General features: G+C 38.7%; 44 protein-coding genes and 2 tRNA genes (1 of these 46 running past the window's edge). 18 read left to right on the top strand and 28 right to left on the bottom strand.

Going from position 1 to position 47,592, the window contains the following annotated elements; genetic code table 11:
- Positions 1-51: 51 nt before the first annotated feature.
- The 3 genes from IE199_RS11490 to IE199_RS11480 all read left to right on the top strand — a co-directional run bounded on the left by IE199_RS11490 (position 52) and on the right by IE199_RS11480 (position 1,293).
- Positions 52-127: transfer RNA gene (locus tag IE199_RS11490), tRNA-Glu, on the top strand.
- 164 nt (positions 128-291) lie between these two features.
- Positions 292-367, top strand: a tRNA-Glu gene (locus tag IE199_RS11485).
- A 194-nt stretch (positions 368-561) separates the two neighbouring features.
- Complete coding sequence (locus tag IE199_RS11480) at positions 562-1,293, top strand: substrate-binding periplasmic protein (RefSeq protein ID WP_189770510.1); 732 nt, start codon at positions 562-564, stop codon at positions 1,291-1,293.
- A 66-nt stretch (positions 1,294-1,359) separates the two neighbouring features.
- On the opposite strand, the gene IE199_RS11475 is transcribed toward IE199_RS11480, so the two are convergent.
- Together IE199_RS11475 and IE199_RS11470 are read right to left on the bottom strand one after the other, a co-directional pair.
- Positions 1,360-2,934, bottom strand: coding sequence for a cation:proton antiporter domain-containing protein (locus IE199_RS11475; protein ID WP_189770508.1), 1,575 nt, complete (start codon positions 2,932-2,934; stop codon positions 1,360-1,362).
- 21 nt (positions 2,935-2,955) lie between these two features.
- Complete coding sequence (locus IE199_RS11470) at positions 2,956-3,573, bottom strand: arylesterase (RefSeq protein WP_189770506.1); 618 nt, start codon at positions 3,571-3,573, stop codon at positions 2,956-2,958.
- On the opposite strand from IE199_RS11470, the gene IE199_RS11465 reads away from it, so the two are divergent.
- The 8 genes from IE199_RS11465 to IE199_RS11430 all read left to right on the top strand — a co-directional run bounded on the left by IE199_RS11465 (position 3,572) and on the right by IE199_RS11430 (position 12,317).
- Positions 3,572-4,309, top strand: coding sequence for an ABC transporter ATP-binding protein (locus IE199_RS11465; RefSeq protein ID WP_189770503.1), 738 nt, complete (start codon positions 3,572-3,574; stop codon positions 4,307-4,309). The genes IE199_RS11470 and IE199_RS11465 overlap by 2 nt on opposite strands.
- Positions 4,310-4,311: 2 nt before the next feature.
- Positions 4,312-6,858: an ABC transporter permease gene (locus tag IE199_RS11460; RefSeq protein WP_189770501.1), complete on the top strand. Its 2,547-nt coding sequence runs from the start codon at positions 4,312-4,314 to the stop codon at positions 6,856-6,858.
- 112 nt (positions 6,859-6,970) lie between these two features.
- Positions 6,971-8,023, top strand: a complete 1,053-nt coding sequence (locus IE199_RS11455; protein WP_189770499.1) for an AI-2E family transporter — start codon at positions 6,971-6,973, stop codon at positions 8,021-8,023.
- A 203-nt stretch (positions 8,024-8,226) separates the two neighbouring features.
- Positions 8,227-10,098 (top strand): CocE/NonD family hydrolase, encoded by a 1,872-nt coding sequence (locus IE199_RS11450; protein WP_189770491.1) that lies wholly within the window; start codon positions 8,227-8,229, stop codon positions 10,096-10,098.
- 265 nt (positions 10,099-10,363) lie between these two features.
- The gene (locus IE199_RS11445; RefSeq protein ID WP_189770482.1) at positions 10,364-10,741 is read left to right on the top strand and encodes a PH domain-containing protein; all 378 of its coding nucleotides are present in this window, start codon (positions 10,364-10,366) and stop codon (positions 10,739-10,741) included.
- A gap of 42 nt (positions 10,742-10,783) precedes the next feature.
- Positions 10,784-11,212, top strand: coding sequence for a DUF1801 domain-containing protein (locus IE199_RS11440; RefSeq protein ID WP_189770480.1), 429 nt, complete (start codon positions 10,784-10,786; stop codon positions 11,210-11,212).
- A 13-nt stretch (positions 11,213-11,225) separates the two neighbouring features.
- Positions 11,226-11,594 (top strand): hypothetical protein, encoded by a 369-nt coding sequence (locus IE199_RS11435; protein ID WP_189770478.1) that lies wholly within the window; start codon positions 11,226-11,228, stop codon positions 11,592-11,594.
- Between the two features lie 216 nt (positions 11,595-11,810).
- Positions 11,811-12,317, top strand: a complete 507-nt coding sequence (locus tag IE199_RS11430; protein WP_189770476.1) for a hypothetical protein — start codon at positions 11,811-11,813, stop codon at positions 12,315-12,317.
- 46 nt (positions 12,318-12,363) lie between these two features.
- On the opposite strand, the gene IE199_RS11425 is transcribed toward IE199_RS11430, so the two are convergent.
- The 7 genes from IE199_RS11425 to IE199_RS11395 form a co-directional block, all read right to left on the bottom strand.
- Positions 12,364-12,546 carry a hypothetical protein gene (locus IE199_RS11425; protein ID WP_189770474.1) on the bottom strand — a complete coding sequence of 61 codons (183 nt, stop codon included), beginning with the start codon at positions 12,544-12,546 and terminating at the stop codon, positions 12,364-12,366.
- Positions 12,539-13,225: a M15 family metallopeptidase gene (locus tag IE199_RS11420; protein WP_189770473.1), complete on the bottom strand. Its 687-nt coding sequence runs from the start codon at positions 13,223-13,225 to the stop codon at positions 12,539-12,541. Before IE199_RS11420 ends, IE199_RS11425 begins: the two co-directional genes overlap by 8 nt.
- The gene (gene dapE, locus IE199_RS11415; RefSeq protein WP_189770471.1) at positions 13,225-14,358 is read right to left on the bottom strand and encodes a succinyl-diaminopimelate desuccinylase; all 1,134 of its coding nucleotides are present in this window, start codon (positions 14,356-14,358) and stop codon (positions 13,225-13,227) included. Before dapE ends, IE199_RS11420 begins: the two co-directional genes overlap by 1 nt.
- Positions 14,358-14,702 carry an ArsC family reductase gene (locus IE199_RS11410; protein ID WP_189770464.1) on the bottom strand — a complete coding sequence of 115 codons (345 nt, stop codon included), beginning with the start codon at positions 14,700-14,702 and terminating at the stop codon, positions 14,358-14,360. Before IE199_RS11410 ends, dapE begins: the two co-directional genes overlap by 1 nt.
- A gap of 1 nt (position 14,703) precedes the next feature.
- Complete coding sequence (locus tag IE199_RS11405) at positions 14,704-15,084, bottom strand: ACT domain-containing protein (protein WP_189770462.1); 381 nt, start codon at positions 15,082-15,084, stop codon at positions 14,704-14,706.
- A 436-nt stretch (positions 15,085-15,520) separates the two neighbouring features.
- The gene (gene pta, locus IE199_RS11400) at positions 15,521-17,626 is read right to left on the bottom strand and encodes a phosphate acetyltransferase (protein ID WP_189770460.1); all 2,106 of its coding nucleotides are present in this window, start codon (positions 17,624-17,626) and stop codon (positions 15,521-15,523) included.
- Complete coding sequence (locus IE199_RS11395; protein ID WP_189770453.1) at positions 17,619-18,824, bottom strand: acetate kinase; 1,206 nt, start codon at positions 18,822-18,824, stop codon at positions 17,619-17,621. Before IE199_RS11395 ends, pta begins: the two co-directional genes overlap by 8 nt.
- 163 nt (positions 18,825-18,987) lie before the next feature.
- Between IE199_RS11395 and yfbV the strand changes: the two genes are divergently transcribed.
- Positions 18,988-19,404, top strand: coding sequence for a terminus macrodomain insulation protein YfbV (gene yfbV, locus IE199_RS11390; protein WP_229854665.1), 417 nt, complete (start codon positions 18,988-18,990; stop codon positions 19,402-19,404).
- A 29-nt stretch (positions 19,405-19,433) separates the two neighbouring features.
- Here yfbV and rlmA read toward each other — a convergent pair whose 3' ends face one another.
- The 8 genes from rlmA to udk all read right to left on the bottom strand — a co-directional run bounded on the left by rlmA (position 19,434) and on the right by udk (position 25,853).
- Positions 19,434-20,252 carry a 23S rRNA (guanine(745)-N(1))-methyltransferase gene (rlmA, locus tag IE199_RS11385; RefSeq protein ID WP_189770449.1) on the bottom strand — a complete coding sequence of 273 codons (819 nt, stop codon included), beginning with the start codon at positions 20,250-20,252 and terminating at the stop codon, positions 19,434-19,436.
- Between the two features lie 35 nt (positions 20,253-20,287).
- Entirely contained in the window at positions 20,288-21,094 is an 807-nt protein-coding gene (gene xthA, locus IE199_RS11380) for an exodeoxyribonuclease III (RefSeq protein ID WP_189770447.1), read from the bottom strand.
- A 135-nt stretch (positions 21,095-21,229) separates the two neighbouring features.
- Positions 21,230-21,814 (bottom strand): hypothetical protein, encoded by a 585-nt coding sequence (locus tag IE199_RS11375; RefSeq protein WP_189770446.1) that lies wholly within the window; start codon positions 21,812-21,814, stop codon positions 21,230-21,232.
- 91 nt (positions 21,815-21,905) lie between these two features.
- On the bottom strand, positions 21,906-22,565 hold the full coding sequence (gene upp / locus IE199_RS11370; RefSeq protein ID WP_189770444.1) for a uracil phosphoribosyltransferase: 660 nt from the start codon (positions 22,563-22,565) through the stop codon (positions 21,906-21,908).
- A gap of 29 nt (positions 22,566-22,594) precedes the next feature.
- Positions 22,595-23,170: a thymidine kinase gene (locus IE199_RS11365; protein ID WP_189770442.1), complete on the bottom strand. Its 576-nt coding sequence runs from the start codon at positions 23,168-23,170 to the stop codon at positions 22,595-22,597.
- A 1-nt stretch (position 23,171) separates the two neighbouring features.
- Positions 23,172-23,948: a deoxyribose-phosphate aldolase gene (deoC, locus tag IE199_RS11360; protein ID WP_189770440.1), complete on the bottom strand. Its 777-nt coding sequence runs from the start codon at positions 23,946-23,948 to the stop codon at positions 23,172-23,174.
- A 10-nt stretch (positions 23,949-23,958) separates the two neighbouring features.
- Complete coding sequence (locus tag IE199_RS11355; protein WP_189770438.1) at positions 23,959-25,197, bottom strand: NupC/NupG family nucleoside CNT transporter; 1,239 nt, start codon at positions 25,195-25,197, stop codon at positions 23,959-23,961.
- Positions 25,198-25,214: 17 nt separating this feature from the next.
- Positions 25,215-25,853 (bottom strand): uridine kinase, encoded by a 639-nt coding sequence (gene udk, locus IE199_RS11350; RefSeq protein WP_189770436.1) that lies wholly within the window; start codon positions 25,851-25,853, stop codon positions 25,215-25,217.
- Between the two features lie 184 nt (positions 25,854-26,037).
- On the opposite strand from udk, the gene IE199_RS11345 reads away from it, so the two are divergent.
- Positions 26,038-27,261 (top strand): phosphopentomutase, encoded by a 1,224-nt coding sequence (locus IE199_RS11345; protein WP_189770434.1) that lies wholly within the window; start codon positions 26,038-26,040, stop codon positions 27,259-27,261.
- 68 nt (positions 27,262-27,329) lie between these two features.
- Positions 27,330-29,567 (top strand): TonB-dependent receptor, encoded by a 2,238-nt coding sequence (locus tag IE199_RS11340; protein WP_189770432.1) that lies wholly within the window; start codon positions 27,330-27,332, stop codon positions 29,565-29,567.
- A gap of 67 nt (positions 29,568-29,634) precedes the next feature.
- On the opposite strand, the gene deoD is transcribed toward IE199_RS11340, so the two are convergent.
- The 3 genes from deoD to add form a co-directional block, all read right to left on the bottom strand.
- Entirely contained in the window at positions 29,635-30,339 is a 705-nt protein-coding gene (gene deoD / locus IE199_RS11335; protein WP_189770430.1) for a purine-nucleoside phosphorylase, read from the bottom strand.
- 111 nt (positions 30,340-30,450) lie between these two features.
- Positions 30,451-30,621, bottom strand: a complete 171-nt coding sequence (locus IE199_RS11330; protein WP_189770428.1) for a XapX domain-containing protein — start codon at positions 30,619-30,621, stop codon at positions 30,451-30,453.
- 13 nt (positions 30,622-30,634) lie between these two features.
- Entirely contained in the window at positions 30,635-31,645 is a 1,011-nt protein-coding gene (gene add, locus IE199_RS11325; RefSeq protein ID WP_189770426.1) for an adenosine deaminase, read from the bottom strand.
- A 191-nt stretch (positions 31,646-31,836) separates the two neighbouring features.
- On the opposite strand from add, the gene aroG reads away from it, so the two are divergent.
- Together aroG and IE199_RS11315 are read left to right on the top strand one after the other, a co-directional pair.
- Positions 31,837-32,892 carry a 3-deoxy-7-phosphoheptulonate synthase AroG gene (gene aroG, locus IE199_RS11320; RefSeq protein WP_189770424.1) on the top strand — a complete coding sequence of 352 codons (1,056 nt, stop codon included), beginning with the start codon at positions 31,837-31,839 and terminating at the stop codon, positions 32,890-32,892.
- Positions 32,893-33,250: 358 nt separating this feature from the next.
- Complete coding sequence (locus IE199_RS11315) at positions 33,251-36,622, top strand: PAS domain S-box protein (protein ID WP_189770422.1); 3,372 nt, start codon at positions 33,251-33,253, stop codon at positions 36,620-36,622.
- A 34-nt stretch (positions 36,623-36,656) separates the two neighbouring features.
- Here the strand turns inward: IE199_RS11315 and IE199_RS11310 are convergent, their stop codons facing one another.
- A complete protein-coding gene (locus IE199_RS11310) occupies positions 36,657-39,215 on the bottom strand; it encodes an EAL domain-containing protein (protein WP_189770420.1) in 2,559 nt (852 codons plus the stop codon).
- A 221-nt stretch (positions 39,216-39,436) separates the two neighbouring features.
- Between IE199_RS11310 and IE199_RS11305 the strand changes: the two genes are divergently transcribed.
- Positions 39,437-39,922 (top strand): low molecular weight protein-tyrosine-phosphatase, encoded by a 486-nt coding sequence (locus tag IE199_RS11305; protein ID WP_229854664.1) that lies wholly within the window; start codon positions 39,437-39,439, stop codon positions 39,920-39,922.
- A gap of 55 nt (positions 39,923-39,977) precedes the next feature.
- Here IE199_RS11305 and ilvN read toward each other — a convergent pair whose 3' ends face one another.
- Positions 39,978-40,475 carry an acetolactate synthase small subunit gene (ilvN, locus tag IE199_RS11300; RefSeq protein WP_189770418.1) on the bottom strand — a complete coding sequence of 166 codons (498 nt, stop codon included), beginning with the start codon at positions 40,473-40,475 and terminating at the stop codon, positions 39,978-39,980.
- Positions 40,475-42,199, bottom strand: coding sequence for an acetolactate synthase 3 large subunit (locus IE199_RS11295; protein ID WP_189770409.1), 1,725 nt, complete (start codon positions 42,197-42,199; stop codon positions 40,475-40,477). The genes ilvN and IE199_RS11295 overlap by 1 nt, the downstream gene beginning before the upstream one ends.
- Positions 42,200-42,686: 487 nt before the next feature.
- Here IE199_RS11295 and IE199_RS11290 point away from each other — a divergent pair, with 487 nt between their 5' ends.
- Complete coding sequence (locus IE199_RS11290; protein ID WP_189770407.1) at positions 42,687-44,228, top strand: HD domain-containing phosphohydrolase; 1,542 nt, start codon at positions 42,687-42,689, stop codon at positions 44,226-44,228.
- Positions 44,229-44,286: 58 nt separating this feature from the next.
- On the opposite strand, the gene IE199_RS11285 is transcribed toward IE199_RS11290, so the two are convergent.
- The 5 genes from IE199_RS11285 to IE199_RS11265 all read right to left on the bottom strand — a co-directional run.
- Positions 44,287-44,802, bottom strand: a complete 516-nt coding sequence (locus IE199_RS11285; protein ID WP_189770596.1) for a YchJ family protein — start codon at positions 44,800-44,802, stop codon at positions 44,287-44,289.
- Between the two features lie 123 nt (positions 44,803-44,925).
- On the bottom strand, positions 44,926-45,312 hold the full coding sequence (locus tag IE199_RS11280) for a hypothetical protein (protein WP_189770405.1): 387 nt from the start codon (positions 45,310-45,312) through the stop codon (positions 44,926-44,928).
- Between the two features lie 111 nt (positions 45,313-45,423).
- The gene (locus tag IE199_RS11275; RefSeq protein ID WP_189770404.1) at positions 45,424-45,822 is read right to left on the bottom strand and encodes a lysozyme inhibitor LprI family protein; all 399 of its coding nucleotides are present in this window, start codon (positions 45,820-45,822) and stop codon (positions 45,424-45,426) included.
- Positions 45,822-46,124 (bottom strand): YciI family protein, encoded by a 303-nt coding sequence (locus IE199_RS11270; protein WP_189770402.1) that lies wholly within the window; start codon positions 46,122-46,124, stop codon positions 45,822-45,824. The genes IE199_RS11275 and IE199_RS11270 overlap by 1 nt, the downstream gene beginning before the upstream one ends.
- A gap of 304 nt (positions 46,125-46,428) precedes the next feature.
- Positions 46,429-47,592, bottom strand: partial view of a M24 family metallopeptidase gene (locus tag IE199_RS11265; protein WP_189770400.1) — the 3' portion only. 54 nt of this gene lie beyond the right edge of the window; the window shows 1,164 of its 1,218 coding nt (coding positions 55-1,218); its start codon lies off the right edge, out of view; its stop codon occupies positions 46,429-46,431.

The following is a 47,592-nucleotide window of genomic DNA, read 5'->3' as shown; positions in this document are numbered from 1 at the left end:
GGCGTAAGCCTTTGCACTAAAACAGTAAGTTTACTTACTAACAGTTTTAGTGTCCCGTTCGTCTAGAGGCCTAGGACACCGCCCTTTCACGGCGGTAACAGGGGTTCGAATCCCCTACGGGATGCCACATTTATCACGGCAACGTGAGCAGGGTATAGCAGTCTAGGTCATGTTATTTCCTGAGCGAAAGCTAAAAATCTTTAGATGAGAGTAACTGGTGTTTACTTTCAGCGAGTGTAGGGCGTAAGCCTTTGCACTAAAACAGTAAGTTTACTTACTAACAGTTTTAGTGTCCCGTTCGTCTAGAGGCCTAGGACACCGCCCTTTCACGGCGGTAACAGGGGTTCGAATCCCCTACGGGATGCCACTTTACAAAAAGCCGACTTTATGTCGGCTTTTTTTATGCCCAAAATTCTTTAGAGGGTTGAGTTGAATTTATAACCTTAAGCATTTTCGCTTTTTATCCTGCTCATACCTCGTTATGATTGAAAACCAAGGTTCAAACTAATAGCGTTATGAACTGTGGATTATGCTTATTTTGTTAAAATGTTGAGTTAGTGCATGCATAAAACCATTATTTTTTTACTTTCCTTTTTTATTTGTGCAAAGGCATTTGCATGTCAAATTACCGTAGGTCTAGAAGACTTTTCACCTCAATCAAAAAAAGTATCTGATTCGAGTTGGCAAGGGCGCGATATTGAGATTATTCGTCAATTTTTAACCTTGGCTAACTGTCAATTTGATTTTGTGGAGTTACCTTGGGCTAGAGGCTTAAATTTATTAAAGTCTGGTGATATTGATATGATGATTAATGTCACCAAAACTGATACGCGATCTGAGGATTATCACTTTATTGGTCCAGTAAGTTATGAAGTTATTGTTTTGGCAACTAAAAATGATGCCAAGCTTAAATTAAATAGTGCTCATGATTTACTCGCTTTAAAACAGCCTGTAGCTGTGCAACGTGGTGCGTATTATGGAGAACTGCTCACTAAACTTATTGCTTCTCCAAAAAATAAGAAACAATTTATAGAAGTAACAGACAATGAAACTAAAATGGCTTTAATGAACAGTGGCCGAATATCGGGTTTTTTGGAAGCTAAAAGAAACTTAACCCAAGGGCCTAAATTAAAACCAAGATACCAAGATATTTGGTACCAACCCGTTGTTTTACACCAAACGGAAGTGCACTATGCCTTCAGTAAAGTGAGCGTTAGCCCTGAAATGATAAATAGGCTTGAAATTGCTTACCAAAGGTTGTTTTTTCCATTTGATAAGCACGCCAATGAATAAAGTATCTATTCTTTATATACAAAAAAGCCACCTTGATGACGGTGGCTTTTTTCGTTTTAATTGAAATTACGGATTTGCTGTTTGCAAGAGTGAAATACTTTCTTCGGCAAAACCAACACCCGCTTCGCTGTAAAAGTTAAATACTTTATCAACACCAAACTTTTCAAGCTCTTCGCGTTCATCATCAAAACGTGCAATCGCAGCTATTTTTCCTTGATAGTTAGCATGTTTTAACTGTGTTGTTATATTCATGATATCTTGCACTGATGGTAGTGCTAAAAGTACCAATTTGATACGAGTTAAATCGATGTTTTCCCAAAAGTCAGCGTCTTCTGCATCTCCAGAATAGGCCTGTATGCCTTGCTCAACAAGCCAGTTAATTTTGGTTTTATCAGTATCAAGACCCCAAGCTTGCTTGGGTGTTTGACTGTCAATGGCACGGTAAGCACCCATACCCACACGACCCATGCCGATTATTACAATGGGTGCACTGCACGGCTGAATAAAACTGTCTTCAGGTAGTTTATTGGGGTGCTGATGTTTGCTAATTTTTTCTTTATTTTTAGCGTAATACTCATGCGCAAAATTATACAAAATATTGGTAATAACAAAAGATACAGACACCGCAATAGATAAAATAACTAGCCATTCTTTTGATAGCCATTCGTATTTTGCACTCAATGAAGCAACAATTAAACCAAATTCACTAAAGTTAGCTAGTGCCAATGAAGCAAGAAAAGCGGTGCGAGCGCGCAGCTTGATCTTGATAAATATAAAGAAAAACAAGGCAAATTTAATAGGTAGCAATAAGGTAAGTAATAGGGCTGTGCCAACCATTTCCCATGTTGGTAACGCGGTAAAGCCAATAGAAAGGAAAAAGCCAATTAAGAATAGATCCTTAAAGCTCATTAATGATTTGGTTATCTCGGTTGCTTTGGTATGACTTGCCAAATACATCCCGGCTAATAATGCTCCCAAATCGCCTTTTATATTAACCAGTTCAAACAACTCATAAGCGCCAAATGCTAGGAAAAAACCAGTTAACGGTAGCAATTCACCATGACCAACTTTATCTAACATCTTATTGATTATTGGTTTTAATGGTATCGCCAATAACAATAATAATGCATAAGGGGAAGGGAGTTTACCGGTTGCAGCAACCAAGAAAACAACGGCGACAATATCTTGCATGACTAAAATACCCACCGCTAATTTGCCGTGGCGGGTTTTCATTTCACCATGTTCTTCAAGTAACTTAACAACACACACGGTACTGGAGAAACTCATCGCAAACACGATTAAAGTACTTGTTGTCAAATCTAAACCTGTCATATGTGGCACGGAAATAATGGCAAATGCTTTTAATGCGACAATACCGATAATCATCCATACAAAGGTATGACTTAAGCTACCTAGCCAAACTTCAGTTTTTACTAAGTCTTTAACATTAAGTTTAAGACCAATAGTAAAAAGCATAAGTGTGATACCAAGGTTTGCTAGCTCCATTACCGTGTTGTCAGCTTGAAAACCTAAAAAGTTTAAAACAAAACCAGCTACTAGGTAGCCGATAGAAGGGGGAAGGGTTGCCACTTTTGCTGCTAAACCACACAAAAATGCAAATAAGATCCAAATAAATTCCATGGTCGTATGTAATATCGTCAGTTAGTTCATCAATTGTTTAAGTTGTTCGCCAACATAGTCAGCAATTATTGGTTGTGCTTTTACGTTTGGGTGTATGCCGTCGGCTTGCATCAGTTTTGGGTCGAGTGCAACTTGCTCCATAAAAAAGGGTAAAAGTGTGGCATTAGTTTCGCTTGCAACATCGGCAAATACTTTCTCAAACATTTTGTTGTAGCGTGGGCCGTAATTTGGCGTTATTTTAATTTGCATAAGTGAAACAGGGATTTCGTGTTTATTGGCAATAGCGATCATTTGTAACAAATTATTTTTAATTGCTTTAGGATTATAGCCTCTTAATCCATCATTACCGCCTAGTTCGATAATTAAATGATCAACTTCTTTGTCAGCTAAAATGTTGGGTAAGCGAGATAAACCGCCGCTTGTAGTCTCACCACTTATGCTAGCATTAACGATAGTGTATGGTGCTTTTTCTGCCGAGAGTTGTTGGTTTAGAAGGTGAACCCAGCCTTGGTGCTCTTGCATACCATAGCTTGCACTAACGCTATCACCTAGTAGTAAAATGGAGCGAGATGCCCAAGCTTTCGTCATTGATGTGACAGAAAACAGAATTAAGAATGCAATAAGTGAGTATTTCTTCATGAAGATAAATTCCGATACTATTCTCAAGGTTAGTGATTTAACTAAGTCCGTAAAGTTAGAGGACAAGTCACTCGATTTGTTACAGCCAACCAACTTGGCTGTACAATCTGGCGAAACATTAGCCATTGTTGGCTCATCAGGCTCAGGTAAAACGACTTTGTTGTCTATTTTAGCTGGGCTTGACCTGCCTACGTCAGGTGAAGTGTATCTCAAAAACCATGCTTTACACCAGTTAAATGAAGAGCAACGCAGCCAAGTAAGAGCACAACATGTTGGCTTTATTTTCCAACAATTTCTGCTAGTTAACAGCTTAACAGCCTTAGAAAATGTGATGTTGCCTGCTGAACTTGCAAACACACCTGATGCGCTAGAACGCGGTAAAAGTTTATTGCAAAAAGTTGGGCTTGGTGATCGTATGGAACATTATCCGTCACAGCTTTCTGGTGGTGAGCAACAACGTGTTGCTATTGCTAGAGCCTTCATAACACAACCTGATATTTTATTTGCAGATGAGCCGACAGGAAACTTAGATACTAAAACGGGATTACACATTACCGATTTATTATTTGAATTAAATAAACAATCTGGTACCACCTTAGTATTGGTAACTCATGATCCAAAATTAGCCGCACGTTGTCAGCGCCAGGTAGAAATGGACAGCGGCGTTTTATCAGAAGCAGCTGACGATAGCGCTTTTGTAGAGCGTGAATCTTCAGCTGTGGCAAACGTAGGGTAATTATGTCTTTATCAAATAACGCATGGTACAAGCAATCACTCAGGCTGCTCGATCACGAATTACGCCGCGGCGAATTGACTATTATATTTTTGGCCATTGTACTAGCTGTAGCAACGGTATTTTCGCTGACTGGTTTTAGTGGGCAAATAAAACATGCCATTGTGGCTAATAGTACCAATACTATTGCCGCTGATCGTGTCTTAGGAGCCCCAGGCCCTATCGAGCCATCAATTATCGTAAAAAGCCAAGAGCACCAACTTGCAGTAGCTAAGAAAATGTCGACTGATTCTATGGTGTTTTTTGGTGACAATATGCTGCTTAGTGAAATAGACGCTGTTTCGACTAACTATCCACTTCGTGGTGAATTAAGAGTTAAGCGCAGCATTGAAGGTGAAGAAGAAATTGTAAACGGTCCATCTAAAGGCACAGTATGGGTAGAGCGCAGCTTGCTAAGCCGTTTAGGTGTCAATATTGGAGACGTTATCGAGGTAGGTGTTGCACCGCTCAAAATAGCTGGAATCGTTACTAATATTCCTGACAGAAGCTATCGCTTTTTGATTGCAGGCCCTACGGTATTGATGAATATCGACGACATGGAAGCGACAGAGTTAGTGCAACCAGGTAGTCGCATGTGGTATCGCTATATGTTTACCGGTGAAGCTGATGATATTGACGACTTTGAAGCGTGGATAAAGCCACAAGTACTTGATTCTCAGCGTTGGTATGATGCTAAGCGCGCTCAAAATAGATTGTCTTCAACCTTAGACAGCGCAGAACGCTTTTTATCACTGGCAAGTATGTTGGGTATTGTTTTAGCTGCTGTTGCTGTTGCTGTTGCCAGTAGACGATATGGTCAACGTCATCAATCCGTGGTTGCCGTATTTAGAGCATTAGGCGCGACACTTTCGCATGTAAGAAAACTTTATTGTTTACATTGGGCGTTGTTAAGCATCATTAGTATTATTGCTGGCCTAGTAGTTGGTTATATCTTGTTGTTGTTAGGTGCTAATGCCATCGAAAGTTATTTATCACTTGATGATACGCCATTAACGTTAACACCGTTTATTACTGCTATTGTCACCGGTTTATTGTGTGCCATTGCCTTTGCGATTCATCCGCTTAAAGAATTGATAAATACATCGCCACTGTCGGTTATTCGCGGTTTCGATCAACTTAAACGTCCTAAACTAGGTTGGTACCATTTACCTCCTTTTGTTGCTTTGCTTGCCTTGCTATTAATTTTTAGCGGCGACTTAATCATGAGTGTGTCTTTATTGGTTGGTGGCTTGTTAGTGTCAGTTGTTTTACTGGTATTAGGAAAGGTTGTAATGAGTGCTGGCCGAAGTGTTGGCAGCAAAGCGGGTAAATCTTGGCACCTAGCGCTTGCCAACTTGAAACGCCGTGCAAATGAAAACAGCGTGCAATTGGTTAGCTTTACTATCGCGATTAAGTTGTTATTGCTGATCACTGTGATGAAAAGCTCAATTATGGAAGAGTGGCAGGCGCAGTTTCCTGAAGACACGCCAAATCAATACTTGGTCAACATTAGCCAAGATCAAATTGAACCACTAAAACAATTTACTGTTGAAAATGACATTCCGCATCGTGGTTTTTTTGCTGTATATCGTGGTCGTTTGTCTGCAATTAATGGCGAGAAAACAGTACGTGTTCAAGATGAAAATAACGATGGTGAAAAGAGCGCTGAATCGGAAAATGAAGGTGAGCAACAAGAAGGGCGTCGTGGTATGGGCCGTGAACTTGGCTTAACCTGGATGGAAGTGTTACCCGAACAGAATAAAATTTTAAAAGGTCAATGGTGGTCTGGTGATGATACGACACCGCAAGTGTCTATTGAGTCTGGCGTTGCAGAGCGCCTAGACATAAAAATGGGTGACCAACTTACCTTCACGCTAGGCGGTAGGGAATTTACCGTACCAGTAACCAGCATTCGTGAAGTTAATTGGAAGTCTCGCCAGCTAAATTTCATTATGATTTTTAATCAAGCAGTACTTGCTGACTTTCCTTCAACGTCTATATCAGCGTGGAATGTAGCACCTGAGAAGAAAGATGCGTTTTATCGATTGTTAGCCGAGCATCCGACGGTATCGATGATTGATTTTGACGCTATCATGAAACAGCTTAATGAAATGATTGATCAAGTTACTATCGCTATCGAGCTTATTTTAGTACTGGTGGTACTTGCAGGGAGTTTAGTGTTAGTGGCACAAGTACAAGCAAGCATGGAAGAACGAGAGCGAGAACTTGCAATATTAAGAACACTTGGCGCTAAGGGGTCACTACTGCGCAATAGCGTATTGTTTGAATTTGTTGCTTTAGGCGCAATTGCAGGTTTAATGGCCAGTATCGGTATGGAAATAGGCGTTTATATTTTACAAACCCAAACCTTCGACATGAAAGGCAGCTTTCACTTTAGTTATTGGTTGGTGGGTATACTTTCAGGTGCCGCCTTTGTTGGCACAATTGGTATGTTAAGTTGTTGGCGTTTATTAAACTTAACCAGTGTCACCTTAATACGGCGAACAATGTAAAGCATATACTGAATAATAAACCAGCAAAAAGTACCGTTAGCTAAAAAAGCGCGGTACTTTTTTTTTGATCTTGTTATCCTAGATAACATTAATAACAACAATGAATTTATTTATGGGAATTTCACAAAATACAACCGGCGTATTAAAAGCCTTAGTGGTGACGGCATCGCTGTTTATTGTATTGGCAGGCGTTAAAACTGCTGCACACATTCTTGTTCCATTTTTATTAGCAACGTTTATTGCCATCATTTGCAACCCTCTAGTGGTAAAAATGGAAAATGTTCGTATTCCAAAAGCCGTTGCTGTGACTTTAGTCATCGTGTTTTTTGTTTCAATTGTACTGTCTCTTGCTGGCTTAGTCGGTCGTAGCTTAGGTGAATTGTCAGGCCAAATGCCCGAATATAGAGAGCAACTCAGTGTGCAATTAGCATGGGTGGTTACTCAGCTGGAAAGTTTTAATATCACGCTTTCTGCTAATTTGTTGAAAGAACATGTAGACCCGGCTGCGGCAATGGGCTTAGCCGCCGACATGCTTAGCGGCTTAGGTAACGTGATGGCCAACTTGTTTTTAATCATTTTAACCGTGGTTTTTATGTTATTTGAAGCACCATCGCTATCAAAAAAATTACATTTAGCGATGGACGACCCACAAATGCGCTTGCAGCAAATTGACAGGTTTTTATCTTCGGTAAACAACTATTTAGCTATCAAAACACTAGTCAGTATTGCCACAGGCGCTACCGTTTCCTTGATGCTCTGGGCCTTTGGTTTAGATTTCCCACTATTGTGGGGTGTATTAGCATTTTTGCTTAATTACATTCCAAACATAGGATCTATCATTGCAGCTGTTCCCGCGATGTCTTTAGCGGTATTGCAGTTAGGCGCTGCACAGGCAGGTTTAATTGGTTTGGGTTATGTTGTGATAAATACCGTGATGGGTAATGTCGTCGAACCTCGCTATTTAGGGCGAGGTTTGGGTTTATCAACATTGGTTGTATTTGTTTCGTTAGTATTTTGGGGGTGGTTGTTAGGCACAGTTGGCATGTTATTGTCTGTACCATTGACCATGGTGATTAAGATTGCTTTAGAGAGTACCAAAGAAGGGCGCTGGGTTGCGGTTATGCTTTCAGGTGATGACCTTAGCGAACATGAACAAAAAGCCTAATCAACTTTTGTAAGCTTAGTTTGATGGCTTAACGGTATTTTGAACTGTTGAGCCATCTTGTAGTTTACAGCTTAACGTAATTATCTGACATATAGTCGAAAAAACTCGCAAAACATGTATGTGATTTATACACTGCTAGAAGCCCTCATCAGGGTAAAGCTAGTGGTTTACCCAATAATAATCACAACAAAACTAGGATATTTATGCGAGCCATATCTTCATACTTGATCATAATCTGCCTGTTTTTAAGCAGTGCAACGGCCTTGGCGGCCGAGAAGAAAACCAACCCTAGAGCGGATTACATCCGAGCAAATTACACTAAATTTGAATATCAAATACCCATGCGAGATGGCGTAAAGCTATTTACATCAGTATATATTCCAAATGATGACAGTAAGTCGTACCCGATAATGATGCAACGCACACCTTATCGTGTGGCACCTTATGGTGTGAGTAAATATAAAACACGCCTTGGACCAAGCGCATCGTTTGAAAAAGATGGCTTTATCTTTGTTTTCCAAGATGTGCGTGGAAAATACATGTCTGAAGGTACCTTTGTTAATATGCGTCCACAAGACGCATACAAGCGCGGTAAAAAGGCGACAGATGACGCGACAGACACTTACGACACGATTGATTGGTTAGTTAAAAATCTTCCAAGCAATAATGGCAAAGTGGGCATGTGGGGTACATCTTATCCTGGTTATTACACTTCTGTTGGCGCCATTAACAGTCATCCGGCGTTAAAGGCGATCTCACCACAAGCTCCAATTGCAGACTGGTTTTTTGATGACTTTCATCGTAACGGTGCTTTTGTCACACCAATGGCATTTATTTTCTTCGACAGCTTTGATAAAAAGCGCGAAGGAACTCACGCACACTCGTTTAGCCGAATGAATTCGGAAACACCTGATGGTTACGAATTTTTTAAAAATTTGGGGCCTCTATCTAATGTTAATGAAAAGTACTTTAAAGGCGATCGTCAATTTTGGAATGAGTTAACTCAACATCCAAACTATGACGAGTACTGGCAAGCAAGAGATGTTTTGCAACATTTAAAAGATACTAAACCTGCTACTTTGGTAGTTGGTGGCTGGTATGACACTGAAGACTTGTATGGACCACTTTATACCTATCAAACCATGTCAAATAAAAACAAAAAAGAGCATATCAAAATGGTCATGGGACCTTGGTCTCATGGTCAATGGAATAGCTCAGCGGGTGGTCAAAGTTTGGGTGAAGCGAATTTCGGATTTGATACCAGTAAGTGGTTTCAAGAAGAAATTCAATTACCATTTTTCAAACAGCACTTAAAAGATGCTAAAGACGCAAAATTAGCAACCGCGACAATGTTTGAAACGGGTAGTAATCGCTGGCGTAAATTTGATGTATGGCCACCTAAAAATGGCAACAAAACGACTTGGTACTTAAATAAAAACGAGTCTTTTAGCTCTGATAAAGTTAACACAGGAGCTAGTGAATATATTAGTGATCCAAACAAACCCGTTCCGCATTCGGCGAAAGTAAGTCGTGGTTGGGATAGACCTTATATGGTTGAAGATCAACGTTTTGCTGCTCGTCGACCAGACGTTTTGGTGTTTGAAACCGATGTGTTAGATCAAGATATGACCATCGCAGGAGCAATAGATCTAGACTTATGGTTTTCTACGACACAAAGTTCAGCTGATATCGTCGTTAAGCTAGTTGATGTATTTCCTGGTAAAGATGAAAATAACGATAGAGTAGACAGCAAAACTGGTAATAGACATGAGTTAGTTCGATGGGGAGTGATCCGTGGTCGTTTTCGTGACAGCATGAGTGAGCCAAAACCTTTCACTCCAAATAAGCCAACGCAGGTGAAGTTTGATCTATACGATGTGTTACACACCTTTAAACGTGGTCATAAAGTACAAATCCAAATCCAAAGTAGCATGTTCCCGTTTATCGACATGAACCCTCAAAAGTATGTAGATAATATTTTTGAAGCTAAAGAAGAAGATTTTGTAAAGGCTTTTCATAAGATTCACCACACTAACAAACACCCAAGCGCGATTAGTTTTTCAACCATTAACTAACGGTTGCGATATATCGGGTAAAAAGCCGAACTAAGTTCGGCTTTTTCTTATAAATTACTTCAATACTGAGTTAACGGGTATTAGCTTAAAATCATGCATTTGATTTAAGTATGCATCAAAGTATGTTTTATGACTTGCATCGACTAAAACAAGAGCTTTTGCAGGTGGAGATTTAAATTAAATAAAAATGTTATACCCCAAGTAATAAAAACAGCCTGTCTAAGACTGTGCAGACAAATTAAGAAAAATAACATTAAGGATAGTTATGATTGATTTTAAAAATTCGTCGGTATTTAAATTAAAGCCTATCGCCATTGAAGACGCACGAGAAGACTTTCACAAATTCATTATTGATGGTGAAGAAATCATAGCGGCTTTTAAAACGATTCGCGACCAAGTCGTTTTTACCAATAAACGTGTAATTGCCGCCAATGTGCAGGGGCTAACAGGCTCAAAGGTTGATTACACTTCGCTGCCTTATAGCAAAATAAATGCTTTTTCTATCGAAACTTCTGGTACCTTAGATTTAGACTGTGAAATTGAGCTGTACATTAGTGAAGTTGGACGAGCAAGGTTTGAAATAAGAGGCTCATTCGATATTGTACAATTCAATCGTGTTATCAGCGAATATACCTTGGCTTAATTTTTATGGCGTTTTCACGCCATATGTAATGAAATAAGCAGTATGAACCAAGACATATGGACAAAGTTTGCCGACTACCCTGATAACGTAACGGCGCAATTGAAGCGCATCGAAAACACTATTATGGTAGTCGCTGCGAATCTTAACGCAGGAAAAGTTAAGGCGTCACTTAAATGGGGGGAGGCTAGTTACCTTGTAGAAGGTGGTAGTGCTATTCGCATCGATTGGAAGTCAAAGCAACCAGACGTTGTGAAAGTCCTTTTTCATTGTCAAACGTCTTTGGTTTCAACGTTTAGAGAAGTTTACCCTAAAGCATTTGAATACGAGGGTAACCGAGCCTTGTTAATTCCCTTGACGGTTAATCTCGCTGAAACGCCAATAGCAGAGTGTATTTCGCTGGCGTTAACCTATCAAAACATTAAGCATTTACCTTTACTTGGTGCATGGCCAACTGACAACGCGTCTATTTAATGGATCAATAAAAATGAATATATCAACTTTCTTTTTACGAATTATCTCAGTCGCGCCGTTATTTAGTTTTATTATTGCGTCAATTTATTATTTAGTATTCAAAGAGCAGTTTTTACATAATAATCATTGGTTAATAGTCGGTGTTGTTGCACTTCAGTTAGCAATTCATGATGTAACGAAACTGTATAGTAAACCTGTTGTCTTGTTTGTCAGTGCTATTATTTTTAACATTGCGGTGTTACTTGCACCTTTATTTTCAATTGCAGTACCTAAAGCTGTTTTGATAGGGGCGGTATGTTTTATTGCCTTGGGTTTTATTGTATTTATCGCAAATATTTTGCTAGATAAATACCGTGCTAAAAGTGAATCAAGAGGGGGTTAATCAATTCGATAGCTTTAGGTTAAAAAATATACTTACAAAATGGTTAAATGTAACGTTTGCGTTTAGCTTTAATAAACGTAATAGTAATACCAATTGCATTAACTAGTTGATCAACTTAGAGCCACATTCGCACGCTAAGTGCGAGCTGAATAATCGAGATATACTCGCTTTATAGATTGATTATGTTGAAACCACAAGTTTGTTATCGGGGGATATATGTCTCGCTTGTTATTAATAATATTTGCCATTGTGGCGATTCAAACTAAAGCTGAAACGTACATTGGGCAGTGGTATTTGTCGTCAGCTAATAACCAAAGCTACGCACAAACTCGTGATGGTGATAGCCAATTACGCCTTGAAGTGGCTGAAGGTAAGGTTGTTGCCGTCAGGCTAATTTTAGACAAATTTTCTAAGTTTGGTGAACACGAAGGGGTTTTGGAATATAGTTCACCCAAATACGGTTTGATTCGCACGACCAAATATCGGATTGAGCAAGGTGAGGTGGTGCTAACCGATCCTTTTGAAGTGCATTCTTTTGTCGATAACTTGATCAATATTTCTACTCACTTGATGTTTGCTGAGAACAATTTTGGTAATTCGTTTAAAGATAGAAAGTTAACCATCGCCTATTTAGATCAAAGCAAGCTGCCACAATGGCGACGCTCTAGTTTTTCTACGGTAGAGATTGACGAAGTGTTGGCCGAGTTGGGTGTAAGTGTATAGCGTTGTGATGTGTAATTAAAAAGAAATAAAGCGCCAATTTGGCGCTTTATTTCTTTTTAACGGTGTCCATTTTATGGGGTTGTTTGTTACTTCTTGGTAAGGTTTCTTTAAGATCGTTTAAGCTTTGCTTTCGCATTGGCGTTTTAGCATTTCTTCTTACAGTACTCATATTACCTATGATAACTAAAGCAAATACGACAAAAACTAAAATGATTATCCAGTTATCCATGAGGGGCTTTACCTACGTTATAAACATATTGAGTCATTAACTCAGTTATGTTTTCTAGTATATAAGATTTAGCCGCAATATCGCACTGTTTGAGTTGATCAAAAACGACTCCACTTGTTAACCGTTGTTGCATTTCGCTTGCCAATGGAAAATAAGATAAATGCCAAGGTTCAGCGGCAACACCACCCCGAAATTGATCGTAAGGGAAGTAAAAGCCAAAGTCGTGAGCATTTTGGGCAAGCCATTGGGTTAACTGCCCAAATGGCCCATTGCCTTGATATTCCCATGGTTCAAGCTGTAATTTTTGCTGATCTGTCAGTGCACTTGGGCTATAAAAATCTAAATCAGTTCCCCAATGATGCCGGCTAGTAGCAGGCAGCGCAGAAAACAACATTACGGCTGCTACTTGCTGCCGCTCTTCAAGACCAATGATATCTATTTGTAGGTTATCTATGGTTTTTACAGGCAGTTCACCAGTAAACTTGCGGTTCCAAATAGACAATTGGCGATCAAAACCACGAAAACCACTGGCTATTGCAAGGTCAAATCCAGCATCTTTTGCTGCTGTATGCAGCTGTTGCCAGGCATTTAGTACATCTTTATGTAGCCCTAAATTTTTGGTTATATAGTATATGTGTTGATCACATGATCCAGTTAAAATACTGTTAGTTATTTTCATTACAACAAAACGTTTTTTAACGTTTGATAATAAATATCGGTTAATTGATCAAGATCGTCGCATTTTACACATTCATTCACTTGATGAATGGTGGCATTGCAAGGGCCTAGTTCAACAACTTGTGCGCCTGTAGGCGCAATAAATCGACCGTCTGATGTACCGCCGGATGTTGATAATTCAGTTTCTCTATCAGTAACTGTTTTTATCGCCTTTTTGGTCGCATCTACTAAAACACCGGGCTCTGTAATAAATGGAACACCGTTGTAGGTCCATTTTATTTCGTAGTCAAGTTGGTGTGACTGTAATACAGCGTTAACTTTATCAACGATTTTTTCAGCCGTTAACTCTGTGCTATACCTCAAATTAAACCAAGCCGTTAAATGGCCGGGAACAACATTAGTTGCGCCTGTTCCTGATTGGATATTAGATAATTGAAAGCTGGTTTCGGGGAAGTATTCATTACCATTGTCCCAGTGCAGCTGACTGAGCTCAGCTAATGCTGGCATGGCTAAATGAATTGGATTTTTTACATGCTGTGGATAAGCAACATGACCTTGAACACCAAAAATTTCTAACTCACCCGAAATTGAACCGCGACGGCCATTTTTAACGATATCTCCAACCAAATGGGTGCTTGAAGGCTCACCGACAATACAATAATCAATTTTTTCATTGCGAGCTTCTAATGTATCAATGACTCGGGTAGTACCATTGATAAATGGTCCTTCTTCATCACTGGTAATTAAAAAGGCAATTGATCCCTTGTGGTCGGGATAATCGTTAACAAACCTTTCTGTCGCTACCACCATTGCAGCTAAACTGCCTTTCATGTCGGCAGCGCCTCGGCCGTATAACATACCGTCTTTGATGATTGCTTCAAAAGGTGGAGTATGCCAACGCTCTAGGTTACCAGCAGGCACAACATCGGTATGACCGGCAAAACAAAACACCGGTGCCTCTGTACCCTTGCGACACCACATATTAGTGGTATCGTCAAACACCATAGTTTCAGTATTAAACCCTAAAGGCTCGAGACGGCTTGTCATTAATGGCTGGCAACCAGCATCTTCCGGAGTTACAGAAATGCGCTCTACCAGCGCTTTGGTCAAAGTAATGGTAGGAGATAATATCATTAACAAAAAATCTCTTGGTATTGCGCCGCTTTAAAGCCAATGGCAAAAGTATCTTTTGATACAAGGATAGGGCGCTTTAACAAAGTGGGTTGCTCCAATACTTGAGTATAAGCGACCTCGTCTGAAAGGTTGTTTTTTATGTCATCAGGCAGGTTACGGTAGGTGGTACTGCGTTTGTTAAGCAGGTTGTCCCAATTAGAACGTTCTACAAAACTTGTTAATAGTTCTTCGCTTAAACCGTCTTGGCGGTAATCGTGAAATTGGTAACTAATGTTGTTTTCTTCTAACCACTTGCGTGCTTTTTTGATGGTGTCGCAGTTCTTGATGCCGTATAGAGTTGTCATGTTAGATCACTTGATAATTATTGTTACGCAATGCTGCAATGGCAGCTTCTATTTTATTGGTTTTTACCAAAATATAATCAGTATCAAAGGTAGATATCGCAAATATACTGATGTTGTTATTAGCTAAAACTGATGAAATACTCGATAAAATACCTGTCAGGGTAAAATCTAAAGGCCCTACCACTTCGAGTGCCTGCCAATCTGGCTCACTATCATCACTCACTATATTTACACTGCTGGGAAGCACGATAGACACTTCTTCGAATGTTTTAGCGATAAAATAAATATCTGCGCTAAAAACGGCTGTGGGTATTGCGCTGTCAACAGGCAAACTGTGTATGGTAAATACTTTATCAAGTAACTTTAACGTTAAGTTTTTCATCTGCTTATTCGCTTATAAATTTAGCTTATTACTATAACCTTTAGCTGAACTTAACTCTAGTAGCCATCAGCTAACTAGCTAAGACATTTTAGATATGTTGTAGTTTTTGACAGTTAAGGATCCTTTTACGTCATATTGGTTAAAATAAATAACTTTGATCGTCATGCAATGGCTAGTTGCTGCCAATTTAATGACAATCGTTTATTAACTAATATCCACAAAACCTGTGGATATCATTGTGATTAACCTATTGGGAATGTCTTAAGGTATTGTAATAAAAGGATAAATATTGTTGGTTGTTTTTTGATTAGTTCGTTTTTATTCACAACAGTGTCATTAAATTGTCAAAATATACATTTAACAGGCAAAATTAACTTTTATTGGTAATTTTGCCTGTTAAAATTCAAAAATTTAGTATTTTAGCGTGTATTTTGTATTAAGTTGCTTGAATTGCAGTCAGTGCAATGGTATAGACGATGTCGTCAACTAAAGCGCCACGTGATAGATCGTTAACAGGTTTGTTTAAGCCCTGTAACATTGGACCAATACTGACCACGTCAGCAGATCGTTGAACCGCCTTATAAGTGGTATTTCCCGTATTAAGATCTGGGAAAACAAATACCGTAGCTTGACCAGCAACAGGGCTATTGGGTGCCTTTTGTTTAGCGACGTTTTCCATAATCGCTGCATCATATTGCAATGGCCCATCGATGATAATATCTGGCCTTAATTGTTTAACGATCTCGGTTGCTTTAACCACTTTTTCTACATCAGCACCTCTGCCAGATTTACCCGTGCTGTAACTGATCATCGCGACTTTTGGAAATATACCAAAGCGTTTAGCAGAATCAGCAGATTGAATAGCGATATCGGCCAGTTGCTCAGCATTAGGATCTGGGTTAATTGCACAATCTCCGTAAACCAACACTTGATCAGGTAACAACATAAAAAAGACTGATGACACCAAATTATTGCCTGGGCTAGTTTTAATTAATTGCAGTGCTGGGCGAATGGTATTGGCTGTGGTGTTTACTGCTCCTGACACTAAACCATCTACTTCGTTTTGCGCTAACATTAAGGTGGCCAATAATGTGTTATCTTCCAGTGCTTGCTGTGCCATAAGTTCAGTCATGCCTTTGTGCTTTCTATGTTCAACGAGTACATCAACATATTGCTCTCTTATCGCACTTGGATCTGTAATGATAAGAGTATCTGGCAGCTCAAAACCCTGTTGCTGTGCAATTGTTTCAATAGCTTCGCGTTCACCTAAAATTTGGCAACGTGCAATACCTCGTTCGACACAAATTGCTGCTGCTTTAATGGTTCTTGCATCAGTACCTTCAGGTAAAATGATAAGCTTATCAGCTGATTTTGCACGCTCTGTTAATAAATGCCTAAACGCTGGTGGTGAATATTTTAGATGCTCACCAGCTTGATCCATTAAATGCGCTAACCACTCTTGATCTAAATGATCGGTGACATATTGTTTAACACGATCAAGCCTTTGTTCGTCATCTAGTGGGATCTCGGGATTATAATTCATCAAATAGCGCGATGTTTGCCATGTATCCCAAGGTACGGAAAGTATTGGTAATCCAGCATCAAGCGCTTGTTTACAAAGCTCCATCACTTGTGGCTCTGGCAGGTAACCGTTGGTTAACAGCAGGGCGCCTACTTTTGTACCATTTAGCGCTGACAAACATGTCGCAATGATTATATCTGTTCGATCACCGGGGGTGACAATTAAACGATTGGCCTGTAAATGGCTCACTAAGTTGCCAACGCTGCGAGCACAGAAACTAATACTTCTGATCCGTCGATGAGATATATCGCCCTCGTTAATTACTGTTGCTTGTAAATAGTTACTGATGTCAATTACACGTGGTGCGATCAGATCTATCGACCATGGGACTGTGCCCAATAACGCAAAATTTTTGTTAAATAAATTTAAGTTTTGCCAGTCTTCCAGCGCATATTTTTGCTCATTTTCATGTTCCCGAGGCAATAAGCCTACTTCGTCTTTGTCTGGTGAATTAAGTTTATTAATAATACAGCCAAGCAGGTTTTTAGCTTTCAATCCGCCATATGTTTGCGCGGTTACATCGAGTCTGTCTTCAAAGTCTTCAGGTGAATCTTCATCTGGAGATGCAACCAATACAATATCTGCAGATAGTGCACGTGCAACGTCACGATTAATTCTTGCAGCGTAAGGTTGTCGTGTTGTTGGCAACAATCCTTCAATGATCACCAAGTCATATTCTTTGGCATATTGGTTAAAATTAGCGACAATCTGCTCTAGCACCACCTCATGATTACCATCAGCTATTTGTTGCTCGACGTGGTTTAATGAAAGCGTTAAAGCTCCTGTGTGTTCATGTTGAAATTGCTTAACATTTTTAAGGTAGTTGCGAGATGGCTGGCTGATAGGTTTAAAATGACCAACGCTGATCCCCAATTGTTGGCACGCGTGGTAAAGCCCTAGCGTAACGCTTGTTAAGCCGACACCAAAACCCGCAGGTACTAACATTAATCGTTTAGACATTGCGTTTTTCCTCGGATAACAATTGGTTAGTTTGATTGGCGATCACTAATTCTTCGTTGGTAGGAATAATAAGACAAGGGATGCTAGCTGCCGAAGCGATATTGCAGATTGTTCCACGTTCTAAATTATTGTTGGTATCACTGTTGATGTTGATATGAAGTAGAGCTAAGTGTTGAGTAATTTTTTCTCGAATTAGGCTGGAATTTTCTCCGATGCCACCCGTAAAAATAATACCATCAAGCTGATTAAAGCATACTGCAAATGAGGCGATGGTTTTTGCTGCTTTATATGCAAATATATCAAGAGCAAGTGAAGCTCGGGCATTGCCTTCATTTGCTGCTTGTTCTAATTCTCGACAATCATTGCTAAGGCCAGATAAACCTAATAAACCACTTTGTTTGTTAAGTAAGGTTTTTATTTCCTCTAGCTGATAGCCTAATCGCTCAGCTAAATCAAAGATGATGCCGGCGTCAATATCACCGCTACGAGTGCCCATGATCAAACCTTCAAGCGGTGTCATACCTAAGCTAGTATCAACACTTTGACCCTGTTTCACTGCGGTGACACTGCAGCCATTACCTAAATGCGCACTGATAAAGTTACATTGATTAATAGGCTTGTTTAAGTATTCTGCAGCTTTATTAACCACATAGTAGTGACTTGTACCGTGAAATCCATATTTACGAATACTGTGCTCTTGGTAGAGCTCAAGAGGAATACCATATAAATAAGCATGTTGCGGCAACGTTTGGTGAAAAGCTGTATCAAAAACGGCCACTTGTGGTAGGTCGGGAAATGCTTTTAAACAGGCCTCTATACCAATCACATTGGCAGGATTGTGCAAAGGGGCAAGGGGCGACAAGGTTTTTATATTGTCGATGACTTGCGTATCTAGCAATGTCGGTTGATTAAACTTTTCACCGCCGTGCACAACTCGGTGTCCAATGGCCTGTATGAGTGCCATAAGACTTTGTTCAGTTAAAAACTTAACAATTGAATCCAATGCTGCTTGATGATCGTATGGAGATTTTAAGGGCAATGACTGTTTTGTCTGTTGGTACTTTAGTGTGATAGAACCTTGAGGGCTTTGCAATTGTTCTGCTATGCCTTCGAGCATTACGGATTTGTCGGCAGGGTTAATAACGGAAAATTTTAATGAAGAGCTGCCACAATTTATAACGAGTATTTGACTTTGCATATAAATCACTTTTTCTTTGAGATTGAACACATTATACGACAACAACACTACTGTAATGTTTGATGCTGTTCAAAGTTTTATATTTATTGCTTAAATTTCGACCGACAGATGACTTTGTGCTATCTTTTTAAAATAGAGTTGTTATAGTGTGTGGCCTATGAATATGAGTGTTGTTGAAATTATTAAGTTAGGTCGAAAGTACATGAACCTATGGCCCGAAAGGTCAGAATTGGCGCAGTACTTTTCAGAATATCGTGCAATTCAAGTTGCTCGTTTAGCCTGTCGTTACTTGCCTGGCGTTGCGTTGTTTATATTTGTTATGCAACTTTATCTCGGTGGTATTCAGGTATTGCCTCAGTCAATTGTTTATGCCGTATTTATTTTAAGTATTCCAATTCAAGCTTTGATTATGTTGGGTGTTAAAGCGGATAAGTTTTTACCTCCTTCGCTAGCCGCGTGGTACAAAGAGGGGGTCGCAAAGTATAATCAACGAGGCGGCAGTATTAAATTATCGATGCAAAAGCCTCGCTATGTTAATTTAGCGGAGCTGTTAAAGCTCAGTTATACTGCGTCTAATTAAAAAAACATTTCATATCAAAAAAGCCGCTATTAGCGGCTTTTTTGATATGTGCGGATCATAAAGTCAGCTTGGCAATTAAATTGCTCTAATTGCGCTAACTCTTTTTTGACTTGTTCACTTGCTTTAAAAGCGAAAGGTGTCATTGACAGTAAATTCAAAATATCATCCCCTGAAGATAGCTCCATTTCATAACTAAGCTGTTCTTGATGCAACAAAGTTAAGTGCGAAATAGGAGATTTATTTTCATCATGTTGTTGTGCATTGATATATATTTTTTCTTTTAAAGCATGCAAATGGTTTTTGGCTGGTGTTACGGTAATCAAAATACCGTCAAATGCTAATACACGAGTAAACTCAGCTTCCAAAATTGGCGCATATACTGAAACTAGTGCATTAAACGTTTGATCAGCGAAAGGTAAGTGTGAAAGAGTAGCAACACAAAAGTGATTATCTTTGTATTTTTTTGCTGCCTTTTTAATAGCTTCTTTAGCGATGTCTACACCATATATATTCGCTTTAGTTTGAGCCAATTGATGAGTGTAATATCCTTCGCCGCAACCAGCATCTAAAATGTTACCTTGGTCTTTTTTATATTGTGCAAGCAAAGAGGCGAGTTTTGACACCAAAGGTTGGTAATAACCCTTTTCAAGAAAAGCACGGCGTGCATTGACCATGGCTTTATTATCGCCAGGTTGTTTGGATTGTTTGAGTTGTACTGGCAGTAAATTTACATAACCTTCTTTGGCCAAATCAAAGCTATGGTTATTACCACAGCAAAAAACCTTATCTTTTAATGTTAGTGACGTTTGGCAAATAGGGCACTGATAATCAGGGTGTTTAAGTGTCATAGTAAGTAGGGGTGTTACACACCCCATGTATCAATTTATTTAAATGTTGACCAAATTGGTGCATGGTCGGACGGTTTTTCGATGCCTCGAAGTTCATAATCGATATCTGATTCAATGCAGCTTTTTGCTAAATTTTCTGTTGCCAAAACAACATCAATTCTCAGGCCTCGATTATCATCAAATCCACGAGAGCGATAATCAAACCATGAATAACGATCAGTTGCTTCTGGGCTAAGTTCTCTGAAGGTGTCTTTAAACCCCCAGTTAAGTAAAGTAGCTAACCATTGGCGCTCTTCAGGCTGGAAACTACATTTTCCTGTTTTTAACCAGCGTTTACGGTTAACTTCACCAATGCCAATATCTAAGTCAATGGGAGAAATATTAATATCTCCCATGACAATAATATTTTCATCTGGCGTGTGATGATCGTTTAAGTAGGTCATTAAATCTTTATAAAACTGGCGCTTGTATGGGAACTTAGTTTCGTGCGCGATATTGTCGCCTTGTGGGAAATAACCATTTAAAACGGTTACTTTATCACCGTGATCATTGGTGGTTGTTACCATGATCATACGTTTTTGTGATTCTTCTGTATCAGTAGGGAAGCCTTTAACAACAACGTCTGCAGGCTTTTTACATAACATAGCTACGCCGTAATGTGCTTTTTGGCCATGAAAGTATACGTGATAGCCCATTGCTTCAACATCTGCTAATGGAAAAGCTTCATCATGTACTTTGATTTCTTGCAATCCAATAATGTCTGGCTGATGTTTATCAATAACTGCTTGAAGTTGATGTAGTCTGGCTCTTAAGCCATTTATATTAAAAGAGATGACTTTCATGATGATCTTGTTATTACTGATTTTAAAGGCGAAATGTTAACACAGTTCACCAGCTAAACTAATACCAATAAAGATAAATATTTGGATAATTTACCCGATTTTTCGTGCTAAAAGTTAAGGTTGTTGACAAGTACTTTAAAAAAACTCGATGTCTTCATCGTCTTGGTCATTGGCGTGTTTGTTTGCCATGGCTTGTCTAAACTCACTCAATGCCTGCTCAACGGACATACCTGAAAGCACATTATCAAACATGATTCTTTCTTCTTCCATGGTGTATTTTGAACGAATTGATTGTTGCAATTCTTGCCATTTAGGCGGTGAGTACAAGCTGCTAGGATCTGCAATAAGCTCTGCCAATGCCGTTAAACTTAAACTGACGTGATCAAGCCGTTGCGTTAGTTTGTCATAAAACTGAAAGGCAATTATAGACGCCTGAACTTTGTCCATCGCGGTATTAGTTGAGCCTTCAATGATTGACTTAAGTTTATCCGGAATTTGTTTTTCGCTTTGTTTTGGTAGCTTTTCAATAGAAGTTTGAATATCTCTAAGATTAGTTGCCAGTGCAGTAAATGATTGGGATAAAACTGAAACGGAGGAGTGACCTTCATTCATTGATTGGTCAATTTGTGCTACCGCCAAATTTAACATTAAAATAGTTTCACGCAGTTGGCTCCAATCTAGATCAGGTTGGGCGGCGCTAGAACCAGCAAAAGTCGTCATTCTATACTCCTTTACAGTCGTGGTTACTTTTGAAATAAAAGCTAATCGATTGTTTTGAGTATAGAAGTATTTTTAAATCGCGCTAATTCGTTTAAGCCAATGTGCCAAATATTTTATCGCCTGCATCTCCAAGGCCTGGCAAGATGTAACCATGCTCGTTTATTTTCTCATCTAATGAGGCAATGTAGACGCTAATATCAGGGTGTGCTGTAGTTAAGGCTTCTAAGCCTTCAGGCGCTGCGACTAGAAATATAGCGCTGATGTTTTTACAGCCAGAATTCTTCAACATAGTAATTGAAGCGATGGCAGAACCACCAGTTGCTAACATTGGATCGAGTACAAATGCTCTACGTTGGTCGATGTCATTAACTAGGTTTTCGTAGTATGTTTCGATGCCAATAGATACCGCACCATTTTCAGATCTAGTTATATCGTCATCATTACGTTTTAGGCCAACTAGGCTGATTTTAGCATTTGGTAGTAAGCTCAACGCCCCGTTTAACATACCCATGCCAGCTCTTAAAATAGGTACCAATGTTGGGGATTTTTCGTTCAACATAGGCGCCATAATATCACCAGACCAACACTTGATAGGCTTATTACTTATTGTCATAGAACGGGTTGCGTCGGTCATTAATAATGCCGATACTTCATTGGTTAATTCGCGAAAGCTTTTTACCGAAATATTATGCTCTCGCAATAACGATACCTTGTGTTTTACCAAAGGGTGATCACTGATATGTACGGCCATCACGGTGTCCTCTTTAATCTGCGTTTACGTTACCAAACTAGCTGTTTGAAGTGAGCGCGACATAACGACTCATATCTTTCATTACCACCGACTTCAATTTGAGCGCCTGTCGTGGCCACCTTGCCTTGTTGATCACGGCGTACGACAAAGTTGGCTTTTTTACCACAGTGACAAATGGTTTTTAATTCAATGAGTTTATCTGCCCAAGCGAGCAGGGCTGCACTGCCGCCGAATGTCTCTCCCATAAAATCTGTACGAATGCCATAAGCTAACACTGGAATATTAAATTCATCTACAATATCAGTTAACTGTTTAACTTGTACTTTAGTTAAAAACTGGGCTTCATCAATGAGCACACAATCGACATGATGTTTTGCGGTAAGCTCAGAGACTTGTTGATAGATGTTAGTGTTTTCATCAAATAAACTCGCTTGAGCATCAATGCCTAAACGCGAGGAAATTTTACCAACAGCATATCTGTCATCAATGGCTGCAGTAAACAACAGCGTATTCATGCCACGTTCGCGGTAGTTGTATGACGATTGCAACAAGTGCGTCGATTTACCTGCATTCATGGTTGAATAATAAAAATAAAGCTGCGCCATGTTAGTAGCTCGATTGACTATTAGCGTCTAATTGTTGACCAGAAATAGTTGCTTTTAAGCTACCTAACAGGCCACTAGCACCAAACCTAAAGTGAATAGCATCAAGCCATGATGCGCCAAGAAGGTCCATAACCAGTGCCAAGTAAACTTCAGCATCTTCAACGGTTCTAACACCACCAGCAGCTTTAAATCCTATGTTCGGGTTTTTATCGTTTATCACAGATAACATAACCTTTGCAGCTTCTGGTGTAGCGTTTACTGGTACTTTACCAGTAGAAGTTTTAATAAAATCAGCACCAGCATCGATAGAAATTTCGCTCGCTTTTTTAATTAATTCAGGCGTTTTTAATTCGCCTGACTCAATAATGACTTTTAGTGCTACCGATCTTCCACAAGCGCGTTTACATGCTTGCACAAGTTCAAAACCTATATTTTCATTGCCAGCCATTAGTGCTTTATAGGGGAATACAACATCAACTTCATCGGCGCCTAATGCGACAGCTTCAGCTGTTTCTTTAACGGCTTGATTAACATCATCATTGCCATGAGGAAAATTAGTCACAGTCGCAATTTTTACATCGGCAACACCTAAGTCTTCAAATGCTTTTTTTGCCACAGGAATAAAACGAGGAAAAATACAAATGGCAGCGGTGTGGCCATACGCAGAGGCAGCTTGTTGGCATAAGTCAATAATGTCTTGGTCTGTTTCTTGATCCGTCAAGCTTGTTAAGTCCATCAATGTTAGTGCTAAAGTAGCGATTTGTTGTTTATCACTCATTTGAAAACTCCTAGAGACTTAAAAACACACCAGCAATAGCGGCGCTCATTAAATTAGCAAGTGTTGCAGCTATCATAGCCTTAAGGCCAAGACGCGCTATATCATGACGACGAGAAGGAGCCATAGAACCTATACCACCCAATAAAATTGCTATTGAAGAAAGGTTGGCAAAACCACATAACGCAAAAGTAACAATGGCTTGTGTGGTAGGGCTTAACGTGTCTTTGATTTCAACAAAATTCACATAGGCAAAAAATTCATTGATAACAATTTTTTGACCAATAAAGCTACCGGCTTGCAACATTTCGTTGGCTGGAACACCAATAACAAAAGCAAACGGTGCAAATAAATACCCTAACATCCACTCAATGGTGATGTGGTCATAGCCAAATAAACCACCAAGACCACCAACTAACATATTTAACAATGCAATTAATGCAATAAAGGCAAGTAGCATAGCACCAACATTAACGGCAAGCTTTACACCTGATGCTGCACCAGCTGCTGCTGCATCAATCACGTTAATGGGTTTATCGTCGCCGTCATCCATGCCCAATTCATCTGTTTGAATTTTATCGTGTTCAGTTTCAGGCATGATCATTTTAGCCATAAGTAAACCGCCTGGGGCTGCCATAAATGAAGCGGCAATGAGGTATTTTAACTCAACACCTAAACCAGCGTAGCCAGCAAGTATTGAGCCTGCCACAGACGCTAAGCCACCAACCATAATGGCAAATAGCTCTGAGTTGGTCATTCTTGAAATATAAGGTCTTACTACAAGTGGAGCTTCGGTTTGACCGACAAAAATATTAGCAGTTGCAGAAAGAGACTCTGGTTTGCTGGTTTTTAATAATTTTTGTAATCCGCCACCTATGATGCGGACAACCCATTGCATAATGCCTAAGTAGTACAAAACGGCGATAAGAGATGAAAAGAAGATAATGACAGGGAGGACACGAACGGCAAAAACAAATCCAACGCCGTTATTAAACATGGCGTCGGTGCCTAAGCCACCAAAGATAAAATTGATACCAGCTTTGGCGCTATCAATAACACTTTGTACCCCATTAGTGACTGACTCAAGTACATCTTTACCAAATGGTACGTAGAGTACAAAGGCGCCTAAAATCAATTGGAGTAAAAATGCAAAACCTACGGTTCGAAAATTAATAGCTTTGCGATTTGAACTGAGGAAATAGGCGACACCTAACAGTAATGCGATACCTATTACGCCGTGTAATGCTCCCATGAAGTCATTCCTTATTATTATTTATTTATCAGTTGACGTATTTTGGCTTTGATAACTTCAATAGCCATTCGGTTTTTTCCACCACGGGTTACAATAATATCAGCCCATGATTTTGATGGTTCTATATGTTGATAATACATAGGACGAACCGTTTTTTCATATTGTTGTGTAATTGAATCTAAACTTCTTCCGCGCTCTACCATATCGCGCTTGATCCTGCGAATGAGGCAAATGTCTAACGGAGTATCGATATAAATTTTCATATTAAAGCTGTCACGTAGCGCTTTATTTGAAAATAACAAAATACCTTCCACTAAAATGATTGGTGTTGGTGCAATATCGATTGTATTTGTTGTTCTTGTGTGTGTTTTGTAACAGTACACTGGACTTTTAATAGTTTTATTTTCGGTTAGTTGATGCAGTTGCTCTGTTAACAGTTCATGTTCAAAAGCATCAGGGTGGTCATAATTGGTTTGTTCTCTTATCGCTAAAGGGATGTGGTCTTGCGCTTTGTAATAAGCATCTTCTTTGATGATAGAGATGCCATTTTCTCCCAATTCAGGGAAAAGCTCGTCATAGATAGTTTGTGCAAACAAACTTTTACCAGATGCTGATGCACCGGTTATTGCAATAATCGTGGGTTTATTGGTTAACAATCGCGGAAGCCTATTTCTATTTATTTAAATAAATGCGCTAATTAGTCGTTATTATGAACGAATTTCTGCAGAATTCATTAGAGCAATTTATTTCTTTTACTATAACTAAAAGGTCAAAAGTGATAAATTAACATAACTTGACTAAATGGTCATGAATTTTCATCAATTAACGCAGGATTGTATTATGGCACGCGCAATAATTTTAGTTTTAGATAGTTTTGGTATTGGTGAAGCGCCAGATGCAGACAAATTTGGTGATCAAGGAGCGAATACCTTTGCTCATCTGTCAAAAGTATACTTTGAACAAACTGAAAAGCTGATAGATTTACCTAACTTAAGTCAAATGGGGTTGATTAAAGCAGCTGAGTCTGCAGGCAAAAAAAGCTTTCCTCATCAAGACTATGCTGTTACCAAAGGGGCATACGGCTATGCTGGCGAATTAAGCAGCGGTAAAGATACACCAAGTGGACATTGGGAAATGGCTGGCGTGCCTGTCCTGTTTGATTGGGGCTACTTTACAGACAAAGAAAATAGTTTTCCTCAGGCTTTAATGGATGAAATTAATAAGGCAACAGGTATTGAGGGCTTTTTAGGTAATTGTCATGCCTCTGGAACTGACATCATTGCGCGTCTCGGTGAAGAACATATTCGCACCGGGTTACCAATTTGCTATACATCAGCAGATAGTGTTTTTCAGGTAGCGGCGCATGAGGAACACTTTGGATTAGAAAACTTATATCAATATTGTGAGCAGGTCAGGGCGCTTTTAGATGACTACAATATTGGTCGAGTAATCGCACGTCCTTTTGTTGGAAATGATGCATCTGATTTTGTCAGAACCGGTAATCGTCGCGATTATTCGGTATTACCACCAGCACCTACCGTATTAGATCGAATGGTTGAAAGTGGTGGTAACGTCATCAGTATTGGTAAAATTTCCGATATTTATGCTCATCAAGGGATCACCAGTAAAACGAAAGCAACCGGTATTGACGCCCTTGTCGACGCAACAATTGAACACCTGAATAAAGAACCACAACAATCGATTATTTTTACTAACCTAGTCAACTTTGATCAAGACTTTGGTCATCGACGTGATCCGGTTGGTTATGCTCAAGCTTTAGAGTTATTTGATGCAAGATTGCCTGAAATATACGCTGCAATGGCAGACGAAGATATTTTATTTTTAATTGCCGATCACGGTTGCGACCCTACGTGGCATGGCAATGACCACACTAGAGAATATGTACCAATGTTGGCCTATCATCATAATATTTCACAAGTTAATTTAGGTGAACGCAGTACATTTGCAGATTTAGGGCAAACCATTGCACAGATGTTTAATTTAGAAAAACTCGATTATGGTGTCAGTTTTTTCAATGACTTAAACTTTAAAAGCGGTAAATAGGATAAATCTCGGCTATAATTGCTGCGAAAATTCTGTAAAAACATTAAAAGTCCTTGGGAGAGAACTAAATGAAAGTGTTCGGACGTTCGACACTTGCGCGTGCTGTGCAGGTGGCCTTACTAGCATCTTCAGTTAATTATTCCGCAACTGCACTAGCCGAAGAAGCCGATCAAGAAAAAGCATCTGGATTAGAAGTCATCGAAGTTACTTCACGTAAACGTGTTGAAACGGTTAAAGATGTCCCTGCTACAGTTACCGCCATGTCATCAGAAAACATCAATGATTATTTGGGCGCCGGTGAAAATATTCGTGCGTTAGCTGGCCGAGTGCCAAGTTTACAAATTGAATCATCTAATGGTCGCCAATCTCCACGTTTTTATATTCGTGGTTTAGGTAATACTGACTTCGATGTTAATGCTAACCAACCTGTGTCAATGGTGTTGGATGAAATCACTTTGGAAAACTCTGTACTGAAGGGTGTGCCATTGTTTGATGTGGCACGTGTTGAAGTGTTAAATGGTCCTCAAGGTACATTATTTGGACGAAACACCACCGCAGGTATTGTCAAAATTGATACAATCACCCCTGATTTTGATAATTCTGGTTACGCCAAAGCGGGCTATGGTAGCCGCGGCACTATGTTTATTGAAGGAGCAAAAAACTTTGAACTTTCAGATACTTTTGCGGCTCGCGCTTCAATTAAGTATCAAGAACGTGATCCGTGGGTAGATAATCTAACTACGGGTAAAGAATACGGCGGGTATGATGAGCTTGCCTATCGCTTACAGTTTTTATACGACAATGGTAGCGACACACGTGCTTTGTTAAAGCTTCACGGCTTTGACCAAGATGGTGATATGCCACAAATTTTCTACGGCAATGCGCTAGAAGCAGGCAAAGAAGGTTTACGTAAGGGCTTTGATGAGAGCAAAATTTATCATGATAGCCAATCAGGTTTTGATATGGAGCACTCAGGTGGTTCATTAAAAATTGAACATGATTTTTCCGATGTAACTTTCACTTCAATCACAGGTTACGATTCGGTAGAGAGCTTTAGCTACGCTGACATCGATGGTGGTGTTACTGATTTTTCTGGCATACCTAACCAATTAGGCAAACAGCTTTGGTTTAATGTTGCCTCTGGTGATGGCCTTTCAGATCATTATCAATTTACTCAAGAGCTTCGTATTTCAGGTGAATTAGAAAATATCTTCTATCAAGTAGGAGTATTTTACTTCAAAGAAGACTTCACGGTTGATAACAAAGATTTAGACCTTGATGGCAATACGACTAACTTTATCCAGGTAGACCAACTTACCGAATCAAAGGCAATCTTTGGACAGGTAGAGTACAAGCCAGATGATAAATGGGCATTTACATTGGGCTTACGTTACACCGCGGATGACAAAGAGTTAGATATTCGTGAAGGTGGTACTAAAAACGTATTAACTACTATCGATAAAGACGACAGTTATGGCAACTGGGATGTTGCAGCTCGTTACACAATCAATGATGACTGGACAGCGTTTGCTCGTATTGGTAATGCATCACGTGGACCGGTAACTATTGGTCGATTTGGCTCTCCAAGTGAAGCTGAAACTGAAACATTAACCTCATTTGAAACCGGTTTAAAAGGTTTTATTTGGGATGGTAACGCTAGATTTAATATCACGGCATACAGTTATGATATCGAAGATCATCAGTTAACAGGCACGGGTGGCGACGCTAATACCAATGCGCTTTACAATGCGGATAATACTAAAGGTTCAGGTATTGAAACCACATTAGAAGCGATTGTCACTGATAACTTAAGTTTTAATTTGAACTTAAGTTACAACAAAACTGAAATTGAAGATAAAGAATTACGTGTTGAGCGTTGTGGTTCTACACCAACTTGTAGTTCTCCTGATACTGTTGCAGAAGTTGTTGATGGTCCATTTGGCCCTATCACTCGTGTTTTTGTTAACGGTAACCCGTTACCGAGAGCACCTGAGTGGTTAGCTAACATTGCGTTGAACTATGAATACCCAATGGAAAATGGTGTATTCATTGCTCAAACAGACTGGAACTATCGTAGTGACTCAAATATCTTTTTATATGAAGCAAAAGAGTTTGTTGCCGAATCACGTTGGATTGGTGGTGTAAGATTAGCCTATCAAAGCGATGATGAATGGGAAGTTGCATTAGTTGGACGTAACATTACTGATAAAGTCGTTGTTGATGGCGCGTTAGACTTCTTAAACTTAACGGCGTTTGTTAACGAACCACGCTTTTGGGGTGTAGAAGTTAGCTATCGTTTTGAATAGTAATATTCTGTAAAACAAAAAAAAACCGGTGCTTGCACCGGTTTTTTATTTCATCAAATTTTGATGATTAAAGCACACTTTCCAGTGTTAGCTCCATCATATCTTTAAAAGTTAGCTCTCGCTCTTGCGCGGTTGTTTGTTCGCCTGTTTTGATATGGTCACTGACAGTAAATACCGCCAACGCTTTTTTACCATATTCTGCAGCAACACCATATAAACCAGCTGCTTCCATTTCTACCGCTAGTACACCCATGTTTTCCATTGTTGCAAACATTTCAGGCTGTGGTGTATAAAATAAATCAGCGGTAAATACGTTACCCACATGAACTTTTTTGCCCAATCTTTCTGCCGTTTTCACCACATTGTGTAATAAACCAAAGTCAGCTGATGCGGCAAAGTCACATTGATTAAAGCGTTGACGATTGACGTTTGAATCAGTGCTAGCACTCATACCAACAATTACATCTCTGATTTTAATATCGTCACGAACTGCGCCACATGAGCCAATGCGGATAATATTTTCCACACCGTAATCTTTATATAACTCGGTGGCATAAATAGAAATTGATGGAATGCCCATACCTGAGCCCATTACCGATACGGGTTGGCCTTTGTAAGTACCGGTAAAACCAAGCATGTTACGTACACGGGTAACACATTTAGCGTCTTCTAAAAAATTTTCTGCAATAAATTTAGCGCGCAATGGGTCGCCTGGCATTAGAACTGTTTTTGCAAAATCGCCTACATTGGCTTCAATGTGTGGTGTTGTCATTGAGATATACCTTTTATATAAAAATTTACCTCAGTAAGTTTCAAGCCAGTGCCATCGACACTGCTATCAAGGATTTTTTACTGAAACAGGGTTACATTTTCGTTAAATATTTTAGCTGAAGAATTTTTCCATAATCCACTGATATGCCATTCCGCCAATATAAATGCCCACGATACCCATGATCCCCGAAAGTACAGGTGGTGCAGGTAAAGGCAGTTTAACTGCGGAAAATATGATGCCTACAAGTGTGCCAGCAAACAACGCGAGTAAAATTTCAGACATAAAACACTCTCTATTATAGTTGGTGGTTGAACCTTGTTTTATTAAGTAGTGCTTGCTTTTCACTGTCAGATAAAAAGCTCGCGCTAACCGCATTTCGCTGTAGCCTAGAAATTTGCTCTGGCGTGAGCGATACAATGTTTTTAGCTAATTCAAATTCATGCAGTAATTCAATATTCTCTACTGCAGGATCGTCAGTATTTAAGCAAACTAATAGCTCTTTCTCAAGAAATATCTTGACCGGATGGTCAGCTAGGTTGGTGATGGTTCCTGTTTGATAATTTGATGTTAAACACGACTCTATTGCTATGTTGTTGTTTTTCATAAAGTCCATCAGTGCTTCGTCATGTTGACAAGCAACGCCATGTCCAATGCGTGTTGCACCTAGTTCAGTTATTGCTTGCTTTACGCTTTCACTTCCTGCGGCTTCTCCAGCATGAACGGTAATTTGCATCTCTGCGTTTCTTGCCCGCTTAAAATGTTCTAAAAACATAGAACCAGGCTTGTTAAATTCGTCTCCGGCTAGGTCTACGGCAACGATGTTATCTTTCCCGGTTAATATGGCGTCTAACTCACGAGCACATGCTTCTACACCAAAAGTGCGACTCATGATGCCAATCAAATTGATATCGACGTTAAAGGTTTTTATACCTTGTTGAATACCATCGATGACGGCTTCAACCACACCTTCAATTGGTAGTTGGTGGGTCATTGCCATGTAATAAGGTGAAAAGCGCAGTTCAGCATAGTCAATTTTTGCGTTATACACATCTTCTACGTTTTCAAAAGCAATACGTTTGACATCATCTAATGAGGTTAGCACTTTTACGCCCCAATCGAGTTTTGATAAAAAGGCTAGTAGATCTGGTTCGCTTTTTTGAATTTGTACATGAGGTAAAAAACTTTCAAATGATGTACTTGGTAATTCAATACCGTTTTGTTGGGCTAGTTGCCAAATGGTTGATGGGCGAATGTTGCCATCTAAATGGCGGTGAATATCTACCAAGGGTAAATTTGCATCAATCATATATTTGTCTTGTCCTAAACACTTTATGTGTTATTTGCATTTAAAATTTTAGCTATTGTGTAATTATATCGTCTTTTTCGTACTTTATGTTGGTATTGTTGGGCCAAGTAAGATAGATTAGCCGACGGGCCAATTATCTAGGTGTCTAGACGTATATAAAACACAAACAAAGAAGTATATAGAGAAAAATTATGTTCTACCAAACCGACGACGTTCGTATCGAAAAAATCAAAGAATTATTACCGCCAGTAGCATTACTGGAACGATTTCCAGCTTCAGAAAAAGCCTCTGAAACCGTGTTTAGTGGTAGAACAGCAATTAGCAAAATATTTAATCATGAAGATGATAGGTTATTAGTTGTCATCGGTCCTTGTTCTATCCATGACACTGATGCAGCAATCGAATATGGCAATCGTCTTGTTCAATTGAGAGAAAAATATGCTGACAATTTAGAAATTGTCATGAGAGTTTATTTTGAAAAGCCTCGTACAACTGTCGGCTGGAAAGGTCTTATTAATGATCCAGATTTAGACAATAGCTTTAAAATAAATGACGGCCTTAGAAAAGGGCGCAAGTTATTAGCCGATTTAAATGATTTGGGTTTACCAACCGCGGGTGAGTTTTTAGATATGATCACGCCACAATACATGGCAGATTTGATGTGTTGGGGAGCCATAGGAGCTCGAACTACAGAAAGCCAAGTACACCGTGAGTTAGCATCAGGTTTGTCTTGCCCTGTAGGTTTTAAAAACGGGACTGACGGTACCATTAAAATAGCCATAGATGCCATTGGCTCAGCGAGTGCTTCACATCACTTTCTATCGGTTACTAAATATGGACATTCTGCCATAGTGCAAACGACAGGAAACAAAGATTGCCATATCATTTTACGTGGTGGTAAAAAGCCAAACTATGACGCTGAAAGTGTGAAAGAAATAACGGAGCAGTTGGCTGCCGCTTCACTTAACACCAAAATTATGATCGATTTTAGTCATGGTAATTCAAGCAAGAAGTTTGAGAATCAAATGTTGGTTTGTGAAGATGTCAGCAACCAAATCGCTCAAGGCAATGACAATATTTTTGGTGTGATGGTTGAGAGTCATCTCGTAGAAGGTCGTCAAGATTTAATTGACGGTAAGGCTAATACCTATGGCCAATCAATCACTGATGCATGTATCGGTTGGCAAGACACCGAAAGACTATTAGCACAGTTAAACAGTGCAGTCGCAGCACGTAAAAATAAATAATCAAACTAAGGCCGGTCAACCGGCCTTTTTTAATCTTCACTTACTTGTTAAATCTTTAATTATCTAGTTAATACTTCGGCGAAACTTGCAAATACAACTGAACTGCTATACTGAATCTACAGATAATTAAAAAATAAATGTAGTACATGGAAATGGCTGTTAACTCACTTATGCAGAAGCTAAGTACTCACCACCGCTTTACCTTACACACTCTTTTGGGAAATACACCTGACAATAACACTCTGCTAGAACTTTGCTCTATTTCTATTCAGTTTATTTTGCCTATGCTGGCTTATCGGTTTGCATTAACACAAACCGGTAATACAAGGGAGCTGACCAGGTTAGGTAGCCACAAACAATGAAGCTTAAAACGGTATTACTCGTTTCTATTTTTACAGGCTGTATTGTACCCATCCTTTTGGCATTTAGTTTTTTTGTAAAACAAGATACTGGGTTTAGAGAGCAGCAATTGCTCCAGCAACTTAATGACATAGCAACCATTCAACATCAGCGTATAAAACAATACATAGATGCTAAAAGTAATGAGATTAGTCTGATAAAAAACAGTAACAAACTTGAAGAATTAATAACCAAAGATTATTTCTTCGAATACGAACATACTCAAGTTAAACATCTGTTGAGTGATGTTTTACAAGCAGATCCCTCAATCAAAGCTATCAGTTTGTTTAACCAAAGTGGTCGATTGATATTAACGACAAATCAAACCTTAGAGCACAGCCATTTACATGGTTTTGACATAGTAAGTGACACAACACTGACTAGCCCCGACATTCAAATTTTGTCAATTGACGGCTCACTCATTATTGATGTGTTTGATCGTATTGATATGCAAAACAAAGTCGTTGGTTTTATTTCTGTTAAGTTCAGTACCGACGAATTATTTAAGATTTTGAGTGACCATACAGGTTTAGGAAAGTCAGGTGAGATCGTATTAGCAGGTACAGATCCCAATGGCAATCACCTGTATTTGATGCCGACGCGGCACAACAGTAAATTGGCGTTACAAAAACTGTCAGTTAAAGATAGCGAAAACAAGCTACTTATCGATACATTAGACGGACAATCGTCTCACCAATTAGACTATTTAGATTATAGAAAAGTGCCCGTTATTGCGATTGCTCGTCATATTCCAGAAACTGGCTGGGGCATGATTGTCAAATTAGATAAAGATGAAGCATACCAACTGATCAATATGTATAAAGAGCAGAGCTTGTATGTATTAGCGTTTTGTCTTTTAGGTATTTATCTTATTAGTCACATTTTGGCTAGATCACTTTCTAACCCCTTTAATTTACTGCATCAAGCTATTTTAAACTTGTCCAAGCGGGACAAATCGACGGTTATTCCAAGAATAAAAATCGAAGAAGTCGATAAGATAGGGCAGGAATTCAATCGTTTAGCCGAAAACCTATACGAAACAGAATCACATTTACATGAATCAATTAAAGAGCTAACGCGCTTAAATATGGAGTTATTCTCTTCCGCTGAAAGGTTTAAACGCTGGAGAGAGTCCAATTTTATTGGCATAGTGCAATCTAATGCTCAAGGTGATGTATTAACGGCAAATTCAACTTTTCTTAATATGATAGGGTACAGTGAGTTAGAGGTCACACAAGGTCAAGTTAATTGGTCAAATCTTACGCCAGAAAAATTTAAGCAACTAGATGAAAAAGCTTTAAATGAGGCTCAAGTCAAAGGGTATTGGACTCCCTTTGAAAAACAGCTACAGCATAAATCGGGTCACTTTGTACCGATTCTTATTGGCGGTTCAATTTTTCAGCACGACTCTCAAGAATTAATTTTGTTTGTTATAGACTTAACTGAGAAATATCAACAACTTGAAGAGCTAGATCAATATCGAGGTATTATTGAAAACTCGAATGATTTGTTTGCATTTGTTGATCAAAGTTACCGATTTAAAGCGGTTAATCAAAAATACTTAGAACTTCATGGTCTGACAAGAGAAAACGTCATTGGCCATTATGTGTATGAAATATTGGGTGAAAAAGTATTTTACGAAAAACTCAAACCGAAAGTAGATAAAGCATTATTGGGGCAGGTCATCACCTTTAATGAAAAATTCAACTTCCCAAACACTGGCGAAATGATTTTACATGTAACTTACACGCCGTATTTAGATGATAGTGATCAAATTATTGGTTTTATCTTCAGAGGTGAAGATATTACTGAGTTAACGGTGAAAGAGCAGCTGTTGCAAATAAAAGATGAGCAGCAATCACATATATTATCCTCTATGCTCGAGGGGGTTATGACGTCAGATGCACAAGGGAAAATCTTGTCTTTTAATGCGCAAGCCGAGCTTATTTTTGGATACAAAGAGAGTGAAGTTTTAGGTCAAAGTGTCAAAATGTTAATGCCAGTTGAGGATGCTAAAGGGCATGATCAAAAACTAGAACGTTATTTGGTTAAACGTACATCACACTTTATCGGTAACAAGTTAGGACAAATGGTGACGGCCAAACATAAAACTGGTCGACACTTTCCTATTAAGCTATCTATTGATGAATTGCCCAAAACGGAAAACGGAGAAACCCACTTTATTGCGAGTTGCCAAGATTTAACCGAAATAGAAGCACAAAAATCATTGTTAAATAGAAGTTTAAAAATGGAGTCTTTAGGTAAAGTGGCTGGTGGGGTTGCTCATGATTTCAATAATATATTAGGCATTATCATGGGATATGCCAGTTTGCTGAGCCTAGGTAATGACAAGACAGAAAAATATGCTAACGCGATTGAAAAAGCCTGTAAAAGAGGTAGTAAACTCACTAAAAGTTTACTTACATTTGCCAAACAGCGCACTAACAGTCAAGAGCAATGCGACATCAATAAAATCATTGCTGAAAATGAAGATTTACTGCGTACAGCCCTAACATCAAGAATTGAATTGTCACTTGAGTTAGAGAGATCGTTACCAGTAATTTGTGTAGAAAAAAGTCAGTTAGAAGATCTGCTACTTAATATGTCAATTAATGCTAAGCATGCAATGAAAGACGTTGGCACACTAAAAATTGGCACCGAGCAAACAAGACTTAACCAACATAAAGCGACTATGTTGGACTTACCAGAAGGTGATTATGTTAAATTGTGGATTGAAGATAACGGTTGCGGTATCGCCAAGGAAAATCTAAATAAAATATTTGAGCCGTTTTATACCACTAAAGCAGAAATGGGTAATGGTTTAGGTTTGTCCCAGTGTTATGGTTTTGTTAAGGCGTCAGGAGGTAGTATCGATGTGTTGTCTACTGTAAATGTTGGCACTAAATTTATTGTTTATTTTCCAGTATCCGATCACTGTTTAACGAGACATATCAAAGAATCTGGGCATACACAAAACATTAAATTGGGTGCTCTAATAAAGAATGTGCTAGTAGTAGACGATGAGCCAGAGATAGCTAACGTGAACGCCTCTATTTTAGAACAAGAAGGCGTTGACGTCGTGATATGTACCAGCGCAAATGAAGCGTTAGTACAAGCGAAAAACTATGAATTCGACTTTATTGTATCCGACATTATTATGCCTGAAATGTCGGGTGTTGAATTAATCAAAGCGATAAAAGATGTAAAACCCAATATGAAATATTTGTATGTTAGTGGTTTTACTAATGAAGAGGTCGAAGACGTCCACACATTAAAAAAACCATACAATAAAGCTGAATTCATAGAAGCTATATATCAACGTTTATCATAAGTCTTAAGCACGGGTAATTAGTGCCGTAAAACCTTTATTTGGAGGCAGGTAGAAACTCTCCTTCTATCGGCTGAGCTACTCTGCCTTGATCTAATCTTGATAACCAATCTAGGTAATATTCAAAAGCCATAGGTTTTGCATAATAGTAGCCTTGACCAATATCACAACCAAATTCTCGAAGCGTTTGTTCATCCTGTTTGCTATTAATGCCTTCAGCTACTACCTCTAACCCCAAGCCTTTTGCCATTGATACTGTCGCTTTAGCAATTACTTTTTGTTTGGGGTTATCATTAATATTTTCGACAAACTCTCTATCAACTTTAAGTTCTTGGAATGGTAAATGACCGACCTGCGACATCGAGGAATAGCCTGTACCAAAATCATCAATGCTAATGGTGATACCTAATTCGGAGAGTTGACTAATCACGTGTAACGCTTGTTTGTTATCAGTGAAACTTGCCGATTCGGTAAGCTCAAATATAATTTTATCGGTAGGTACGTCTGATGCCTCAATAATATCCAAAACGTTAACAAGAAAATGGTTTGACGCTAAGTCTTTACCACTGATGTTTATTGACACCATATGATTAAAGCCTTGTTCATGCATAATCACGTTCTGTTGTGCCAAAGCGGTTTTGATTACCCACAACGTTAGTTCGTTAATCAAGCCCATGTCTTCAGCAATTGGGATAAAAATTGTAGGAGGAATTAGTCCTTTTTCTGGATGGTGCCAGCGCAACAAACACTCGCTGCTGCATACTCTAAGAGTGCGTAAATCAACCTGAGGCTGGTGGTGAATGGTTAAGTCATTGTTAGCCATAGCTTGTTTGAGTTCGCTAGCCAAGGTAAGAACTTCATTTTTTTGCTGAGAAACCAATGGCTCGTATATTGCCCATTTTTCTTGTGTTAGTTCACCTGCGACCACGGATAACATAGCATTATTAATTAACTGGTGTGTTTTTTCGCCATGTTGTGGGAATGTAGCGACTCCAACAACGGCTTTAATGGGGAGGCTTAATTCGTTCAACTGGAAGTTGTCTTGGACAATTTGTTGTATCGAGTTCACAAGCGTTGATAAGGGTTGCTGAGTGCGTTTATTGTCAATAATGGCTGCAAAAGCGTTGTTGTTAATAAAACACAGCTTATCTTGCTTATCCGTTAAGGTAAGTATTGCATCGTTATATTTAAAAAGTGATGTTAGTTTGTTATGTAAGCGTTTAAATAGCTGCGTATTTAAGTCGTCATCTATGTGTAATATGACTTTATCTATATGTTCTGGTTTAATAACTAACACTGAAAAATCATTAGATTTATTCTGAATCAGGTGATTGATTTTATCTTCAATATTTGACTTTCTAGGTAAGCCGCTAGACATGTGATAGGCGATGCTTAGCAGCCTGTCTTGTTCATGTCGGCGCATACGCTCAGCTAGTGCAAATGCCATTAATGCCAACTCTAATAAAATAGCTAACAAAAAAGCATTTTTGGTAACAAAAGAGTACTCAATGATATTGAGCAAAACCAAAGGTTGTATAGTGGCACCCGCTAGCAACGGAAACCAAGACAAAACATAAAATTTTGCCCATGAGAAGTTGGTTTTTATTTTTCTTACGACCGCAAATAATGCAAATAAATATACTAAGGGTTGGAGAGCAAAAAATATTTTTGCTTGTTCAATCAGCGATAACCTTGTTAAAGCCGTTCCCAATATTATTAAACTACAACACAACATTAAGCCAAACTTAAAGGTTTTGTTATTCTCTTGATCATAACGCAGGAAGTAGAGGGTGAAAGCTAATAAGCTAGTGACCAATAAATAGTGCCCAAAAATTAAATATTGATATAAGTAACCAGATATCTCCGTGGGAAATATTAAATAACCAAATCCATTAACACTCGATAATACCCAAAAAGAGCAAAGTAGATAGCCAATGTAGATAACATAAACTTTGTCATGCACAGCGTAATAAAGAATCAAGTTATATATTGTCATTAACAAGATAATGCCAATAAATGCACCAAAAATGATTTGAGAAAATAAAATATGCTGGGTGAACTGCTTTTCTGTTTTTACAATAATAGGGACATTGGGTGGTCCTTGAGTACGAATTTGTATTAAAAATTGCTTAGATTGATTTGCATCGAGTTTAAACAAAATATGAGGATAAACTTTTGCTAATTTATTGGTGGCTACAGCAATAGGTGTGATATTGAGTGTATCGCTAACATCATAAATATTAAAAACATCAATCAAGCTATTATCTGCTTGTAATATGAGCTGGTGAGAGTAATCCTTGCTGTTAGTAATTTTTAATTTAAGCCAATATGTTTGATCTTCTAATGCATAAGGCACTTTATGAATAGCTATAGGGGAGAAGGTGCCCAGTAAATCAAATATATCATCAGGATTTTTATCATTGGTTGTATCGATAAAATATGCTGATTCAAGCTTCCAAAGCTGACTATCACTTGATGAAGTGATCGCAATAATATTCTTTATCAGAGCATAGCCAATTGCGGCTATAGCGATACTGATCAAAGCTAAAACTATTGTTCTAAAAGTTGTGGCGGTAACTTGACTTAAATGCTTCATGCCTTTTACAAAGGTGTAAGAAAAGTCTTTTTATTTTAGCAAATTAACTTAGCATTGGTAGTTTTCGCTCAAGATCAGAGTTTTATTATTTGTAATAGGCCAATCTAATGTGTTCAATTGTTGACGTTACCCCCTGTTATACATGACACTAGGGTTAATCAATTAATGGAATCCTAAACACAGCCTGTAGAGTGTGTATAAAAGTATAAGAAAGGTAAAAAATGTCTGCTGAATCTAACTTAAGTCAAGTTTCTAGTATTTTATTTATTTGTATGGGCAATATATGTCGGTCTCCTACAGCAGAGGCTGTGTTTAGACAAAAATCAGAAAAGAAGGGGCTTGATTTACATATAGATTCTGCAGGAACAATTGGTTCGCATGCTCGTGAAAAACCAGATCATCGAGCGCAAAAGGCCGGTGTAGCTCGTGGTTATAACTTTGACAAAATTAAAGCGAGAAAAGTGACCGAACAGGACTTTAGTCAATTTGATTTGATCCTTGCCATGGACGAACAAAATATTAAAGACTTAAAAAAAGTTGCGCCTAAAGAACATCTACACAAAGTCCATTTATTTCTTGAGTTTGCCAATAGCTTTTCTGATACGGAAGTGCCGGATCCTTATTATGGTGGCGCAAAAGGCTTTCAGTATGTGCTGGATCTCGTCGAAGACGCTAGTGATGGCTTGATTGAAAAACTAAAAAAGTAGTATCTTAAAGTTTAATCGTAGAGGCCTGCAGTACAAATACTACAGGCCTCTTTATTTATATACGTAGGGCTTTTTCACCGCGAGCTATGCCTACGGAGCCAGAACGCACTGATTCAATAATTTCAGTTTCGTATGCCAATGTTTTAATAAAAGCATTTATCTTTTCAGCGTTACCAGTTAATTCTACGGTATAAACTTGCTTGCCAATATCAACAATAGAGCCTCTGAAAATATCAGTGATTCGCTTAATTTCGGTTCGCGCTTTATCATTCATTGCCAACACTTTGATCAAAATAATCTCACGTTCAACATGGTCTCTTTCGGTTAAGTCGGTAATTTTAATCACGTCGATGAGTTTGTTTACTTGCTTAACAATTTGCTCTAATACGCGGTCATCACCTGAGGTAGCAATAGTTATACGTGAAAGACTATTATCTTCTGTCGGTGCTACGGTTAAACTTTCAATGTTAAAAGCGCGCTGAGAAAACAAACCGACAATACGTGATAATGAACCTGGTTCATTTTCCAATAAAATTGATAAAATGCGTCTCATTATGCTTTTACTCCTTTTCCTAACCACATGTCATCTACGGCACCATGTCTGATCTGCATCGGATAAACGTGCTCTAACTCATCAACTAATACGTCTACAAACACAAGACGATTTTTTATGGAAAAGGCCTGTTCAAGTTTGCTATCCAACTCATTTAAATCGTTAATTTGAATACCCACATGACCATATGCCTCTGCTAATGCGACGAAATCAGGTAAGGACTCCATGTATGATGAAGAATGTCTACCATCATAAATCATGTCTTGCCATTGCCTAACCATACCTAAAGAACGGTTATTTAAGGAGATAATGACAACTGGTAATTGATACTGTAAACAGGTTGATAGCTCTTGAATATTCATTTGGATTGAACCGTCACCGGTAATACAAATAACGTGACTGTCAGGAAAAGCCAACTTCACACCCATTGCAGCTGGTAAACCAAAGCCCATGGTGCCAAGACCACCTGAATTTATCCATTGGCGAGGTTTGTCAAAAGGATAATATTGGGCTGCAAACATTTGATGTTGACCTACATCTGAACAAACATATGCTTCGCCGTTAGTGATTTTGTACATGGCTTCTACAACGCGTTGAGGTTTTATTTTTCCTTCGCCTTGTTCGTAACTAATGCTTTTCATTGAGCGCCACTCGTTAATTTGCTGCCACCAACTGCTATTAGCTTGTTCGTCTGGTTGATACTGCTTCTCTTTTAGTTCAGTGAGTAATTGTTTTAAAACAACATCAATCAGACCAACGACAGGTATATGAGCATTAATTGTTTTTGATATAGAAGTTGGATCTATATCTACGTGAACAATAGTTGCGTTAGGGCAGAATTTTTTCACATTATTTGTAACGCGGTCATCAAATCGGGCACCCAAGGCTAAGATGACATCGGCATTGGCCATAGCTTTGTTAGCTTCTAAGCTGCCGTGCATGCCCAACATACCTATAAAGTTTTTATGAGTACCAGGGATTCCACCCAAGCCCATTAAAGTGTTGGTGCACGGAGCGTTTAACTGTTCAACAAGTTCAGTTAGAAGATCGGCTGCGTCAGCTAAAATAACACCACCACCAGAATAAACGACAAGTCGTTTTGCCTGAGTTATAGCATTGACGGCTTTTCTAATTTGTTTAGGGTGACCTTTTTTGGTTGGGTTGTAAGAACGCATCTTAATTTGTTTTTCGATATGAAATTCCGCTTTATGTTGCGGTATTAATATATCTTTAGGTAACTCGACTACAACAGGGCCAGGGCGGCCTGATTTAGCGATGTAAAATGCCTTAGCAATAACGTTAGGAATATCTTCAAGGCTACGGCAATTAAAACTATGTTTTACTATCGGTCTGGAACAACCAACAATGTCAGTTTCCTGAAAGGCATCATCACCAATTAAATTTGTTGGTACTTGACCTGCCAGAACAACCATAGGAATAGAATCCATGTATGCCGTAGCAATCCCGGTTACACAGTTAGTTGCACCTGGACCAGAAGTGGCTAGAACAACGCCAACTTCTCCTGTTGCACGCGAATATCCATCGGCCATATGGGTAGCTGCTTGCTCATGACGAACGAGTATATGCGCCACATCCTGTTGTTGAAAAATTGCATCATATATATCGAGTACCGAGCCACCGGGGTAGCCAAATACATATTTAACATCAAGCGCAGAAAGCGCTTTAACTACCATCTCCGCACCAGTAAAAGTTTCATTCGCCATAAGAGTTACCTTTTTACTCTTTGATTAAAATTAAACATTAAAAAACCCCCGATCTTTTCAGAGCGGGGGTTTTTTGGGTGTTCTTTACGTAATTACTTTTTTACACACAACACCAACCCCGCACTGGTTTGACAACCACTACGACTGTGAGGACGACGTTGAGTAAAGTAACTAATTTCATTTGTTTTTCTAAATAATTGCTGATTTTGTAAACGCGCTATTTATATTAGGTGACTGAGTAATGCTGTCAACCTTTTATTGCATATTAATAGAACAAAATGCTTGGGTGTTAGTCTCGCTTGTTCTATCGAGCTAAGTTTAAGGAATTAGATTAAAGTTTTTTCCAAAAAAATAGCCGTGTAGCCTTGATTGTTTTGTGATTGATCAATTTTTTTATCGATAAACTAATAATAAGTATCACTTTTCATGCATTTTCAGTTAATTTCTTCTAAACTCAAATAAATCGCAATAGTTGCTCGGAACTCGAATGTCAAAATTTATTTTTAAGGAAGAGAGTGAATCTGAAGAGGTAATAAGTACGTCGTTTAAGGCGGACAAGGTGTGGCGTATCCTTGTGGTTGATGATGACGAGTCGGTGCATCAAATTACCAATTTAGTTTTGAGCGATGCGATTATTGAAAATAGAAAGTTAGAAATTGTTTCTGTTTATTCAAAGCAAGAAGCAAAGGACTTACTCGAAAAAGATGATGATTTTTGCATGGCTTTTGTTGATGTTGTGATGGAAACAGACCATGCTGGACTAGAGCTTGTCGAGTGGATAAGAAAAGAAAAACGTAATCAATCGATTCGGTTAATTTTAAGGACAGGCCAAGCGGGCAACGCTCCCGAAGCTAAAGTTATTAAAGAATTTGATATTAATGATTACAAAGAAAAAACCGATTTCACCGCTGGAAAAATGACAACTACTGTCTATGCCAGCATTCGAGCGTATCGAGATATTATGACCATTCAACGCAGTTTAGATGCGTTTAAGCAACTCATAAAATCTACACATGACCTATTAAAAATTAGTCAGTTTCGTCCTTTTGGCTCCGCGGCGCTTAACCATTTATTAACCTTAATGGATGTTGACAGCTCTGCGCTTTACATTGCAAGAAGTCAAAGAGACTTTGACGAAGAGCGTTCTAATTTGATCATTGCTTGCACTGGAAAATATGTGAGTGAATCAGATTGCCTTGAAAATTCAGATATAAGTGAAGAAGTAAAACTAGTTATTCAACAGGCATTCGATGAAAAAAAACATTTCACCGATAAAGATTATTTTGTCGGATATTATGAAACGTCAGCAGATGCATCGTCGGTGTTATACATAGAATTTGAAGATGATGCTGAACATTTTAGATCAGGCTTAGCAGAGTTATTTGCGACTAATGTCGCGTTAATTTTAGAGAGTTTGACCAAGCAACATGAGGTGGAGCGGACACAAAAGGAATTGTTATTTATTGTTGGTGAAGCAATTGAAAAAAGGGGTAAAGAGGCTGGTTCACATGTTAAAAGAGTGGCGTTGATTTGTGAGAAGATAGCGCAAGAACTAGGAGCCGATGATATATTTGTGCAGGCGATCAAACTTGCAGCACCACTTCATGACTTAGGTAAAGTTGCAGTTCCAGAAAAAATCCTACACAAACCTGGAGAACTTAACGAGGAAGAATGGCGAGTTATGCAAGCACACGCTGAAATAGGTGCTGAGCTATTAGGTCAATCTAAAGCAAAAATATCTAAATTAGGTGCTAAGATGGCTAGATATCATCATGAGAACTGGGATGGTTCTGGTTACCCAGAAGGTTTGGTTGCTGAAAAAATACCGCTTGAAGCTCGAATAATGTCTATTGCCGACGTATTTGATTCTCTTGGTGTCGACAGCCCTTACAAACCTAAGTGGGAAGATGAACAGATCAAAAGCTATTTATTAGAACAGCGTAGTAAGAAGTTTCAACCGGAGTTAGTTGATATACTGCTAAAAAAATTCGATGAGTTTTTAGCTATTCGCGATCAATATCCAGATTAACAATATTTCCGGTATCACTATTGTTCGTTGAACAAAGTTTAAACGTGATGGCTTCTAACTAGCGAGCTTTATAACAGCACCGTTTAAATTTATTGCCACTTTTACAAGGGCAGGGCTTATTCAGACCAATTTTACCAAAGTTTATATGCTCTAGAGATTCTCCGTCTAAATATCGCCATTGACCTTGTTCAACGATAAAACGAGATAACTCTTTCATCACATAAAACTCGTTTTGATAAAAGTAATATGCAGAAAAACAGACCGTAGGAAGTTGCTCTTGAGTATCCGTAAAACAGTTCTTTTCTAAGCTATCAGATAAATTCTGTTCATCAAAAGAGTGAACAACTAATTTTGCCCAATGTGTTACTGCACACCAATCTACAAGCTCTTGCGCTAACGCAGATGTTCTTGTTGACTGTGCGTGACTTGATACTAAGTAATCGGTTGCTGAGTGAGCAAAAGCAAAATACCTAGAGCGCATTAAAGCCACTGGTGTTTGCGCAATAGCATCGTTGCTAACAAATTGGCTGCAACAATTTTTTGACTCGATTTTGGAGCCACAAATACAGAGCATAAATTATTCTTCTAATGTTAAATATTGTGTTCATAGGAATATTCACTTATTTAAGTGCATATTCAATCTAGGTAATTTTAATTAGCTAGTTCATTTATGCCAAGCAACAATTAGCGATTTTCTTTAATGTAAACTTGTCTTATTAATTACCACACAACTGGTTTGCCCCAATTGCGCATATGCTTGTAACTCGGCTAATTCTTCAGCGGCAAGACAAGCGTTACATATAACAATTGCCGAGCAATTTCCTCTACCAAGCGCTGCCTTAATACTCTGTAACTTTATATCTTGTCGTTTTGGCGTCACTGTTAGAATTCTACTGACATCTATTCCTTCACGCTCACAAAGAGCTGCAAGAGATTTCTCTTCAGGGTTGATTAAAAGCACCCACTTTCTAGACAAGGTATGTTGGCTGCAAATAGAGAGATAATGATCTGACAAATTAGTAGCATGATTAATTGTTCTAATGTCTAACCAGTTAGCAGTTTTTTCGTTAAATATACTGTTCATAATTACACCCTCAAAATGTATACATATACAGTAATGTAAAAATATACAGTGTGTCAATCATTAGGCATAAAAAAACGAGCTAGTTAGCTCGTTTATAAATATTAATATCAGTTAATTGATTTGACTTAATTCATCAATTCTTGACTTAGTTATTAATATATAACACTTTTTATAGGCTGGCGCTGCCTTAACGTCTGGCGACAAATACAAATATTGCCAACGACAATTATTTTCTCTGTAGGTATTAAAATTACGTTGTGAGCGCTTAAACATGTCCAATGCTGTGCGACGACCAGTATTTAATGCAAACTCTTCTAAGATAAACGTTTGATTATTTATCCATGTTTGCAATTCTCGATCTGTCGCCTCTTTTACTATGTCAAGACAACTTGAAAGTTCAGTTATGCTTTTGTGCTGTGACTCGCAACTTTCAACTGTTTTACTGTTCATTGCATTAGTTGCACTGACAAAAATTATATAAGTTACTAATCCAAATAATATTCTAGTCATTATGCAGGCAATACCTTTTTGTAGGGTTTCACAGTAACCTTTTCATAAACACCTGCCTCAATATAAGGGTCTTGATCTGCCCAAAGCTTAGCCTGCTCAAGGTTGTTGAACTGAGCAATAATTAATGAACCTGTAAAGCCTTCATCACCTGGGTTTTCGTTATCAATCGCAGGGCAGGGGCCTGCAACGAGCAAGCGGCCTTCATTTTGTAATTCTTTGAGGCGTTCTAAATGCTTGTCACGAACTGACATTCTTAAAGGCAAACTGTCTTTTACATCTTCACTATAAATTACATAATACATACTAGACTACTTATTCTCTTTTTTATGCTAAACACTTCAAATATTTAATTAAAACGTGTTTCATTGCTTTCTTTGGATAAGCAAGGTTAAACGCAAGTGGGTGTTAATAAATTCAAGCTCTAATTATAGGCACATGTTACTTTTGAATATAGTAAAAGTGCCAGATTTGTTAAAAATTTTATTACTGGCATTGAGGAGAGTTTCACTTTTTCAAATGAAAATGAGAAATATTATGGGCAAGCAAAGCAGAACTATAAAATAACTCATAGCTGCTTTACTTGTTTATATGATTCGAGTTCTTTGGCTATTTATGATAACCAAATGGGTCATCGATTGAAAAAGATGGCTCAGTAAACCAAACAGGTCCCTGTTCTGTCATGTAAAAATGATCTTCAAGACGGATACCAAATTCATCTGGAAAAACTAGCATTGGCTCATTTGAAAAGCACATGCCAATATCTAGCGCTGTTGAATCGCTTCGCACTAAATAAGGCCATTCGTGGATATCTAATCCTATGCCATGTCCTGTTCTGTGCGGGCAACCTGGCGTTTCGTAATCTGGTCCTAATCCCATATTAGCAATATACTCGCGCGCCGCTTCATCAACTGATCCACATGAAGAACCAAGTTGTGCAGCGTTAAACGCGGCAAGTTGAGCGTTCTTCTCTACTTGCCACATTTGGCGATGCTTAGCTGTTGGCTCTCCAAACACGTAAGTTCGCGTAATATCTGAATTGTATCCTTCTATTTGGCAGCCGGTATCAATCAACACAATATCATCTTGCTCAAGAGCTTTAGGTTGTTTGACTCCATGAGGAAATGATGTGTCTTTACCAAATAATACGATACAAAAATAAGAGCCGTTTGGTGCACCAACTTTTTTATGTGCCTCGTTAATAAATTGCTCAACTTCTTTTGTTGTGATGCCAGGACGAAGAATTCTAGCCGCTGCTTTGTGCACGGTTAACGTCATGTCTTTAGCGGTTTGCATCAGTGCAATTTCGTTTTGCGACTTCTGTTGTCGGCAACCCGCTGTAACGGCCTTTGCTTCGACCAAGTCAAACGAAGGTAGTAAACTGTTTAAGCCATTGCTGATAAAAAACGGCGTTGATTCATCTATACCCAAAACGCCTTGACTAAGGCCAAGTTTTTTTAGTACTTGCGCTACCAACAAGTAAGGTGATTCATGTTCTTGCCAACTATTTATCTCTGATGGGACTTTAATGAACTGAGACAAGGTGTCTACTTCAAAATGTGGCGCAAAGTACTCCACATGACCGTTAGCGGTAATAATTGCACCCACTAATCGTTCACTGGCGTACCACTTTGTTCCTGTAAAGTAATACAAATTGCTTCCGGCATTTAAATAAATGGCATCGAGGTTTTGCTCTCTCATTAAACTGGTGGCTTTAGTAATGCGGGCTTGAAATTCCTCGACTTCAATTGGCGATACGTTGATCGTCATATT

The organism is Thalassotalea marina (genome assembly GCF_014656435.1).
Lineage (GTDB): Bacteria > Pseudomonadota > Gammaproteobacteria > Enterobacterales > Alteromonadaceae > Thalassotalea_C > Thalassotalea_C marina.
Note: the sequence above shows the minus strand (reverse complement) of the source record. Positions and strands in the feature narration are given on the sequence as shown.

Bases quoted from the DNA above. Each gene is read 5' to 3' on its own strand.
- IE199_RS11480 (WP_189770510.1), top strand. From the start codon at position 562: ATGCATAAAACCATTATTTTTTTACTTTCCTTTTTTATTTGTGCAAAG.
- IE199_RS11475 (WP_189770508.1), bottom strand. From the start codon at position 2,934: ATGGAATTTATTTGGATCTTATTTGCATTTTTGTGTGGTTTAGCAGCA.
- IE199_RS11465 (WP_189770503.1), top strand. From the start codon at position 3,572: ATGAAGATAAATTCCGATACTATTCTCAAGGTTAGTGATTTAACTAAG.
- IE199_RS11470 (WP_189770506.1), bottom strand. From the start codon at position 3,573: ATGAAGAAATACTCACTTATTGCATTCTTAATTCTGTTTTCTGTCACA.
- IE199_RS11460 (WP_189770501.1), top strand. From the start codon at position 4,312: ATGTCTTTATCAAATAACGCATGGTACAAGCAATCACTCAGGCTGCTC.
- IE199_RS11455 (WP_189770499.1), top strand. From the start codon at position 6,971: ATGGGAATTTCACAAAATACAACCGGCGTATTAAAAGCCTTAGTGGTG.
- IE199_RS11450 (WP_189770491.1), top strand. From the start codon at position 8,227: ATGCGAGCCATATCTTCATACTTGATCATAATCTGCCTGTTTTTAAGC.
- IE199_RS11445 (WP_189770482.1), top strand. From the start codon at position 10,364: ATGATTGATTTTAAAAATTCGTCGGTATTTAAATTAAAGCCTATCGCC.
- IE199_RS11440 (WP_189770480.1), top strand. From the start codon at position 10,784: ATGAACCAAGACATATGGACAAAGTTTGCCGACTACCCTGATAACGTA.
- IE199_RS11435 (WP_189770478.1), top strand. From the start codon at position 11,226: ATGAATATATCAACTTTCTTTTTACGAATTATCTCAGTCGCGCCGTTA.
- IE199_RS11430 (WP_189770476.1), top strand. From the start codon at position 11,811: ATGTCTCGCTTGTTATTAATAATATTTGCCATTGTGGCGATTCAAACT.
- IE199_RS11425 (WP_189770474.1), bottom strand. From the start codon at position 12,546: ATGGATAACTGGATAATCATTTTAGTTTTTGTCGTATTTGCTTTAGTT.
- IE199_RS11420 (WP_189770473.1), bottom strand. From the start codon at position 13,225: ATGAAAATAACTAACAGTATTTTAACTGGATCATGTGATCAACACATA.
- dapE (WP_189770471.1), bottom strand. From the start codon at position 14,358: ATGATATTATCTCCTACCATTACTTTGACCAAAGCGCTGGTAGAGCGC.
- IE199_RS11410 (WP_189770464.1), bottom strand. From the start codon at position 14,702: ATGACAACTCTATACGGCATCAAGAACTGCGACACCATCAAAAAAGCA.
- IE199_RS11405 (WP_189770462.1), bottom strand. From the start codon at position 15,084: ATGAAAAACTTAACGTTAAAGTTACTTGATAAAGTATTTACCATACAC.
- pta (WP_189770460.1), bottom strand. From the start codon at position 17,626: ATGTCTAAACGATTAATGTTAGTACCTGCGGGTTTTGGTGTCGGCTTA.
- IE199_RS11395 (WP_189770453.1), bottom strand. From the start codon at position 18,824: ATGCAAAGTCAAATACTCGTTATAAATTGTGGCAGCTCTTCATTAAAA.
- yfbV (WP_229854665.1), top strand. From the start codon at position 18,988: ATGAGTGTTGTTGAAATTATTAAGTTAGGTCGAAAGTACATGAACCTA.
- rlmA (WP_189770449.1), bottom strand. From the start codon at position 20,252: ATGACACTTAAACACCCTGATTATCAGTGCCCTATTTGCCAAACGTCA.
- xthA (WP_189770447.1), bottom strand. From the start codon at position 21,094: ATGAAAGTCATCTCTTTTAATATAAATGGCTTAAGAGCCAGACTACAT.
- IE199_RS11375 (WP_189770446.1), bottom strand. From the start codon at position 21,814: ATGACGACTTTTGCTGGTTCTAGCGCCGCCCAACCTGATCTAGATTGG.
- upp (WP_189770444.1), bottom strand. From the start codon at position 22,565: ATGGCCGTACATATCAGTGATCACCCTTTGGTAAAACACAAGGTATCG.
- IE199_RS11365 (WP_189770442.1), bottom strand. From the start codon at position 23,170: ATGGCGCAGCTTTATTTTTATTATTCAACCATGAATGCAGGTAAATCG.
- deoC (WP_189770440.1), bottom strand. From the start codon at position 23,948: ATGAGTGATAAACAACAAATCGCTACTTTAGCACTAACATTGATGGAC.
- IE199_RS11355 (WP_189770438.1), bottom strand. From the start codon at position 25,197: ATGGGAGCATTACACGGCGTAATAGGTATCGCATTACTGTTAGGTGTC.
- IE199_RS11345 (WP_189770434.1), top strand. From the start codon at position 26,038: ATGGCACGCGCAATAATTTTAGTTTTAGATAGTTTTGGTATTGGTGAA.
- IE199_RS11340 (WP_189770432.1), top strand. From the start codon at position 27,330: ATGAAAGTGTTCGGACGTTCGACACTTGCGCGTGCTGTGCAGGTGGCC.
- deoD (WP_189770430.1), bottom strand. From the start codon at position 30,339: ATGACAACACCACACATTGAAGCCAATGTAGGCGATTTTGCAAAAACA.
- IE199_RS11330 (WP_189770428.1), bottom strand. From the start codon at position 30,621: ATGTCTGAAATTTTACTCGCGTTGTTTGCTGGCACACTTGTAGGCATC.
- add (WP_189770426.1), bottom strand. From the start codon at position 31,645: ATGATTGATGCAAATTTACCCTTGGTAGATATTCACCGCCATTTAGAT.
- aroG (WP_189770424.1), top strand. From the start codon at position 31,837: ATGTTCTACCAAACCGACGACGTTCGTATCGAAAAAATCAAAGAATTA.
- IE199_RS11315 (WP_189770422.1), top strand. From the start codon at position 33,251: ATGAAGCTTAAAACGGTATTACTCGTTTCTATTTTTACAGGCTGTATT.
- IE199_RS11310 (WP_189770420.1), bottom strand. From the start codon at position 39,215: ATGAAGCATTTAAGTCAAGTTACCGCCACAACTTTTAGAACAATAGTT.
- IE199_RS11305 (WP_229854664.1), top strand. From the start codon at position 39,437: ATGTCTGCTGAATCTAACTTAAGTCAAGTTTCTAGTATTTTATTTATT.
- ilvN (WP_189770418.1), bottom strand. From the start codon at position 40,475: ATGAGACGCATTTTATCAATTTTATTGGAAAATGAACCAGGTTCATTA.
- IE199_RS11295 (WP_189770409.1), bottom strand. From the start codon at position 42,199: ATGGCGAATGAAACTTTTACTGGTGCGGAGATGGTAGTTAAAGCGCTT.
- IE199_RS11290 (WP_189770407.1), top strand. From the start codon at position 42,687: ATGTCAAAATTTATTTTTAAGGAAGAGAGTGAATCTGAAGAGGTAATA.
- IE199_RS11285 (WP_189770596.1), bottom strand. From the start codon at position 44,802: ATGCTCTGTATTTGTGGCTCCAAAATCGAGTCAAAAAATTGTTGCAGC.
- IE199_RS11280 (WP_189770405.1), bottom strand. From the start codon at position 45,312: ATGAACAGTATATTTAACGAAAAAACTGCTAACTGGTTAGACATTAGA.
- IE199_RS11275 (WP_189770404.1), bottom strand. From the start codon at position 45,822: ATGACTAGAATATTATTTGGATTAGTAACTTATATAATTTTTGTCAGT.
- IE199_RS11270 (WP_189770402.1), bottom strand. From the start codon at position 46,124: ATGTATTATGTAATTTATAGTGAAGATGTAAAAGACAGTTTGCCTTTA.